Source organism: Blautia sp. 210820-DFI.6.14 (assembly GCF_020558815.1).
Taxonomy (GTDB): domain Bacteria; phylum Bacillota; class Clostridia; order Lachnospirales; family Lachnospiraceae; genus Blautia_A; species Blautia_A obeum.
Map to the genome: position 1 here is coordinate 1 of NZ_JAJCKS010000021.1, position 56,029 is coordinate 56,029.

Sequence of the window (56,029 nt, forward strand, 5' to 3'; positions counted from 1 at the left end):
ACAAAAATGAAGCTGCCGCTTCACGATTTATTAATCGTTAAAGCGACAGCCCCTTGTTCACATATTCTTCTTTTTATAGAAGAATCGTGATCGTCAATCCTTTTCCGTTTTTATTTTCTGCGGTAATTTTACCTTTATGCGCCTGTACGATTGCTTTTGCAACTGACAGGCCAATACCAGATCCACCTGTACCTGAATTTCTTTTTTATCTGTAATATTGTCTACCGTCCAGTCCAACAAGAATGAGCTCCACTCCCTCAATGATCATAAAGCCTCCTACAAGCACACCCATGGAAAGGATCGTGATCATCGGCCGAAAGATCAGAAGGATTCCAACGAACAGACCAAGGATATTCAGAATCAGTGAAATCGTATAATAAGTCATTCCATAATGCATCTTCATATACTGCAGATGAGAAAGTCTGGAAATACAATGCGCAATAATCCAGATTGGAAGAATCATTGCAAGCGCCCAGTTTCCTGCTTCCGGATGTGCCGTGAGCATAAATCCGGCCATCACACTCAGGATTCCTGTGACAAGTGAAACGATCGGTCCAAACCCGGTAAAGTGTTCCATTTTGACATACAGAACAATATCCCCAATTCCGCTTAAGATTGCAAGCACACCACACAGAATCACGATCCAGGTAAGTACCCCTACCGGCTGACGCATGATCACAACACCAAATATGATCAGAATGATACCCACGATTAATTCAAACCATCCAATATCAGATCGTCTGTTCATCTGCATCCGCCTCCTTCTTCTCAGCTCCTGATTCTATTTTCGTTTCTGTATTTGTCTCATTTTTTGCCTCACCATTCAGGATTGCCATAAATTCATCTCCTGTGATCGTCTCTTTTTCATAGAGATAATTGGATAACTCATCCAGTTTCTGACGGTTATCAAGAAGAATTTTTTTCGCTTTCTCATGCTCTCTCTTAACCAGTTCCACAACCTTACGGTCAATCTCATTCTGCGTATCCGCAGAGCATGCCAGGGATGCGTCACCGCCAAGATACTGATTTGTCACGGTTTCCATAGCCACCATATCAAAGTCATCACTCATACCATAGCGGGTGATCATGGCTCGGGCAATCTTGGTTGCCTGTTCAATATCATTGGATGCGCCGGTTGTTATCTCACCAAATACCACTTCCTCTGCAGCACGGCCACCGGTAAATGTTGCAATCTTATTTTCCAGTTCCTGCTTTGTCAGAAGATATTTGTCTCCCTGCTCTACCTGCATGGTATAACCAAGCGCACCAGAAGTTCTTGGAATGATCGTAATCTTCTGAACCGGTGCAGAATGTGTCTGCATTGCTGCTACAAGAGCGTGTCCAATCTCATGATATGCGACTACCTTTTTCTCCTGATCTGAAAGTACCGCATTTTTCTTCTGATATCCTGCAATAACAACTTCAATACTTTCTTCCAGATCTGCTTCTGTGACTACTTCACGATTATCACGAACAGCACGAAGAGCTGCCTCATTTACAATATTGGCAAGCTCTGCACCGGAAGCTCCTGAGGCCATTCTTGCGATCGTATGGAAATCCACATCGTCAGAAAGCTGAACTTTTTTTGCATGTACTTTAAGGATTGCTTCACGACCTTCAAGATCCGGAAGTTCTACAGGTACACGGCGGTCAAAACGGCCCGGACGGGTCAGTGCCGGGTCAAGAGATTCCGGACGGTTGGTTGCTGCCAGAATAATAACACCGTTATTTCCCTCAAAACCATCCATCTCAGTAAGCAGCTGGTTCAGAGTCTGCTCACGTTCATCGTTTCCACCTGCCATCTGTCCGTCTCGTTTCTTACCGATAGCATCGATCTCATCAATGAATACGATACAAGGTGCTTTTTCCTTTGCCTGTTTAAAGAGATCACGAACCTTGGAAGCACCCATACCAACAAACATTTCCACAAATTCAGAACCGGACATCGAGAAGAACGGTACATTGGATTCTCCGGCTACTGCTTTTGCCAGCATGGTTTTACCGGTACCTGGAGGGCCGACAAGCAGAACACCTTTCGGCATGGAAGCTCCCACCTTGGTGTATTTCTCCGGATTATGCAGATAATCAACGATTTCCTGCAGATTTTCTTTTGCTTCTTCTTCACCGGCTACATCACTGAAGCGGATACCTTCGGTTGACGGTACATAAACTTTGGCATTGCTTTTTCCCATTCCAAATGCCATGGAATTCTTACCGCCCATCTGATTCATCATTTTGCGGCTCAGGTACTGTCCCAGGGCGATAAAGATGATCAGAGGAAGTACTCCTGTCAGCAGAAAGCTTGCCACCGGTGACAGTTGCTGATCGATCTCTTTTGAGAATTTTGCACCAGCCTTGTAAAGACGTTCTGTCAAAGTCGGGTCTTCCATCACGCCTGTTTTATAGATGGTATTTTTATCATCTTTATCTGTAAAAAGGATCTGATTATCCTCAATCTGGACATCATCAATCTTTTTATCTTCGATCTTCGACATAAAAGTTCCATAATCGACTTCTTTGACCATTGTTTTTGTGAGCATCGGGGTTACAAGCACATTAAAAACAATTATGATCAGAAGCACGATTCCATAATAATAAAGTAACGGCTTCTTTGGCGATTTTACTTCTTTCATTCGTGTCTCCTCCGATTTTTCTTCTTTTTATATATTATAATTCCAGTTTCTGTCCTTTTGTATAGACAAAAAAAGAAAAGTGTTCGGTTTTTCCACACTTTTCCTTTTCTGTCCCAGATATTTTTCTTTTCCTGCGCGCCTTTTTCTATATAATGTAGGAAAAGTGAAAGAAGTGAGTCGCGTGATATTTCAATTCAGAACTTACGAAAACGGGCGTATCTTGTTTCGAGAAGCTCTTCCTCGGAAAGAGATGTATATTTTTGAAGGAAAGTACAGATTTTATCATTCAGGCGTTCAGCCACCTGCCACATACTTTCCGGTGTCAGATTCTCCGGTTCAGGAATCACCTGCTCAATGATTCCTTTCTCATACAGATCACCGGCGGTTAGCTTCATAACCCCAGCCGCCTCTTTCGCTTTAGTACTGTCCTTCCAGAGAATACTTGCAAATCCTTCCGGCGAAAGAATAGAATATATGGAATTCTCCAACATCCATACCTGATCACCTGCTGCCAGGACAAGTGCCCCACCGCTTCCACCTTCTCCTGTCACAATAGACAGAACCGGTGTTTTCAGTCCGGCAAGCTCCCAGAGATTACGGGCAATAGCCTCGCCCTGTCCTCGTTCCTCTGCCTCGATACCACAGAAAGCTCCCGGCGTATCCACAAAACAGATTACCGGACGATGAAACTTTTCTGCCTGCTTCATCAGGCGCAGCGCCTTGCGATATCCTTCCGGCATCGGCATGCCGAAATTGTGTGCAATGTTTTCTTTGGTGTTGGTTCCTTTTTCCTGCACGATAACAGTGACTGGTTTTCCATGAAATTTTGCGATTCCACCGATGATTGCCTTATCATCTCCGTAATTTCGGTCTCCATGAAATTCCATAAAATCCGTAAAAAGTGCTTCTATATAATCACTGCCGGATGGACGATCAATCTTGCGTGAGATCTGTACACGATCCCAGGCTGTGAGGTAAGGGTTGATGCCAGCTGGATTAGAATCTCCTCTATCCGAATCACACTTGTCATTTGTCAGATTTTCAGAATCTGATCCCGGATAATCCGCGTGATGTAATTCAGCTGCATCCGTTCTGATCCTGTTTTCTGTTTTCCAGGATACCGCATGTATCTCCAGGATCTTACCAAGTGTTTCCTTCAGATTCTCACGCCTTACAATATCATCTACAAAACCATGCTCAACCAGAAATTCTGCTCTCTGAAATCCTTTCGGCAGTTTCTGACGAAGAGTCTGCTCAATGACACGCGGACCTGCGAAACCGATCAGTGCACCTGGTTCCGCCAGAATGATATCCCCCAGCATCGCAAAACTTGCCGTCACGCCACCTGTCGTAGGTTCCGTCAAAACACTTACATAAAGCAGTCCGGCCTTGCTGTGACGTTCCAGCGCCGCGGAAGTTTTTGCCATCTGCATCAGAGATGTGATTCCTTCCTGCATTCTGGCACCACCAGAACAGGCAAAAATGATAATGGGAAGTTTTTCCTCCGTTGCACGTTCTACTGCTCTGGTGATTTTTTCGCCAACTGCCCAGCCCATGCTTGCCATCAGGAATCTTCCATCGCAGACTGCGATCACAGTATCTCTGCCATTTATTTTGCCTTTGCCTGTGACAACAGCCTCTTTGAGCCCGGTCTTCTCCTGAAGTGCCTGTACTTTTTCCGGATACCCTTTGTAATTTACAGGATTTCCACCGATCAGATCCTGATTCCATTCCTCAAAAGTTCCCTCATCGATCACCATCTGGATTCTGCGATATGCATGTACACGGAAATATCCTCCGCATTTCGGACAGATATAATATCCCTGTTTTACATCCTCTGCGATGATGGCAGCTCCGCACTTGTTACATTTACGAAGAAGTCCTTCCGGTACCTCCGGCCTGGAAGCACGGACCGCACTATGGCTCTGTATTCTGGAAACAATTCTTGTCTTTTTGAACATGTTATCCAACTTCATGATCGTTCACTCCTGTTAATACCAAAACTATACGTTACTGTTCACTCCGTTTACAGTAACACTTTATTTATCTGCTTCCATTCTTTCGATGAATTCTACATCTGTATTTCCTGACTGAAAATCCGGATGATCCAGGATTTCATACTGATAGTCTACATTGGTATCGATTCCCTCTATGATCACTTCACCAAGCGCACTCTGCATCTTACGGATTGCTTCGGTACGGTTCTTCGCCCACACGATCACCTTCGCGATCATGGAATCATAATACGGTGGGATCGTATATCCACTGTACACAGCGGAATCAATACGGATTCCTTTTCCTCCTGGAAAATACATGTCCGTGATCGTTCCTGGTGACGGACGAAAACCTTTGGATGGATTTTCTGCGTTGATCCGGCATTCAATCGCATGCCCTGTCAGCTGAATATCTTCCTGCTTACAGGATAGTGGAAGCCCGGATGCAATGCGGATCTGCTCTTTGACAAGATCCACACCTGTCACCCACTCCGTAACCGGATGCTCCACCTGAATTCGGGTATTCATTTCCATAAAATAAAATCTGCCTTCTTTATCAAGAAGGAATTCAATCGTTCCGGCATTTTCATACCCGGCTGCTTTTGCCGCTTTCACCGCTGCCTCTCCCATTCTGGCACGAAGTTCATCGGAGATCACCTCACATGGGGATTCCTCGATCATCTTCTGATGATTTCTCTGAATGGAACAATCACGTTCCCCCAGGTGAATTACATTACCGAATTTATCTGCCATGATCTGAAATTCAATATGTCTTGGATGACGTACAAAATGCTCCACGTACATCGTAGAATCGCCAAAAGCCATCTGCGTTTCTTTCTGTGCGGTACGGAAACTTTCTTCAAAATCTGCCGGTGTATCAGCAACTCGCATTCCCTTGCCGCCTCCACCAAGAGCAGCTTTGATGATGACCGGATAACCGATCGTTTCGGCTTCCTTCATTCCCTCTTCTACTGTATAGATTGGATTTTTGCCACCAGGAATGATCGGAACCCCTGCATTTGCCATTGTATTTTTTGCCGCCTGCTTGTTTCCAAGACTTGCGATCACAGTTGACGGCGGCCCGATAAATGTAATATTGCACTGTTCACAGAGTTCCGCAAAACGACTGTTTTCGGAAAGGAAACCAAATCCCGGATGAATTGCATCCGCACCTGTAACGATCGTTGCACTGATGATATTTTCCATGCTGAGATAGCTCTCGGATGACGGTGCCGGTCCGATGCAGACTGCCTCATCCGCAAGCTGAGTATGAAGTGCATCTCTGTCTGCCTCTGAATAAACAGCAACCGTCTCTATTCCCATTTCTCTGCATGCGCGGATGATCCGTACTGCAATCTCCCCTCGATTCGCAATCAGCACTTTTTTAATCATAGTGTGTCACCTATCCAATCATAAAAGTCAGTTCTGCATCAACTACCACTTTGCCGTCAACACTTGCAACTGCATGACCGACACCAACCGGTCCTTTGCATTTGATGATCGTTGTTTCCAGACGAAGTTTATCCCCCGGAACAACTTTTCCACGGAATCTGCAGTTCTTGATCCCGCCAAAGTATGCAATCTTGCCTTTGTTTTCTTCCAGGCTTAAGATTGCCACAGCGCCTGTCTGCGCAAGAGCTTCCACCATCAGGACACCCGGCATTACCGGTTCCTGTGGGAAATGTCCTTTAAAAAAGTCCTCACGGAAAGTCACGCATTTATAACCGACGGCAAATTTGCCCGGCTCATAATCCTCGATATAATCCACAAGAAGAAATGGATGTCTGTGAGGAAGAATCTGTTCAATTTCTTTTACCCCTAATTTATTCATAATCTATACTCCTACAATGGAAACTTCGTTTATCCACATTAATTTCTCTGTACATTCGAATGATCCACATTTTTTCAGGTTTATACCCTGAATTTATGCAATCCGGAACAACGGCTGTCCATACTCTACTGCCTGTCCGTTTTCCACATAAATTTCCGCAACTTTACCGTCAAAATCACTTTCAATCTCGTTCATCAGTTTCATTGCTTCCACGATGGCAAGCGTCTGACCTTTTTTGACCTGATCTCCAACAGAAACAAACGGATCTGCGTCCTCGGCAGGTGCTGCATAAAAAGTTCCCACAAGAGGAGATTTTATAAGCATACCCTCTGGTTCACCATCTGCAATATCTTTCTCCATCTTTGCTTCTGATTCCGTGATCTGTCCCAACGGCTGCACTGTTTGGAGTCCCATAACCGGTACATTTGAAGAAGTGCCAGAAACCACAACGGTTTCTTTTTTCTTCTTCAGTCGGATGCGGGTACCATTTTCTTCGTAATCAAAATCTGTCAGTTCAGAATCTGATACTGTTTTTATTAATGTAAGAAGATTTTCAAATTCCATAATTATCAACCCTCATATTTCTTTACAAGAAGTGTCGCATTGTGTCCGCCAAAGCCAAGAGAATTGCTCATTGCATAATGGATCTCTTTTTCTACCGGAGCACCGATCGCATAGTTCAGATCACACTCTTCGTCCGGATCTGTGGTTCCAACTGTCTGGTGGATAAATCCCTCTTCCAGAGATTTAACGCAGGTCACAAATTCCACTCCACCGGCTGCACCAAGAAGATGTCCGATCATGGATTTTGTAGAATTTACAACCAGATTTTTTGCCGCATCTCCAAATGCTTTGTGGATCGCTCTTGTCTCAAACAGGTCATTGTGATGCGTACTCGTTCCATGCGCGTTAATGTATTCTACCTCAGATGGCTGAACACCAGCTTCTTCCATTGCAAGTTCCATTGCTCTGGCTGCGCCTGCTCCGTCCTCAGCCGGAGAAGTGATGTGGAAAGCATCCGCTGTTGCACCGTAGCCAACCAGCTCAGCATAGATTCTTGCGCCTCTCGCCTTTGCATGCTCCAGTTCCTCAAGAACTACGATTCCGGCACCTTCACCGAGAACAAAACCGCTTCTTTCTTTATCAAAAGGAATGGATGCTCTTGCAGCATCTTCGGTCTTGGTCAGTGCAGTAAGTGCGGTAAAGCCAGCCACTCCTGTCGGACAGATGCAACTTTCGGTTCCACCTGCAAGCATAACCTCAGCGTCGCCATACTGGATCGCACGGAACGCATCTCCGATGCTGTGTGTTCCGGATGCACAGGCTGTCACAACATCTGTACATTTGCCGCGGAGTCCCAGCTGAATAGAAATATTTCCTGCAGCCATGTTGGAGATCATCATCGGAACCATCAGTGGATTTACTTTTCCAGGTCCCTTGGTGAGGATCTTTTCATAGTTGTTTTCTACCTGCGGAAGACTTCCGATACCAGAACCAACAATAACACCCACACGGAAAGAATCCTCTTTTTCCATATCAAGGCCAGCATCCTCAAAAGCTTCTTTTGCTGCTGTCACTGCATACTGGCAGAATGGATCCATACGTCTTGCGGCTCTCGGATCCATATGATCTTTTGCATTAAAATCCTTAACTTCTGCTGCGATCTTTACCTTGTAATCTGTTGTATCAAATTTTGTGATCGGTCCGATGCCGACTTTTCCTTCACGGATTCCTGCCCAGAAATCCTCAACATTATTTCCAATAGGAGTAACGGCGCCAAGTCCGGTTACAACTACTCTTCTCTTACTCATATGACCATTCCTCCATCAACCTGAATTACCTGTCCGGTAATGTATGCTGCATCGTCAGATGCCAGAAAAGCTACTGCTTTTGCAATGTCTTCCGGTCTGCCGAAATGTCCCAGCGGAATCTGCGCAGCAGATGCTTTTTTTACTTCTTCAGATAATACTGCTGTCATCTCTGTCTCAATAAATCCCGGTGCAACTGCATTGACCGTAACACCGCGGGATGCAAGTTCCCTTGCTGCACTTTTGGTCATACCAATGATTCCTGCTTTGGACGCTGCATAGTTTGCCTGTCCTGCATTTCCTGCAATTCCAACTACAGATGCCATGCTGATGATGCGTCCACTGCGCTGACGGAGCATCTGTCTGGAAACAAAGCGCATCATATTGAAAGTTCCTTTGAGGTTGACATCGATCACCTGATCAAAGTCTTCTTCTGACATTCCCATCAGAAGTCCGTCTTTTGTGATTCCGGCATTGTTTACCAGAATATCAATGCTTCCATGAGTTTTTACAATGTCCTTTACGGCACTTTCACAGGCTTTATAATCCGCAACATTCCACTGTCTGATCTCAGCCTCGCCGCCTTTTTCCTCAATCTCTTTCTGCACTTCTCGTGCCCGTTCCTCAGAACCGTTATAATTGATTACAACTGCTGCACCTCTGGAAGCAAGCTCCAGGGCAATGGCTCTTCCGATTCCTCTGGAAGCACCTGTTACAACAGCAACTTTCTTTTTATTCTGCTCTGCCACTTATTTCTCTCCTCTCGGCATCTGCTGTGACCAGATGTACCTTCATCCGGTCTTATCAAATTTTATTTCAATTCCTCACACACCTGAACTGCTTCTTCCCAGCTGCCAATGTGATAAGCTTTTACATTTTTATCAATCTTACGAAGGAAACCTGTCAGGGTTTTGCCCGGTCCGATCTCAACGAAGGTGTCCACACTTTCACGAAGCATGGTTTCCACACTCTGCTGCCAGTGGACAGATCCACTGACCTGATCCACCAGAAGTCCTTCGATTCTTCCACAATCTGTGATTACTTCTGCGTTAATGTTTGCCACATACGGAACCTTTAATGGATTCATACTGACTCCTGCAAAAACCTTCGCCAGTTCTTCTCCTGCAGGTCTCATCATCGGTGAATGGAATGGTCCGCTCACCTTAAGTGGAAGTACTCTTCTTGCTCCTGCTTCTTTTAAAGCAGTTCCTGCCTCAGCAACCGCAGCTGCCTCACCGGTGATAACGATCTGTCCCGGACAGTTGTAGTTTGCAATAGAAACGCCCTCTCGGCCATTTAAGACATTTTCGATCACTGACGCATCCATTCCAAGTACTGCAGACATTGCACCGCTTCCTTCCGGTGCTGCATGCTCCATAAAGATTCCTCTGGAACGCACTGTGCGGATTGCATCCAGATCACACATACCGCCTGCAACAGCAATCGCACAGTATTCACCAAGACTCAAACCTGCTGTCATATCCGCATGAAGTCCCATGGATTCAACAGCTCTTGTCATTGCCAGACAGGCAGTCACCATTGCAACCTGTGTATATTCTGTTTTATCCAGAAGATCATTTTCTTCAAAGCAAAGCTTCTTAAGGTCGAGATTCACTGCCTCAGATGCCTGGTCAAATATTGTCCTGGATAAAGGACTTTTCTCATAAAAGTCTTTTCCCATTCCAACTGCCTGCGCGCCCTGTCCCGGATAAATAAAAGCAATCTTACTCATTTACACTTACTCCATTCATCAGTCTGCATGCATCGAATACAGTAGATTTAATAATATCCTCACAGGAACGTTCTTCTTTGATCATGCCTGCGATCTGTCCTGCCATCAGACTGCCATTCTTAGCGTCACCATCCTGAACTGCTCTTCTGAGACTGCCAAGAGTCATCTTTTCCAGTTCCTCAAATGGTGCGCCCTCTTTTTCCATTTCCAGATATTTGCGCGCCATATCATTGCGAAGAACACGGATCGGATGTCCCGTACTTCTGCCTGTTACACGGCTGTCGATGTCTTTTGCTTTAAGAATACTGTTCTTATAATTTTCATGGATCACAGATTCCTTAGATGCTGCAAAAATAGTTCCCATCTGGATTCCTCTGGCTCCCAGCATAAATGCTGCTGCCATACCTCTGCCGTCTGCAATACCGCCCGCTGCGATCACCGGGATATTCACTGCATCAACAACCTGCGGGACCAGTACCATTGTGGTAAGCTCTCCAATATGTCCTCCGGCCTCAGTACCCTCGGCAACGACTGCATCTGCGCCGCAGCGCTCCATACGTTTTGCAAGTGCTACAGAAGCAATGACAGGAATGACCTTCACTCCGGCTGCTTTCCAGTCTGCCATGTATTTTTCCGGACTTCCTGCACCTGTTGTCACTACCTTGATGTCCTCTTCCAGGATTACCTTTGCAATCTTGTCTGCTTCCGGATTCATCAGCATGATGTTCACACCAAATGGTTTGTCAGTCAGCTTTTTTGTCTCGCGAATCTGTTCTCTTACCCACTCTGCCGGTGCACCACCTGCGGCAATTAGCCCAAGGCCACCCGCATTGGATACGGCTGCTGCCAGATGATAGTCTGCAACCCAGGCCATACCGCCCTGAATCACCGGATACTCAATTCCTAATAATTCTGTGATCTCTGTCTTCATAAATTTATGTCCTCTCGATCAGCCAGGTTGACGATTACGCCTGATGCTCTGTCAGATAGTTCATTACATCTGCAACTGTTGTGATCTGCTCAAGATCCTCGCTTGGGATTTCTACAGAAAATTCTTCCTCGAATGCCATTGCAAGCTCAAAGAGATCCAGGGAATCTGCATGAAGATCATCTTTAAAAGATGTCTCTGCTGTGATTGTTGCTGCGTCTGCTCCTAAGTTTTCTGCTGTAAGTTCGATAATTCTTTCTAACATTTTTGTTTTCTCCTTTTTCTGTTTTAATTAAATTTATATAATTTGGGTTTCAGATTTCACTTTTATGATGAAATTCTGTTCCCCTTTTTTCCAATGTTATATGGTCTCTATTCTTCTGTATCTATTTAATATTGAGATATCGGATATCTACGAATTGCTTCATCACTCCGTGATGTCCCACTCCAGCACGCTTGCGCCCCAGGACAATCCTGCTCCAAATCCTGCCAGAACCAGTTTCTGTCCTTTTTTCAGGACACCTTTTCGATTCAGTTCATTCAGCAAAATCGGGATACTCGCGGATGACGTATTTCCATAATCCTGAAGATTCATTGGAAATTTTCCAATATCCAGACGAAGTCGCCTTGCAACCGCATCTACGATTCGCGCGTTTGCCTGATGAAGAACAAACCAGTCGATATCCTCAAGGAAAAGCTCGTTTCGCTCAAGGACTTCCTGTATCACCTGCGGAACCTTGCGGACTGCAAACTGGAAAACATCCTTGCCATTCATGGTAATGTATTCTGTTTTTGTTTCTTTTGGATCCTGATCAATACTGCGTGCTCTTCCAAGCACTCCCGGTCCGGTCAGTGCCGGTCCGCCTCGTCCATCGGAATGTGAAACCGGCTGATAGCTTTTTCCTTCCTTCGCCTGAAGAAGAACCGCTCCGGCTCCATCTCCAAACAAGATGCAGGTTCCACGGTCAGTCCAGTCAACAATACGTGAAAGACTCTCGCTTCCAATGATCAGAATCGTACGGTAGATTCCAGATGCTATGTACGCCTGCGCTGTATTGTAAGCGAAAAGAAATCCACTGCATGCAGCATTGAGATCAAATCCAACGGCACCCAAAGCTCCAAGAGCCTCCTGTACCTGGCAGGCTGTACATGGAAAAACCCGGTCAGCTGAGCCGGTAGCCACCAGGATCATATCGATTTCTTCCGGTGAGATTCCGGCCTCTTCGACTGCCTGGCGACCGGCCTCAACAGCCATGGAAACAGTTGTTTCCTCTTCTGCTATATGACGCCGTTCCACACCTGTCCGCTCCCGGATCCACTCATCACTGGTCTCAACAAAACCAGCAATCTCGTCATTATCCATGACTCGCTTTGGAACACAGGCTCCCGTTCCCCGGATGACACCGGTTAAGGTCTGTTCTTTATTCATAATAATTGTTTCCTCATATTCCTGATTTGTTTTGGTTTTAGAATATTTTGATTATCAAAGTATATATCCAAAAAAATTTATTGTCAAGCATAAATTTGAGCTGAAGAGGTCATCTGACCTTTTCAGCTTTTGCTTTTTCTATCTTATCTTTCTCATTTGTACAAATCAGTCCAAACTCCAGAAACATGCTGAAGATATATGAGATTCCAAAAATCTGCCCGATTGATTTTGGTCCACGATATTCCGGAGGAAGAAGATATGCTGCTCCATTGATTTCTTTGAATTTCATCTCGGCGAGGACTTTGTGGAATGCCAGCATCACGGAGCTTCTGGTCAGGGTCTTGCTTGTCTCCTTACGTGAGATCAACAGTTCTCCACTGTAGTCTCCGTTTTTCTTATGCTTTACCGTGTAGGAGAATTCCAGACCGGAAAGCGTATAGAAAGCTTTTCCCTGGTATGCAAGCACCCCTGCCCAGAGAAGCCCCTCTAGCTCCTCCATATTCCTTTGCTCCACGATTGCCTGATGGAGTTCCTCAATGACTGCTGTATTTGCTGACATAACGCTCCGCCTCTTCCTTCTGAACTTTTTCTGCTTTTCTTCTGCTCTTTCTTTTAAACATACCCATACCAGCCATGATTGTCAACAGATGTCTTTTATATGTTTTTGTCAGAGTCGAATTACGCTTCCCTCTGTACCTTCCTCCTACAGCTGTCCTGGGGACTGCATTTGCAATTTTTCCCATTTGCAGATTATCCCTGCGCTATACTTGTGACCGCATTTCCTTTTTTTCGCATTTGTAGATTATCTCCTGCTCTATACTTGTGACCGCATTCGCAATTTTTCCCATTTGTAGATTATCTCTGCTCTATACTTGTGACTGCATTCGCAATTTTTTTCATTTGTAGATTATCTCCGCGCTATACTTGTGACCGCATTCACAATTTTTCCCATTTGTAGATTATCTTCTGCGCCACACCTCCCCTACGACTATGTATGGGGATGCTTACAGGCAGGATTAACCCATGTATGGACAATGAATACTCGCGAGGCTTGCGTCGCGAGATGCAGGCTAGTTTCCGCCACCAAGCCCACTGTCTGAGCGACAGCGAGTTTGGGCGACTGGCAGATAACAGACGCATGCAGCGAGTAGCAAACGCAGCGGTATTACAAGTCCATATACGGGATAAGCCTACCGTAACTCCCCACCACATCCATTCATATAATGCATATCTCCGCCCCTTTTTTTCATGCTTCCGCATCCCCCCAGGAGGCTTGTTTTCCCCCTCCATTTTGTTAAAATAAAGAGAACACAAAGAACTGTGTTATCTCCCAAATAAAGTGTATGACCTCCACATATTGATGCACATTCAATTCAACCCATAAAAAAAGTACTTCCAAATCCGCGGGAAGTACTTTTTTTATAATATTTTCAATTCATGTTCCTCATTCATAACCGCAAACTTAGTTCCAAGTGTTTCCGCCAGCTGCCTGTTATGCGTGATCGTAATCAGTGTTTTCCCTGCCTTATGAAAATCCTGCAAAAACTCTGTCAGCATATCCTGTGTTTTTTCATCCAAGCCGGCAAGCGGCTCATCAAGAATCAGCACCTCCGGATTCAGTGAAAGAATACAGGCAAGAGATACCTTTCGCTTCTCGCCGCCACTCAAATGATATGGCGGTCTTTCCCGAAGCTTCTCTATTCCAAACAATCTCAGACAATCTTCCGTCCGCTCATGGACTTCCAATTCTGACAGTCCCATCTGAACCGGTCCAAATGCAATTTCTTCCTCTACACTTCCACAAAACAACTGCGTATCCGCATTCTGAAACACATATCCCATCTGCTGATGGAACCATTTTGCAAGTTGTCTGTTCTTCAAAGTTTTTTCCGAAATCTCATGGTCCTTGTAAAAATAACTTCCTTCGGATGGAAATATAATTCCATTCAGCAATTTGATAAGTGTTGATTTTCCACATCCATTCGGTCCCTGAATGACCAAAGAATCACCCTTTTCAATATGAAGATCAATATATCTGAGCGCCACCTCATGCTCATAAGCGTAGCACACTTTTTGCAGATCGATCATATTTATCTCCTCTCAATCACATCTATCACGCAGCTATTTTATTCAGATAAATAAACAACGCTGCACAGCCAGCCATTATCAAAATATAAAAAATATCACTCACGCACGGCTCATATTTTTGTTTTTTTTCATACTCTCCTGTAAATCCCCTGCAGCACATAGCCGCATACATTTCCTCAGCCATCTCACTGGATTTAAGAAATGTGATGCCAAGAACACCTGAAAAAGATCTCGCCTTGTCCGGATTTTTCCCGACTGATCTCAAGCTGATCGACCGCAGAATATCCACACAAATCTCACCCAGGACTGAGATATATTTTAACGTAATATCCAATGTAAAAATAAACAGTGCCGGAACATGGAAAGTCCTCATGCTGGCGGTAAGTTTATTCCACGATGTCCCTGCTGAAAGGATGCCGACAAGAGTCACCGAAACATACACCCGCGCGGTAATATTAGCCATAGTCTGTGGATTTCCCATAAACACTGCCGGCAAAAGAAGAAAAATTGAGATCAGCACCGCCCCGGCTGTTCCGCTTAATATCTGCCGGATCGCTGCTGCCGAAAAGAAAGCCAGACGGACCGTCACTGCTGCACACATGATCAGCACAAATAGATAATTTTTTGAAGAAGCTGTCAGAATTATAAATAATATCGTATAAAACAATTTAAGAGAAGGAGCAGCAGAAAATCTGCCATCCTTCCCTTCGTTAAATCTTAATTTAGAAAGCACAGACAAAACAGATTTTGTACTTTTAGTCAGAAAAGCCTCTTTGTCTCCAGAAGGCGTGTAGTCCTCTTCCTGACACATCCATGATGGAATCCCTGTTTTTTCTGTTCTATGATCATTCATCTTTATGCCGCTTTCTTTTTAAAGTCAACCTTGTCCTTCATAAGTGAAGAAACGATTTTAAAGAAAATTACCAGAAGTGCCACACCAACGACAGCTGAAAGAATATATCCGGTCCATTCCGGCATGCCTGCCATTGAATAATCCGGAAACAGTGTAGAGAGTTCAAATCCACCTTTCATTCCTGCCGGAGTGTACCCTAGCTGCGTACCACCGCTGACAAGCGTTGCCATCTCATCTACGCCCCATTCACCCCAGGCTGTTCCTGTAGCCAGAAGGCCGATCGGTGTTAAAACAATGAGCACTGCTGCCAGTATATATAATGGTTTAAATGCAGTCTTATCCGGAACCGCATCCAACGCTGCCGGAGCTGCTTTTTCTACGAATGCCAGCACTACTACCGTAAGCACGATCTCTGCCAGACCAAATAAAGTAATGTGTCCAATCATCATTGCCGGTATCGATACACTCAAAGGATATGGGCAATAAAGAGCCTGTCCTGCCGCATCCTTAAACAATAATGGCTGTATTCCAAATTCAACTGCCGCACAAAAAGCTGCTGCATTGATTCCCACATAGGATCCAATCGCTGCACTGAGCTTGCGTTTTCCGGTCTTTTTGAAAAGCAGTTTATACAGGAAAAATCCCAGATACGGCAATACAAACGCCATGTTAAAGCAGTTTGCACCAAATGCAAGAATTCCGCCATCTCCAAAGAGCAACGCCTGTATCAGCAACGCAATGGATACCGATATGCACCCAGCCGCCGGACTTTCGGTAAGGATCGCAATAAGAGTTCCTCCTACAGCATGTCCTGTTGTTCCTCCCGGGAGCGGTACGTTAAACATCATTCCAAGAAATGAAAAAGCAGCACCAATACCAAGAAGAGGCATCTTAGCCTTAGGTATTTCTGTTCTTACTTTGTTGATTGAATATCCCCATACCGGAAGCATGGCCGCTGTCATTACAGCACATGTTGACGGGCTTAAATAGTTCTCAGGTATATGCATAAATATACTTCCTTTCCCTTTGAAAACTTTATTTCATTTGGTGCGCGCCTCTTATATAAGCTGTATTGTAGCACCACATTAAAGCGTCAACAACCCACCCTGGGGGATGCATAAATATTCCATTTTGATATACGTAGCTATCTTTTTGTTATAGGTCGAGACTACTGTAAACATCCGCTTCCAGTTATCATCATACGCATAATCTGCCACCTGCCGGCGGAACAAAAGCCCCCGACTATAAAACTGACTCGACCAGTTTCTTTGTATAATCCATCTTCGGATGATTGATGATCTCATCCGGAGTCCCGCATTCCACAACCTTTCCCTGATAGAGTACCAGTACTCTGTCACAGAATTCCTGCACCAGTGCAAGGTCATGGCAGATAAAAAGAAACGACAGCTCTTCCTTCTCCTTTAATTCTTTCAAGAGCTCCAATATCTGCTTCTGCACCGTCACATCAAGAGCACTCGTGGCTTCATCACAGATCAGTATCTCAGGTCCGACTGCCAGCGCCCTTGCAATTGCAGCTCTCTGGCACTGACCACCGCTGACCTGATGTGGATATCGGTCTGCATATTCCTTATCCATTCCACATTTTTCGAGAAGTTTTTCCACACGTTTGCGTGTTTCATCACGGTTTATCCCCATGTTCCGAAGACTTTCCCCAATTCCGTCTCCCAGCGTACATCGCGGATCAAAAGATTCCATCGGCATCTGAAAAACCATCTGGATATCCTGATAAATATCACGCAGAGCCTTCCCCCTGGCATGCGTAATATCCTGCTCTTTAAGAAAAATCCGTCCCTCTGTGGCAGCTTCCAGATGCGTGATCATCTGTGCGATCGTGCTCTTTCCGGATCCGGATTCACCTACAATCCCGAGGCACTCACCCCGCTTTAGTTCAAAGCTCACATCATCCACTGCTGTAAACTCTTTTTTCCCCGATACAAATACTTTTTTCAGATTCTCTGCCCGCAAAACAATTTCTGACATATCAAACATTCCTCTTCAGAATACAAACTTTATAACAATCCGCCATACTCACATCCCTGATTTTTTCAGTCTCAGTACAGATCCCATCAGCTTCTTTGTATACGGATCCTGCGGATTCTCCAGAACGTTTTTCGTCTCCCCATACTCTCTGACATGCCCATCCTGAAGCACCAGAATCCTGTCTGCCATCATCCTCACCACGCCAATATTGTGGGTTACAAGAATCATCGCTGTGTTGTATTCTTCCCGCATAAACAAAAGCTCTTCCACCACCTGTTTCTGCACCGTTACATCAAGCGCACTCGTCGGTTCATCTGCCAGCAAAAGCTTAGGCCGCATGATCATGGCTGTACAGATTCCCACTCTCTGATTCATTCCCCCTGAGAGCTCAAACGGATAGCTGTCCAGCACCCGATCCGCGTCATTAAGCCCGATCTTTTTCATGATCTCACCGGCACGGTTTCTGACCTCATGTCTGCTTGCTTTTTCATGTTCTGACACTGCCTCATGTATCTGAACACCAATCTTTCGTACCGGACACAGCGCAGATTTGCAGTCCTGAAACACCATTCCGATCTCTTTTCCCAGGTATCTGCGGAGCTCCTTTGCGCTCATATCGGTAAGGTTTTCTCCCTTGTACCAGATATCCCCTCTGGTAACCAGACCTTCCTCTCCCAGGAGCCCCATGACTGCCTTGATGATCGTACTTTTTCCGCTTCCAGACTCACCAACGATCCCCAGAATCTCGCCCTGCTTCAGTTCAAAACTTACGTCCTGGACCACCGGTTTTCCATTATAAGAAATTGTCACATGCTCTACACGAAGCAATGAACTCATAATTAATCATTCTCCTCAGAATTTAGCTGCTGCAAACAACCGTAAAATTTACTCTACATCCAGATCTGCAGTGATCTCATAATAATCACATGGATGTGCTGCCATTCCCTTAACATTTGATTTTGTCACGATTCCCATGTTCAGATGAGATACAAAGAAGAATGCATCATCATCTAAAATATCCTGCTGAAGCTCTACTGCAAGCTTGCCTCTTTCGTCCTTATCAAAGGTCTGGTGAAGCTTCTCTGTCAGCTTGGTAACCTCATCATTCTGGTATTTTCCATAGTTCTTAGAACCGACTACTGTACTGGTAAAGAAGTACTCCGGATCACCGGTCGGTGCAGTTGTTGTAGAGCTTACATACACATCAAAATCTCCATTTTCTGCAAAGGTTCTGTGGTCAGAAGTGTTGTTTACCTGCACGTCAATACCGATATCTTTCAGTGTAGCCTGTGCATATTCTGCAAGCTTTGGCTGCTCCAGACGAGTCGGATAAGTCAGCCAGTTGATGCTTAATTTTTCTCCATCCTTATCCACATATCCGTCACCATCTGTGTCTGTCCAACCAGATTCTTTAAGGAGTTTTTTTGCTCCATCCGGGTCATAAGAAACAGTTTTCACTGCATCATTTCCATAAGAAAAACTGCTCGGGAAAGCTGCCTTGGCCGGCACTCCACGGCCCTGCATGATCACAGAACAGAAGCCTTCTTTATCGATTCCCATCTCAACAGCCTTGCGGATATTCTGGTCTTGCATAAGCTCTGATTCCATATTAAACTGTCCAAAGAAACAGCGGCTGGTCGCACAGGAATTGATGGTATAATCCGGATTATTTTCAAATAACGGGTAGTTGTCATACTGCAGTCCATAAGTACCCTGGATGTCTCCTGTCTGCAGTGCTGCTGTCAGCGCACTTCCGTCTGCAAAGGATTTTACTGTGATATTATCAACCTTGACATCGCCGCCCCAGTAGTCTTTATTTTTGACCAGATCGATCTGAGTAGGAGTCACATTTGTCGCAACATATGGGCCTGTTCCGGCTACATTTGCAGAACCGCCTTCCCCCTGGATTCCATAGTCCATATCAATGATCGCACCATATGGATCACCAAGATAATTGATGATCGCCGGACATGGTTCTGTGGTATAAATGGTAAGTGTCAGTCCGTCTGCATCGATATGATCGATCTTCAGATCATAAGGTGCACGGTCATGAACTGCGATCAGATCTTCCAGACATTCCTTAACAGCCTCTGCATCCATGGTACGTCCACTGGAGAATTTTACCCCGTCACGAAGTGTGATCTTTACAGTTGTATCATCCACAAATTCATAGTCTGTTGCCAGCCATGGTTCTACTTCCATGTTGTCATTATATTTAAAAAGAGTCTCGCCAACACCATAACGAAGAGCACTCCAGCCGGAATAATTGTCATGCGGATTCAGACCAGCATCACCCATTTCTTCGCTGTATCCGGTTGTTCCATAGACAAAAGATTTTCCTCCGTCTGCCCATACACTTGTGGTCATTCCTGCTGCAAGCATAGCTCCTGTAAGAATTGCTGCGATCAGTTTTTTCTTCATGATCTGTTCTTCCTTTCTACTTTTTAGCTCTTTCTTTTGGGTCCATAAAATCCCTGAGCGTATCGCCCAGAAGATTAAATATCATAACTGTAACAAAGATCGCCAAACCAGGCGCAAGTGCCATCCACGACGAAATCTGAAGCATACTTCTTCCATCATTGATCATACTTCCCCACTCTGCCATCGGCGGTTTTACGCCAAGTCCAAGGAAAGAAAGTCCTGCCAGTTCCATCATCATCGTTCCGATATCAAGAACCGCTGTGACCAGGATTGGCCCTGCAATATTTGGCAGAATATGCTTAAACATAATCTTAAATGTACTGCTTCCTGAAAGCCTTACCGCCATCAGATACGGTGCCTCCTTCTGCGAAAGCGTCAGCCCTCTGGCAAGTCTGGCAAACTTTGGCCAGCCGATCACGGCAAGAGCTATAACTGCATTTTGTATACCGCCACCAAGCACGCCAGCCACTGCAAGTGCAAAAACAAGGCTCGGAAATGCCAGAAAAAGATCCGATATACGCATCAGGATTGTGTCTGCAGTTCCACCGCACCAGCCACAGATAATACCGATCACTGTTCCAACTACTGTTACAATTGCTACCAGAAGAAGCGTCGCATAGATACTGATCGTACTTCCCACCAGCACCCTTGAAAACATATCTCTTCCATATCGGTCTGTCCCCAAAATATGCTCTGCACTCGGCGGTTTCTGTGCCTGCAGAAGATCCTGAATGTCCGGATCATATGGGCATAATTTCCGTGCAAAAGCTGCCACAATCAACAGGATCAACGCCAGTATTGCAAAGAAGATCAGCTTCTCTCTGACATGATTTTTGCGCACCTTCTGCCTGCGGACAGAGACTGTTTTTTTCCTGTTTTTCTGCTCTCTCATGCTCTGTCACCTCCCAGTCTTACGCGAGGATCCAGATAATGATAGATAATATCCGTAATCAGATTTACCACCACATAGATGATCGCCATCCACGCCACATACGCCTGAATGATCGGATAATCCCGCATTGTAATGGCATCCACTGCCATCTTTCCAACGCCATCCCACATAAAGATCGTCTCAACGATCGTCGTGCCTCCAAGCAGATTTCCAATCGACAAAGCTAGCAGAGTAATGATCGTAAGCATCGAAGATTTCATAACATTTTTCCAGATGATCACGCTGCCTCGTACCCCTCTTGCACGTGCTCCAATCACATAATCCTTGTTCAGTTCCTCCAGAACGGTTGCTCTCACCTGCCGCGTATACTTGGATGCCATCGATATCGCAAGCGTAAGCGTTGGCAGAACAAGGCTCAATGCCACGTTGTCTGTTGTGATCACCGGAAGCCATCCAAGCTTGATCGAGAAGAAATACATCAGCACCAACGCTGCAAAAAAGTTAGGCATGGAGTTCCCGATAAAACTCAAAAAACGGATCAGATAATCACTCCATTTGTTATGTTTTACCGCTGAAATAATACCCAGCGGGATTGCAATCAGCATCGTTAAAAGCACCGAAGATACCGTAAGAAGGATCGTTGCCGGAAGCTTTTCTGCAAAAGTATCGTAAACATCTCTCTTGGAAACATAGCTCGTTCCCATGTCCCCAGTCACCATTCCTGCAAACCACTTAGCATACTGCACAAGAAACGGCTGATCCAGTCCATACTCCTTTTTCGTCTGGTCAATGACCTCCTGCGAGACAGAAGCACCTGCGTTATCATACATATAAGTAACCGCATCACCACCCGCAAGCCGCATCATCGCAAAAGACAAAAAAGTGATCCCGATTAAGATCGGAATCAACTGAAGAAGCCTTTTAATAATGTATCTAATCATGAGCACTCCTTTATGTCAGTCTAAAACAAATCAAATATCCGCACATTAATTCATTAAATAAAGTCTAACAAATCAAAAAAAAGCACACAACCCCTAGGGAGGGTTATGTGCTATTCCAAAAGGGAATATCACTTGTACATTATGGAATAAGTCTTTTTTAACTTTTATGCAGCCGAGTCATCAGGAAATCAATCAGTTCCTGTACACTTTCATCGATTTTCTCTCCCTTATGGATAATATATCCAAAGAGCACCTTGCTGTCCCCCATATCCAGAGGAATTCCTGGTGTTGTACCTGTTTTATTCTCAGAAAGATAGCTTCCACTCACATTGGAAACCCTGCTGTTTTTCAGCATCTTTTCCATAATGTAGTCACTGTTTGTCAGTACGGAAATGTCAATAGCCTTCCACTGAAAAGAATCCTCATGCACAGAACCAATGTCAAAAAACTCATCCTGATAGTTCTGAATAAACCGGACTCCCTCCAGATCCTGCAGCTCAACTTTGCTCCGTCCAGAATCATAAAGTTCCGTCTTTCGTCCCGGATAAAACACCACATCCGTCTCATACATCGGAACAAACTGCAACTTATTCCGGGATATTTCATGCAGAAAATTCTCCTTCTGCTGACTCAGGATGTACACAAAACCGATGTCGTCCACATAGTCTCTGACACGGTCCATAACGCTCCGAACACCTGCTGTAGTCAGCTGAAAATGATAGTTTTTCTCATAAGTTTCGTTATAAAAATCCACAAACTGATTCGCAAACCAGGAGCTCGGATTCAGCGAAACACGGATCCATTTTGTCATACCATGCGTCGCCATATTTTCCAAAACGCTGATCTCGTTTGTGATTCTGCTTGCATACTGATAAACTTTCTGTCCCTGCACTGTGAGGCGTATTCCTCTCGGAAGCCGCTCAAAAAGCTGCATTCCAAGAGCATCCTCCAACGCCTTGACAACCTTGCTCACACTCGGCTGCGTAGAATAAAGAACCTTCGCTGCATCACTGAAAGAACCCGTCTGTGCACATACTACAAAATACTGTAATTGTTTTAAATCCATATTATTTTACCGTCCTCAGCATAAACAGCGGTGTCGGATTATAGAACTCATCTTTCTCAAGATAGATCCTGCTGCTGATGCCCAGATCCACATGGAACTCCTTCAGACTCATCGCTCCCAGCGTCTCCAGATCCCATGCCGGACGACTGTAAGAACTGATCGGAAGCTGCCGTTTGATCTCCTCACACTCACGCATCATCTCGTTTCCAAGCATATTGTGGGCATGATTTTCCGGCAGATCCTCCACATTTGAAAAGTCTGTAATTCCATAATTCGCATCAAAATTCAGTAGCACGCCGCCCTTTTTCAGCACACGAAGCCACTCTCCATATGCATGCTTTACATGCGGCAGCGTCCAGGTCAGATTCCTGGAAACGATCACATCAAATGTGCCATCCGGGAACCCCGGATTCTCCGCATCCATCACTGCAAACTCACACTCTGCCTGCTCCTCTTCTGCCAGCTGCTTTGCATTCTTGATCATATCCGGCGTCAGATCGATACCCGTCACCTGATGGCCCGCCTTAGCCAGAAGAATCGTAAAAAATCCTGCTCCGCATCCCACATCCAGGATACGAAGCTTTTTATTTTCTTTCGGGAGCTGTGCTTGAATCTCATTCATCCAGCGGTCCGCCATCGCACTGTGAAGCTCCGCACGCCTCTGTTCCAGAAAGCTGTCGCTGCGCTTTTCCCAGTAGTTAACGATACGTTCTTTGCGCTCATCATAGCGGCTTACAATACGTCCATAAGTCACCATCGGACCATTTCCAACCACCTGAAGCGTGCCCGTCTGATACAGGATCACCCCGTCAAACTCCGCCTCACTGACCTCCTTAACCTTGCCTTCATAGTCACGGACTTCACCCAGGATATCGCCCTCCTGGATCATGTCACCAACCTTTTTAAACGGATACCAGAGCCCGTTTTCTTCCGCATCCTGATAGCGCACATCGGCCACCTCCAGCGGATAATACGTACGAAAATCCTTCAGTCCCTGATAGATTCCCATGTGACACAGAATATTCCGGACGTCTCTTCGCGTCGAACGAACCTCCTCATAATTCCAGTCCCCCATGCCGCCACGCTCGATCAGGATACTCGGGATTCCTTGCGAAGCCGCATAATTATACGAACCACCCGAAGCCACGTTGGACTTTACCATATATGGCACATCCACCTGCTCCGCCATCTCACGAGAAACCTTAACCACATCCTCCGGTGCAGCTCCCGCATAATACACATACGGAGTCAGCTTCTCATAATCATCTCCACTGTGCAGATCAATATAAAGATCAGCCACCGGCTGCAGCTCCTGCGAAACCGCCCATGCCAGACGCTCCATCTCCGTACCATCCGGGTTTCCCGGAAATTCACGGTTCAGGTTCTTTGCATCCGCCAGCCCCATACTTCCATTACGCGCCTCAAAAGCCGGACGGTTCAGCACCTTCACGATAATGATCGTACCAGTGACCTTCTCAATCTTAAGCTTTTGTGAAAGCTCGATCGCCGCCTGGATTCCCACATACTCCCCGGCATGCACACCGGCAGTGATCAGCATCGTCTTACCTGTTCCATGTCCATGAAGCACCGTTACCGGAAAACGCAGTTCTCCATTCGCCAGTTCCAGCTCGCCATTCCATTTTTCACCAGGCTCAACCGTAATGTTTTTCAGATGAAAAGCCTCTCTTTTGCGTCCACTTAAAAGGAAGATTGGAGAAGAACTATTGTTAATGATCTCTTCTTCCGTCCAGACCTCTTTCCAGACATTTTCATCACAAAAAACATCCAGAAAACCAGTTTTTTTCATCGTATCCAGATCCCACTTCGGACGTTCCAGACGACTTAACGGAACCTGACGCGCAATCTCTTCCATCTTCTCAATGTCCGTACCACTGTAGTAGTCTTCTACATTCTGCGCTTCTGTCTGCTGACGATCCTTCTCGTATCCGCTGCGTTTCTCTTCATTATATAAATGTCCATACCAGTCTGCATCAAAATTATAGAGAACTCCGCCCGGTTTCAGCACACGAAGCCATTCTTTATATGCCAGATCCGGTCTTGGCAGATTCCAGGTCACGTTTCGTGTCACGATAGCATCAAAGCTGTTACTTTCCACATCAAGAGCCTGCGCATCGCCTGTTTTCCACACTATACACTCCGCTAATCCACCGGCATTCTGCTGTGCTTCCCTCAGCATTTCTTCTGTATAGTCGACCGCCGTCACCTGATAGCCGGCCTCCGCAAGAAGGATCGCAAAAAATCCAGGGCCCGTTCCTACATCAAGGATTTTTATTTCCCCTGGTTCACGTTCCGGGAACGCCTCCCTCAGCAGACTCAGAAGCTTGTCTCTCCACATCGTCCGCCTCGCATCCGCCATCTCCTGCTGATTATATTCCGAATAACCCCTGGCACGATTCGTCCAGTAGTCATGAATTTCATTTTTCAGATCACTCATAATTATTTTCTCCGCCTAAAATAGTATTCTTTTAGTATATAAAAAAAAAGTCCCCGCCACAAGCCTGTGGGGGGGATAGGGAAAAGCTTATCTTTCGTCCTTTTTTCCAAAAAATCCAATCATCCAATTCACAAGAACCGCACCAACCATGCACCCCAATCCATTGTGAATCATGTCATCCCATTCGAACAATCCACGCATTGTGATCAGTTGGCTCGTTTCTATTGTGGCTGATATCAGCACGCCAAATACTAGCGCCTCCTGCCATTTCACCTTCCGGTTCATGATCAGCGGCAGCAACGCTCCCGCCGGTAAAAGCAAAATACAATTCAGCAGATTCTCCTTCAGCAATTCCATATCATGGTACCTGAGTATGGCACTCCATGACCAGAATGGAATCAGTTCATACTGCCGGACCGAACCCGTCCTTGTAAATACTGTAGAACCAAACACAATCCCAAGGAAGACCAGTTCTGCCAAAATCGCAGCTGCCTGGAGCTTATTCATTTTTTCCTTACGTAATAAATAAATCATCATAATAACCGCGATCACCATAATACACGAGAAACAAAAGATTTCCCGGCTTGACCACGGATTATTGTATTCCGTCAAGATCTGATAGATATCCATCTACTGCTCCTTCACATAAAACATTCCAAGTGGTCTTATTATACACTATCTGTCAAATCTTTTGTAAATGTCTCACGTTCTCCTGCATTCTCCCTTCGCCAAATGGATTTTCAATAATAAAACTGCAAAAACCACTTGTAATATATAATAGTATGTGCTATCTTATTTTTATTCAAATCAATTTTAATAAAACAAATTTTAATAAAACTATTTTAAATAAAAGGAGGGCTATTCATATGTTTGTAGGAAGAAAACAAGAGCTGGCATCGTTAGAAGAATTTTATGCCAAAGACGGCATTGGCATGACCGTTATCTATGGGCGAAGACGTATTGGAAAGTCTACTCTTATTACCGAATTTGTCAAAGATAAAAAAACTGTATTTTATACGGCAACAAAAATCGGAAAAACCAGAAATCTGGAGCTATTTTCCAAACAAGTGTTAGATTTATTCATGCCCGGAATTGAAAACATCAGTTTTAACAGTATAGAAGCTGTTTTTGATTTTATTGATAAAAATATAGCTAATGATAAGATAGTACTTGTAATAGATGAATTGCCATACTGGGCTGAAAAAGATGACTCTCTTTTATCTATTCTACAGAAATATATTGACACGATCTGGAATGACAAAAATCTGAAAATAATTTTATGTGGTTCAGCATTAAGCTTTATGGAAAATAAAGTGCTCAGTGAAAAAAGTCCGTTATTTGGAAGACGTGATTCACAGATAAAATTAGAAGCATTTAATTATTTAGATTCAGCCAAATTTGTTCCTGACTATTCAAACGAAGATAAAGCAATCTGCTATGGCATTACTGGCGGTGTTGCAAAATATCTTTCCATGATCGATCCGAAAAAAAACATTGACGAGAACATTATAAGATTATTTTTCAGAACAGATGGTTATTTATATGATGAAACCAGAAACTTACTGACACAGGAATTTTCTGATATATCACTCGTAAATAATATTGTGGAACAGATTGCCTCCGGAGTAAATACACTTAATACCATTTCCGGAAAAATTAACGAGAAAGAGCCAACTGTCTTATACTCATTAGAAAAATTAATCAGTGTTGGGTTAATTGAAAAAAAGAAATGTATCACAGAAGAAAAAAACAAAAAGAAAACACAATATGTTCTAAAAGATTATATGTTCAAATTCTGGTACGAATTTATCCCAAAAGCAACCAGTGTAATTGAAATGGGACAGGGTGCACTTTATTATCAAAAAGCTGTCAAACCGTTCTTACATTCATTTATGGGTTCTGTATTTGAAGAAATGTGCCGATACTATACTCTGAATCAGGGAATAACCGGTGCATATGGTTGTTTCGTTACTTCAATCGGAACCTGGTGGGGTGTAGAAAATATTACAGATAAAAACGGTTCTATACGAGCACAATCTGCCGATATAGATATCGTTGCCTTATCTGATATAGATAAAAAAGCAGTTATTGGCGAATGTAAGTTCAAAAACGAAAAAATTGACAAGGGTATTTATGAAACCTTGGTCAGAAGAGGAACTCTTATATCCAATAAATACAAAATTTCAAAATATATTTTCTTTTCTCTATCAGGATATACAGATTGGTTCAACTCATTATCTGATGAAGATGTTTTGCTGCTTACATTAGATTCACTTTATAGGTGAATAATTGATGCAGGGGGAGTATCGCTGTTTCACTTTTATTAATTTTCTTTTTTCACGTTTTCAATGCTGATTGCAAAATCATACTCCACCATTCGGATCAGCATTTTCGAGTCACCTGTACTCTGGCATTCGAAATGATAACCTTTTTTTCCAATTCTGAAGTATGAATCAGTAATTTTTTCACCATTCAGCGTCTGGTGTTCATTTCGTAGCTGTTCCAACGGAACATCAAGTGGATAATTTGTTCCAAATATCTCATTGAGCACTGGCACAATCAGCTCCGGCATCTTCTGTAAATGAAAGTAACCCTGCAAATATTTCATCCAGCATATTTTTCAGGCTTAAGGTTTCCACCTGCCTCTCCCTTTTGTTCTATTTTAGCATATCCATATATAGAACTCTATGCATTATTACAAATTCTCTTCTACTTCTCCTACTGCAGGAAGATACTCCACAGACAGATCGTCGGCAATGACAGCAGCGTGGAAAAAATAACCATCTTCGTTGCAAACGGAGAATCGACCTGATATTTCTCTGCGAGGATACTGGTTGTCGCACCCGCCGGCATCGCTGCCAGAAGCACGCAAAGACCAAGAACTGTTTTATTCAATGGCAGGAAACTGCATACAATATAAACGACCGCCGGAATAACGACCAGTCTGTGTACGGTATATTTTACAACTGTCCAGTCCCAGAAATCTTTGAGATCAATGTCCGCAAGGATCATACCAATGACCATCATAGACATTGCGGTGTTGCAGTTTCCGACTGCAGTTACTGCGCCGTCAAGTCCAGGAGGCAGTGGAAGTCCTGTAACCATCAGAATAATTCCGAGAACGCATGCCAGAATACACGGATGGGTTACGACTTTTTTCAGTGTTTTCATCTTATCACTGCTTCCGGAAAAAACAGCCAACCCGGAGGACCACATCATGATTCTCTGTGGAATCAGATAAACACTGGCAAGCACCAGACCTTCTGCGCCATAAATTCCCTCTGCGATCGGATTTCCAAGAAATCCCGCATTCGAGCAGATGGTTCCATACTGAAGACATTTATATCGTCCTTCCGGTTCTTTTCGGAACATCACTTTTCCATAAATCACACAGAATACCTGAATACCTATAGATATAAGAAGGATTTCCAGATATTTTATAAAATTTCCATCTGCTGCACTCTGCGTAAACGCATGAAGAATGTTGCACGGCAGGATCAGATAAATAACAAGGTCATTGATGTTTTTTTGCCCCTGTGGTCCGATGATATGTATTTTTTTCATCAAAAATCCTACAGCTACGAGGAGAAAGATCGTGAGCTGTAATGTAAGAAGTGTTTTCATAATATTCTACTTTCCGCGTGTTTCCTTCCTTTGAAACACCTGCTTCCTTTCTTCTTAATTCATTTTCATCCTCATCATTTCAAATCATACTTTAGTGTAGCACATTGTTGAAATCCCCGCAAGAAGGCCAGTTGTACAGAGTTGTATACAATAATCTGCGAACGATTCCGTTTATTACATTACTCCACCCATCCGTTGACGGTTCTCCGCATTTCCTGTAAGATAAAAGTAGTTTTTATTTTACCCTGGAGGCTTTATGCATGAACAATTCTGTATGGAAAAAGCGCCGCAAGCGACTCTTTGAACTCATAGAAATCGGCTCCAACTATGATTGTACCCGGATGTTTCGGAACCGCGCGTGATCTGGATATTTCCCGGAAGGAGATACCTGACCATCCAAATGAGATCGGATATCTCCTTTTTGTACAATCTTCTTATTGACGTTCTTCTTATTTATATGCTACAATCTGTGTCTGTAAACAACGATTCTGTTCTTTCATGTTTACAACAATTTTAATTTCCAAAACATAGTGTGGATTTTTCTGGTCCAACCATTTTTCGCCACACAATTACCCATTGCGGTAGTTGTGCGGCGTTTTTTTATGTCTGCTCCGCCGATACAGATTTTTCAGAATACCGGCACTTACAGATGTTTTTATTTGAAAGGAGTTTCTATGAACGACACATTTATGAAAGAAAAGCCGGTCTTTCCGCTGATCATGTCCATGGCCCTGCCAATGGTCATTTCGATGCTCGTAAATTCTCTGTACAATATCGTGGACAGTTTCTTTGTCGCACAGATCAGTGAAAATGCCATGACCGCGCTGTCGCTTGTTTTTCCTGTCCAAAACTTCGCCAATGCGATTGCGATTGGTTTTGGAATTGGTATCAGTTCACAGATTGCCATCTGTCTTGGTGCCGGAAACAGAGAGACTGCCAGCAAAGCAGCCACACACGGGCTTGCATTGTCCGGTCTGCATGGTGTAATTCTGACAATCGGTTGTATCCTTGTGATGCCTGGATTTCTGGCACTTTTTACTGGTGATGCAGATGTCATTGACCTTGGAATCCGTTATTCTACAATTGTTTTTCTGTTTGCAACGATAAATACGCTTAACCTTGCTTACGAAAAGATCTTCCAGGGCGTTGGCAAAATGAAGATTACGATGATCGGGCTTCTGGTCGGCTGTGTTTCCAATATCATTCTTGATCCGCTGCTGATCTTTGGCCTTGGTCCGTTCCCGGCACTGGGTATTGAAGGCGCTGCACTGGCAACCGGACTTGGTCAGTTATTCAATCTTGTTTTCTATCTGATCATTTACAAAATGCAGCCAATCCAGGTAAAACTCAGCCGCAGACATCTCCATCCGGACATGGCTCTGGCAGCAAGATTATACTCTGTCGGTATCCCGGGAGCACTGAATCTTGCACTTCCTTCTGTCCTGGTTTCTGCACTGAATGGACTTCTGGCAGCCTATTCCCAGAGTTATGTAGTGATTCTGGGAATTTACTACAAACTGCAGACTTTCCTGTATCTTCCGGCAAGCGGGATTGTACAGGGCATGCGCCCGGTCATCGGATACAACTATGGTGCCGGTGAACATAAACGTGTACAAAAAATCTACTTCGTCACACTTGGCATGAGTGGTGTGATCATGTTGATCGGAACAATCATCTGCCTGACAATTCCGGGACAGCTGATCGGCATGTTTACCACAAATCCTCAGACAATTGCCGCAGGCAAAACAGCACTCCGAATCATCTGTGCAGGATTTCTGATCTCTTCTGTATCCGTCACAGCATGCGGTGCACTGGAGGGGCTTGGCAGAGGAACTGCCTCATTGATCGTCTCTCTCTGCAGATACCTGATCATTATCCTTCCGGCAGCATTTATCCTGAGTCATTTCTTCGGGGCCGTTGGTGTATGGAACGCTTTCTGGATTGCGGAAGCGCTGACCGCCGGGGTATCCTTGCTTATCAGCAAGAGGGTTATCGGGGTATAATTCCCTGATATCCCTCTTTTTTTATATTTTCCCTTGACACATACCCTCATGGGGTATATATTACAAGTATAGTGAATATACCCCTGTAGGGTATGCAATTCAGGAATGCCATCGGCATTCTTGCTGCGAGGTGGGAGTCATCTCACATCTGATATAATAAATCTCGAACGAAAGGAAGTTTGCTTATGGATCATAATAACTTTAATGCCAGTTCCTCTACAAAGACAGAAGAAATTATAAAGGAACAAGCAGCTACTCAGGAAAAATCTTGTTGCAGCAATGATAATGCCACCCCAGCCGCTCCTGCCTGCTGCTGTACCAGGCACACCGACCGTTCAGAAGCTGACCGCAAGAAACTCATCAACCGTCTGAAACGTATCGAAGGGCAGATCCGGGGAATCATAGGAATGTTGGAAAACGATGCTTACTGCAACGATATCCTCATTCAGTCAGCCGCCGTTAATGCCGCCGTCAATTCTTTTAACAAAGAACTTCTCGCGAATCATATCCGTACCTGTGTGGCTCGTGATATCCGCGAAGGTAAAGATGAAACCATCGATGAGCTGGTTGCAACTCTGCAGAAGCTAATGAAATAGGAGGTAATACAATGGAACAATACAACGTCACCGGGATGAGCTGCGCTGCCTGCAGTTCCCGTGTGGAGAAGGCCGTATCCAAAGTGCCGGGAGTTACATCCTGCTCGGTCAGCCTTCTGACAAATTCTATGGGAGTTGAAGGAACCGCATCCTCTCATGACATCATCACTGCCGTAGAGCAGGCAGGTTACGGCGCATCACTCAAGGGTGCAAATAAAGAACAGGTTTCCATGTCTGAAGCCGAGAAAGCCCTGGAAGATCACGAGACACCGGTTCTCAAACGCCGCCTGATCGCTTCCATCGGATTTTTACTCGTTCTGATGTACTTCTCCATGGGACACATGATGTGGGGCTGGCCACTCCCGGCATTTTTTAACGATAACCACGTTGCCATGGGACTTGTCCAGCTTCTGCTTGCCGGAATCGTCATGGTCATCAACCAGAAATTCTTCATTAGCGGATTTAAGAGTCTGTGGCACCGTGCCCCCAACATGGACACACTGGTTGCACTCGGCTCCATGGCCTCATTTATATGGAGTGTCTACGCACTTTTTGCCATGACAAGAGCGCAGGTAGACGGTGATTCCACTGCCGTTATGAACTACATGATGGAATTTTATTTCGAGTCTGCCGCAATGATCCTGACGCTGATCACTGTTGGAAAAATGCTCGAAGCACGTTCCAAGGGAAAAACGACCGATGCTCTTAAGAGCCTCATGAAACTTGCCCCGAAAACCGCCATTGTTCTTAGAAGCGATCAGGAAGTAACCGTTCCGATCGAACAGGTTCACAAGGGTGATATCTTTGTCGTACGTCCTGGTGAAAATATCCCGGTCGATGGTGTGATCGTTGAAGGAACCAGCGCCGTCAATGAATCTGCCCTTACCGGCGAAAGCATCCCTGTTGACAAAGCAGCCGGAGATCTTGTTTCCGCCGCAACCGTCAACCAGTCCGGATTTATCAAATGCGAAGCAACCCGTGTCGGCGAAGACACCACTCTCTCCCAGATCATCAAAATGGTAAGTGATGCTGCCGCTACCAAAGCTCCGATCGCCAAGATCGCAGACCGTGTTTCCGGTATTTTTGTTCCGGCAGTTATTACGATTGCAATCGTTACCACGATCATCTGGCTTCTGACCGGACATGAATTTGGCTATGCTCTTGCCCGCGGTATCTCCGTTCTCGTTATCAGTTGTCCATGTGCTCTCGGACTTGCCACTCCGGTAGCGATCATGGTCGGCAACGGAATGGGGGCCAGAAATGGTATCCTGTTCAAAACTGCCGTTTCTCTTGAAGAGGCCGGCAAGGTTCAGATCGTTGCCCTGGACAAGACCGGTACGATCACCAGCGGTCAGCCGGAAGTTACTGATCTGCTCCCTGCAGACGGGATCTCCGAACAGGAACTCCTCACCATGGCATTTGCCCTGGAGAAAAAAAGTGAACATCCGCTCGCGAAAGCGATTCTCAAACATGCTGAAGAACAACATCTTACAGCGCCGGAGGTTACTGATTTCCATGCCCTTCCCGGAAACGGACTCTCTGCAGTGCTCGAACAGGAAACTCTGACCGGTGGAAGCATGAAATTCATCAGCAGCCAGGTAAACGTTCCTGCCACCCTTTCCCAGAAGGCAGAAAAACTTGCAGAAGAAGGAAAAACGCCCCTGCTTTTTGCCCGGAATGGTAAACTGGTCGGCATTATCGCTGTTGCCGATGTTATCAAAGAAGACAGCCCACAGGCGGTCAAAGAACTCCAGAATATGGGAATCCGTGTTGTCATGCTGACCGGTGATAATGAACGCACTGCAAGAGCGATCGGTGCACAGGCCGGTGTTGATGATGTCATCGCAGGTGTTCTCCCGGATGGCAAAGAAAGTGTGATCCGTTCACTTAGGGAACAGGGCAAAGTAGCCATGGTCGGTGACGGAATCAACGATGCCCCTGCACTTACCCGCGCAGATATCGGAATCGCGATCGGTGCCGGAACTGATATCGCGATCGATGCCGCTGATGTCGTTCTGATGAAGAGCCGTTTAAGCGATGTTCCTGCTGCAGTACGTCTCAGCCGTGCAACCCTGAAAAATATCCACGAAAATCTTTTCTGGGCATTTTTCTACAATGTGATCGGCATTCCACTGGCCGCCGGTGTATGGATCCCGATTTTCGGATGGACATTGAATCCGATGTTCGGTGCCGCCGCAATGAGTTTTTCCAGCTTCTGCGTTGTCACCAATGCCCTTCGTCTGAACCTGTTTAAGATCCACGACACAAAAAAGGACAAAAAAATTAAACAAGCTACTTCCATTGAAGTAAAAAATGATTATAATAAAAAAGAAAAGGAGCAAAAAACTATGGTAAAAGTTACAGTTAATGTTGAGGGAATGATGTGCGGACATTGCGAAGCACATGTAAACGAAGCTATTAAGAAAGCATTCGGCGTTGAAGACGTTGTATCTTCTCACGAAAATAACACAACCGTTTTCACAGCACCGGAAAAGGTTGATGAGGACAAGATCCGTCAGACGATCAAAGATGCCGGATACGAAGTAACCGGAATTACACAGGAATAAAAGGAAGCTATGAACAACACACAGGATAAAAAAAAGCCAGAAGAAATCCATAACCTGCACTATTATATCGATCACATTCGATATGATATGACCAGTCTTATCAAATGGCTGGTTCTGGCAGTACTGACCGGACTGAGCGTAGGCTTCATCAGCAGCCTTTTTGCCAGAGTACTGAAATTCGTAACCAACTATCGTACAGAGCATTTCTGGGTATTCTTCTTGCTTCCTGTTTCCGGTCTGATCATTGTTTTTCTGTATCAGAAATTCGGTCAGGAAGATGGCGGAACCAATCAGGTTTTATCAACGATCCGTTCTCAGGATGATGTGCCTTTTCGTTCTGCTCCGCTGATTTTCGTTTCTACGATCCTGACTCACTTTGCCGGTGGATCTGCCGGTCGTGAAGGTGCTGCAATTCAGCTCGGCGGAAGCATCGGCAATCAGCTTGGAAGCTGGTTTCACCTCGATGAAGAAGACCATCATGTCATGGTCATGTGCGGTATGAGTGCTGCTTTCTCCGCAGTTTTCGGAACACCGATGGCAGCGGCAGTCTTTTCTATGGAGGTCGTGAGCGTTGGCATTATGTATTATGCCGCACTGGTTCCATGTGTGATTGCATCCATTATTGCCTCAAAATTTGCCGCCGGCTTTGGCATCAATCCGGAATCTTTTCATGTAGTCAATATCCCGGAACTTACCATCGAAACAGGACTCAAGATGGTTCTTGTTGCCGTTGCCTGTGCTGCCATCAGTATTATTTTCTGTATGGCACTTCAGGGTGTCAGCAAACTTTATGCGAAATTTTTAAAAAATCCATATATCCGTATCGTCGCAGCCAGTGCCATCATTATTGTGATCACACTCTTTTTGCGCACCTCTGATTATATGGGTGCCGGAAATAACCTGATCGAACTTGCTGTCGAGAATGGTCAGGCTCGCCCGCTGGACTTTTTCTGGAAGCTCGTACTCACTGCCCTGACCATGCGCGCCGGTTTCCGTGGCGGTGAGATTGTTCCTTCCTTCTGCATCGGAGCAACATTCGGATGTATCATGGGACACCTGATCGGTCTTTCCCCATCCATCTGTGCAGCCGCCGGAATGGCAGCCCTTTTCTGTGGTGTTACCAACTGCCCGATCACTTCCATCCTGATCGCATTTGAGCTGTTTGGCTTCCGTGGTGCGTCCTATTACCTGATTGCTGTATCTATCAGTTATGCCGTATCCGGTTACTATGGTCTGTACAAGGATCAGACGATCGTATACTCCAAATATAAAGCTAAGTACATCAATCGTCATACTCGTTTCTAAATTTATAAAATTTAATTTTACATATTCCGATGTCTGCTACTCTTTAAATAAATAGTTTCAGGCATCGGAATTCTCCTTTTATTCTTCTTTTATTTTACTTTCGATTCCCATATATTTTTCTCACAATAACGTAAAAAATGTTAGAAATTTAACGTGTATTTTATCAAAAACTTTACTTGTGCATTGAAAATAATGTGTTAGAATAAAGGTGTATTTTTTAGGAAAAGTAGGAGGAATTTGAATGCGCAAAACAAAAATTATCTGTACCCTTGGTCCATCTACTGATAAGGACGGTGTTCTGGAAGAACTCGTTAAAGAGGGAATGAACGTAGCACGTTTTAACTTCTCTCATGGTTTACATGATGAACAAAAAGGCCGTATTGATAAATTAAAAGAAATTCGTACAAGACTCAATAAACCGGTAGCTGCGCTTCTCGACACAAAGGGACCTGAAATTCGTATCCGCGAATTTGAAGATGGAAAGGTCACACTGAAGGAAGGTCAGGAATTTACCTTAACTACAGAAGAAATCGTAGGAAACGAAAAAATCGTTTCTGTTACCTATAAAGATTTATATAAAGATGTCAAACCAGGCAACAGCATTCTGATCGATGATGGTCTGATCGGACTTGAAGTCAAGAAGATCAAAGGTCAGGACATCATCTGTAAAGTCGTAAACGGTGGTGTTCTCGGCAATAAGAAGGGCGTCAACCTCCCTGGTGTAGAAGTAAACATGCCGTTTATCAGCCCGAAGGATCACGATGATATCCTGTTCGGTATCAAAGAAGGCTATGATTTTATCGCAGCTTCCTTTACCAGAACTGCTGCCGATGTCAAAGAAATTCGTGATATCCTTGAGAAAAACGGAGGACATGACATCAAGATCATCGCAAAGATCGAGAACCAGCAGGGTGTTGACAACATCGACAGCATCATCGAAGCTGCAGATGGTATCATGATCGCCCGTGGTGATATGGGTGTTGAGATTCCACTTGAAGATGTACCGGTTATCCAGAAGGATATCATTGCAAAGGTATACAGCGCCGGCAAACAGGTTATCACAGCTACTCAGATGCTGGATTCCATGATCAAGAATCCACGTCCGACCCGTGCAGAGACTACTGACGTTGCCAACGCAATCTATCAGGGTACCAGTGCGATCATGCTGTCTGGTGAAACCGCTGCAGGTAAATACCCTGTAGAAGCGCTCAAAACCATGGTCAAGATTGCCGTACGTACAGAAGCTGACGTCGAATATAACAAACAGTTCAGTATTCGTACAAAAGAGCCTGCAACAAACGTAACTACTGCAATCTCTCATGCCACCTGCATGACTGCAATTGACCTGAACGCAAAAGCGATCATCGCAGTTACCCGTTCCGGAAATACTGCACGCATGGTTTCCAAATATCGTCCGGGATGTCAGATCATTGCATGTACTCCGGATGAGCGTACCTGGCGTCAGATGAACCTGATCTGGGGTGTAACACCACTCCTGACCAAAGAGGAATACAGCATGGAGATTCTTCTTCTTCACGCTACAGAAGCAGCTGAAGAAAAAGGTTATGTCAAAGAAGGAGATATCGTTGTTCTTACAGTTGGTGTTCCTCTTGGACATCCTGGCAACACAAATCTGCTCAAAGCAACCGTTGTTGGTAAGTATTAATCTGCTTATTGCATCAGAATTAACCATTCTGTAAAATCGTATGCAAAAAAACAAGGTCATTATCTCCTGTTTTGGACGATAATGACCTGTTTTTTACTCATTCTGTGATTGAATTAACAATTTATTTTACCAGATAAAAGTGGATTATGCTCTAAGAAAATCAAACATATCTGTTGTAAAAACAGTTCTATTTCTTATAAACTGTGATTACGATCGGTTCCTGGTTTTCCTCCCCATATGGCTGAATCCAGTATAATTCTTCATCCGGATCTTTCTGTTTCTCCGCTTCAGCACCTTTGGATTCAGAATCTCCTGCTTTGGTATTTTTAGTTTCCAAATTTCTTGCAGCATCTTCGTCTTTTTCAGATGCAGATGTCGTTGCAACCTCGTCTTTCACATACTCAAGTTCCAGATATGGAGCACTTCCATTTACATCATTCAGAATGATCTGGTTCTTTCTGCCCAGAGTTTTCTTATCTGAATATTTCCCATCTTTATCCACCGAAATATTCTGAACCGCCTTATTGATCACACAGGTTCCGGCAGTGGAAGTTGTCAGGAGCAGTTCTTTCTCTGTATCAGAGACTTTAATAATGTTCAATGGTTTTTCATTTTCTGTAAGTGTTATGATGATTTTATTATTTTCGTTATGAAGATGAATCCCAAGCTCAGATGCAGTTTCTTTTGCACTCAGTGTGATCCAGTGATTCTTTGGAGCTTCTTTATTAATGATCGCGATTGAATGAAGTTTCTTCTTCTCACTTGTCAGTGAAAATCCATTTTTGATTTCATCGATGGAAGTAGAAATCGCAAGATCTGTAATATTTCCTTCTGAATCTTTCTTGATCTCTGTCGTTTCTGTTGGAACTGTCATACCGGTAACTTCCTCTGTTTCCGTCGGATCATCCGAATCTTTCTTTGCAACACGAATCGTACCAACTGCAGTTTCCGGATCATACTCCGTTACAATGTCTGTAGAAGTTGAAGACGCATAAGAAGCGTATTCTTCATCAATATCTTCCTCTGGCAGGTCTTTCTCTGCACCTTCATTTTTACTATCGGCAGAAGTATCTGAATCAGTGGGTTCTGTTTTTCCGGAAGTACTGTCTTTATCTACGGAAGCATTTTCTGTATTAGAATTCTTATTTTCTTCTGAAGCATCTGTTTTGCCATCTTCTGATTTGCCGTCAGCATCTGTTCCCGGCTTCTCATCCGTCTTTGTATCTGCATCATCTGTTTTACCATCAACAGCATTCGTATTTTTGACCGGAATCTCCGCCAGTTCTGTATAATCGCATCCCTGTCTCTGACATTTATATGTGATCACACCTGGTTTATCTGCTGTCGCCTCCTGAATAGAAACTTCTTTCAGTTCATGACCAAGTGCAGCTGTCTCATCTCTCTTTTCTTCGTAGGTGCAGCCATCCACTTTACATTTGTAGATCGTATAACCTCTTTCTGTGCAGGTTGGCAGAACAACTTTGCTTTCTATAAGCTCATGTTCGCCTTCATTGCATGGAGCAGGTTCATTCTCTGCTGCTCTCGTGTCTTCCTTTTCATTATCATCCGTTTCAGCTGTTTTCGCAGAAGAATTCTCCTCAGCATATACTGCGGAACTTCCTGCCAGTGTCATCGCCATGACCACAGCCAGTATCGCTGCACTTTTACTTTTCTTTCTCATACACATTCTCTCCTTTGTGCAAAATATGGAGTCAATAAAACAGATTTATCTTATCATTGATTCTATGCTTTTTCAATTATGCTCTTGCCAGATCTTTAATTACTTCCCCCGCTATGATCAGCCCTACTACCGATGGAACAAATGCAGTGGATCCCGGTATATCACGACGTTCTGTACATTTGTGTGCTGCACCCGGAGGACAGATACAATGTGAACGACAACTGATCGACATATCTTCAATCGGACGGGTTGGTTTTTCCTGAGAATACACAACCTTTAACTTTTTAATTCCACGCTTCTTAAGTTCACGGCGCATAACCTTCGCAAGTGGACATACAGAAGTTTTATAAATATCAGCCACTTGAAAAGCAGTCGGATCAAATTTATTTCCGGCGCCCATACTGCTGATGATCGGAACGCCAGCTTCCTTTGCCTCCATAACAAGCTGAATCTTCGCTGTTACCGTATCAACCGCATCCACTACATAATCATATTTGGAAAAATCGAACTCATCTTTCGTTTCCGGCAGATAAAAACATTTGTGAACATTAACCTCTGCCTTCGGGTTGATATCAAGGATTCGCTCCTTCATAACATCTACTTTGTATTTACCAATCGTACTTCTTGTCGCAATGATCTGACGGTTCAGATTGGTCAGACATACCTTATCATCATCGATCAGATCGATCGCACCTACTCCACTTCGCACAAGCGCCTCTACTGTATAACCGCCAACTCCACCGATTCCAAAAACGGCAACTCTGGAACCGGCAAGTTTCTCCATTGCTTCTTTACCAAATAGCAGTTCTGTTCTGGAAAACTGATTTAACATTTATTTCTTAATCTCCTTCTCTTCCTTAGTTAATGTTTCATTCATGCTTCCTGTACGATATCCCAGAAGATCCAGAGTCACATAATCAAATCCATATTCCTTAAGCTGCTTCGCAATTCTGGTTCTGTTTTCTTCTTCTACAAGTCTTGCTATTTCCTCAGGCAGAACTTCAATTCTGGCGATATTTCCGTGAATGCGTACACGGATCTGATGGAAGCCCATGTCCAGAAGAAGCTGTTCCGCCTGGTCCACCATTCCAAGTTTTTCCTCACTGATTGTTTCTCCATAAACAAAACGGGAAGAAAGACAGGCAAAAGACTGTTTGTCCCATGTAGGAAGTCCCATCTCTTTGGACAGTTCACGGATTTCTTCTTTATACAGCTCAGCCTGACGAAGCGGACTGCTGACACCAAGCTCTTTAACGGCGATCAGTCCCGGACGGTAGTCACCGTTATCATCCATATTGGAGCCCTCGGCTACTACATTCATGCCGTTTTCTTTTGCAATCTGCCAGATTTTCTCAAACAACTCATGCTTGCACAGATAGCAGCGATTCTTCGGATTCTGTCGAAAGCCATCAATATCCAGCTCCTCTGATTTACAGATAATATGACGAACACCATTTTCTTTGCAGAATTCCGTCGCTTCTTTCAATTCTCTCTCCGGGAATGAACAGGAACTGGCTGTCACTGCGATTACTTTATCCTTTCCAAGTGCTTCCAGCGCCGCTTTCAAAAGAAAGGTAGAATCCACGCCACTTGAAAATGCAACTGCAACACTTCCCATATCTTTCAGGTTCTTCTGCAATACTTTATACTTATCATGAATACTCACTATAAAATCTCCTTTTTAACCTAGTAACCTAGTGTGTATTATAGCATAACGCCCCAGAGCGTACAATATAGAATTATCCTACAAACAAAAGCTGAGCTCAGCCTACTATATCAGTTTTAATTGATTGATATTCCAAGTCTCTCTTTAAATTGTTTTATATTTCTTGTCTCACATAAAAGGCCATGTCTCTTCACAGAAACATGACCTCTTATTATTAAATGATGGCATTTTGACTTACAAGTATATCTCTGGAGTTACGAATCAAAACTTCTTCGTTTATTCCTTCCTGATATTCAGAGGCCATAACTCCTGCTGCCTGCCCCGTTGCCATACACGTAATTGAAATTCTGCAAGATGCATTAGCTTCAAATGTAGAGCTTATGCATCTACCACCCATAAACAAATTTTTTATATGTTCTGACCACAAAGCACATGCTGGAATTCCATATCCCCTTAAAACTCTTTCATATTTCATTCCACTTCCCTGTTGATGTATATCCATAGGAAAAGCTCCTATTGCAACACTATCTTTGCATTTTTCTTCTGAAATAATATCTTGTCTGGTCAATACATATTTTCCCTTGACACGTCCGCTTTCTCGAACTCCCACATACCCATTTTGAACTATTTTGGCATTTTTAAATGCTGGAATTTTCTCTCGAAAATATTGAAACAACTCATATACTTGCCTGGAACCATCAAGCTGTGCCTTGCTCATTTCAAAAGCATCATATGGATTCGCACCCATTCTGGAAAAATTGAGTATAACCTCTCCAGGTACTGTTGATTCCATTAGATGCATTTCTTCTCTTTTTAAACTTAATTTTCCAGTTTCGTATCCTTCAGTCAAAGTTTTGCCAAATCCCCATAGATGTAAAAACTCTGCTTCCACATCCAGTTCATTATTAAAAGAAGTAAATTCATCCATATGAGTGCGAACATATTCTCTCAACTGTTCTTTATTTATATTTCCCCATTTTGTTAATACCGTAACTGGCTGACTGACTCCATTCTCATCTCCAAATAAAATGTCACAGCCAGAATAATAACCCAATATTCCGCTCCCTGAGCAATCTACAAAAGACTTTGCATATACTGTAAGCCGTTCTCTTTTCGTTTGTATTTCTATACTGACAAGAACCTGATTTTTAACATTTGCCTCTACAAGCATTGTCTCCATCATAAGATCAACTTGATACTTATCCAGTAGACATAACATTGCATATTTCATACATTCCGACTGGTACGGAATAATTTTATTACAATATCCTGTTGTATCATCTACATTTTCAGCCTGCCTATCCTGCGCTTTTATTAATTCAAGTAATTCATCAGCAATTCCGCCAATAACTTTCCGATCAGCATCATACTGCGTCATTAATGCCTCCAGCGGTCCCATTGTTACAACGCCACCCAGAAAAGTAGCACTTTCAATTAATAATGTCTTACTTCCATTTTTAGCAGCTGATGCTGCAGCTGATACACCAGCAATACCTCCACCAACTACTACCGTATCATATGTAATCTCTTTATTTTTCTGACAATTTGTACGTCTTATAATCATGTGCATTCCCTCCTGTCAGCCAAATAGTATTCCAGGAAGAAAAGTTGTAAGCTGTGGAATAAAAGTAATCGCTAACAGGGCACCAAACATTACAATATAAAATGGTACACTTGCTTTTACCAATTGCTCAATATTTCTTCCACTTATCGCACTGCACACATAGAGTAATACACCAAACGGCGGTGTCATAAGACCAATTCCAAGGTTAAAAATCATGATTACTCCAAGCTGAAGAGGTGTAACACCAACGGCTGCTACAATTGGAAGAATAATCGGTGTAATAATCAGAATGCTACAGATCATATCCATCAACGCACCCATAACCAGCAGCAGTAAATTAATTAATAACAACAAAACTATTTTATTCGAAGATATACTCATCATAAAATTAGTAAGTTTCATCGGTATACGTAAATAAGAAACTACCCATCCAAAAGCTGATGATACCCCGATTAAAGCCATTACCATTGCCAGCGTTTTAAGACTCTTCTTAAACACCCCAAACAGCTCTCTTATAGAAACAGATTTGTAAATAAACAATACGACAATAATAGAATAGACACATGCAATTGCTGCAGACTCTGTCGCTGTAAAAACCCCCGCAACTACACCTACTACTACAATAAGAATTGTGAGGATTCCCCAAATTCCATCAACAAATGCTTTTACTGCAATTTTAAGTGAAAACTTTTCACCTTTAGGATAATTTTTTTTCAATGCCACAAAATAGGAAAATACCATAAGCACGATTCCAAGAAATACACCTGGAATAATGCCTCCCATGAACATCTGTCCAACAGAAACGCCTCCCGCTGCCATACAGTAAATAACCATATTATGACTTGGTGGTATTAGTAATCCCTGAATAGCACTGCTCATTGTAAGTCCTGTAGAAAAATCTTTATCATATCCAGACTTATCCATCATTTCTATCTCAATCGGTCCTAATGACGCTACATCAGCAGTAGGTGATCCTGAAATTCCTCCAAAGAACATAGATGCCAGGACATTCACCATTGCCATACCGCCCCGCATCCACCCGACTAGTGCATTTGCCAGGTTAACCAGTCGATCCGTTATGCCGCCTGCCGACATAATGTCACCCATCAGAATAAAAAATGGGACAGCCATCAGAGAAAAAGAGTTTAAACCTTTAACTGACTGCTGGGCAACTGTCATAAGTGGAACTTTTAAGTATAACAAAGTTAATAATGTAGAAATACCTATTGAAAAAATGATATGATTTCCTGCAAAGATCATAATAAAAAAACTTGCAAGAAGAATAATCGTTCCTACTGTTTCCGTTGACATACTTTCGCCCCCATTCTATAAACTAGCATAATTGCCATAAGTAATCCGCCCACACAAATTGATGCATATAGTATACCTGATGAAATTCCACTGCCTGGAAGTTTTGTTCTGGAAGTCTGTATGACTAATTTAGATCCTTCCCAAAAAAGTATTAAACTAAAAGCAATATTACAAATTGAAAATATGATATCTCGAATTTTAAGTGCTTTTTCTCCAAAAAATTTATCAAATACGGAAATTCTTACATGTGAGTTGTCTTTAATTGCCATGCTGGCTGTGAGAAAAGACATCCACACCATTAAAACTCTGGCAATTTCTTCAGACCACGTGGGAGTGTAACTGAATATGTATCTTCCAATAACGGCAATTGAAATAATAATTACCTGTCCACATAAACAAAGCGCACTGACAAATTCAATCAACTTATAAATTATTTCGAAAAATTTAATTTCATGTTTTTCATCTACCTGTTCTTTCCCCATATGAATACCTCCATTGCCTTAAGCTGCCTATCTGAAACAGCCCGGATGACTCAGTTCACATTCTGATTCACCCGGGCTGCACTTTCACAGATTATTTCTGACAATCTATAATTTCCTGAAGAAGATCTTCATTTCCCTCTGTAAATTCCGAATAGATAGTCTGCGCCGCATCTTTCCACTCCTGCGGATCATCAGGTGTAACAAATTCCATTCCTTTTTCTTCCAGCTGCGAACGATATCCTTCCAAAGCCTCGTCGGAAATCTGTTTAAAGTATTCAGCGCCTTCCTCCATAGCCTCATTGATCACTGCCTGATCTTCCTCGCTTAAACTGTTGAAGAAATCAGAATTAATAATGATGATACTTGCTTCATACTGATGAGGCATATCCAACACATATGAACCAACCTCATAAAAGCTCATATTTAAGATTCCCTTCAGCGGATTATCTGCTCCGTCAACAATGCCAGTCTGCAGCGAACTATATAATTCATTGTAAGAAATAGGAGTTGCAGATGCTCCAAGACTACTTACCATTTTAGTCGCAAGATCATTCGTCTGTACACGAATTTTTAATCCTGCAATATCCTTCAAATTCGCAACTCTTTTATTTTTAAAGAAAAAATAACGTCCTGATGGTTCAAGATAACCAAGTGCTTTTACCATTGTGTCACTTTCTTCTACCTGATTAAGGATTTTCTGTCCAACATCGCTGTCCAGAACCTTGTTAGCACTGTCCAGATCATCAAACACGAAAGGAAGCGCAAGAAGATTCATTGAAGAAACACCTGCATCTGCAAGCCATGATGGATTTGTTCTGGTCATCTGCATAGATCCAGACTGTACTGCCGTCAAAATATCTGTCATTTCTCCCATCTGTCCAGCCGGATATACCTGGACTTCAATTCGACCATCACTTTTTTCATTAACTAATTCTGCAAATTTATATTCAAATTGTGTTTCAACATCATTTTCGGCCTGCACATCTGCAAGTTTAATCACAACATCTGCTGCAAAAACATTTGTCGTACATCCTGTTATTGCTAATCCTAATGTAGTAAGTAATGCTAATCCTTTCTTCATTTGCCTACTCCTTTCATGTATTTACAGAATACATTCAATATTATAAACTATTTTTCAAATTTTTCCAATATCTTTCAGAATACCAAGAGTTACTTTCATTTCTTCATCCGTCGGCGGTGCCAATGGCAGTCTTGCATTTCCAAGTTTGATTCCAGATACTGCTTCTATTGCCGGACGCATAATCGAGTTCGGAAGAATACGGCCATTCTGACCTGTACTCTTGCAGAAACGGTAAAGCGGTTCAAAAGTTTCTTTTGCTTTCTCATTCTCACCAGCCTCAAACGCATCAAAAATTACACGAATTTCATGTCCAAAAATCTGTGCTCCACCAGACACAAGTCCCATAGCTCCCTGCACAATCGTTGGAAGAAGCATTACATCGTCTCCATTATAAATTGCAAAATCTGGATCAACATCTTTTGTTGCAAGGAAGAAGTCTGTAACCTGTGTTGGATTGATTCCAGCTTCATCTTTGATTCCAATAATATTAGGAATTTCTGCAAGTCTTCTGACTGTTTCCGGTTCCATATTCACACCTACAAAAATAGGTATATTATAAAGCATAATATTTACCTTTGTATTCTCAGCCAATTTCTTATAGTGCAGATAAATACCTTCCTGTGTGGGTTTATTATAAAATGGAACTACTACAAGACAGGTTTCTATTCCAAGTTCCTCTGCTTTCTGTGTCAGCGCAATAGTTTCTTTAGTACTTGCACAGCCAGTTCCTGCAATTACTGGCATTCGTCCTGCTGCAGCCTTTATAGCTGTTTCCATCAACTTGACTCTTTCATCAAATGTTAAAAGACTTGCTTCTCCTGTTGTTCCTGTAACGATCAAAGAATCTCCTAATTTATTAGTAATGATATAATCAATCAATTTTTCGTACTGAACATAATCAACTTCTTCATTTTCTCCATAAGGTGTAATAAGCGGTACCAGAATCCTTCCATATTTAGCAACAAATTTGTTCATAACTCATTTCCTCCTTTAATCTTTACATTTTATTTTTACTTTGTGAATGCTTCACGAATTGCTTTCTTTTCTTCTTCTGGTAAATACGTAATTGGACTTCTACAATATCCACAATCACGTCCCAGACACTTCAATGCATATTTCATTTTAATTGGGAACTGGTTGCCTCCAAGAACCTGCCATTTTTTATATAAAGACTGTTGAATTTCCAGTCCACGTAAATGCTCTCCTGTCTGCGCGCATTTCCACATTTCTACTGATTCTTTAGGGAATACTGACAAAATCGCCGAAATTGCACCTTTGGCCCCCAGATCAAAGCAAGAATAAATCATATCATCTGTAGCCGCATATACACGACCTTTCCCTTCAATTTCCATAAGGTCTGCGTACAGAGCCTGTATTCCTCCAACACTCTGCTTTATTCCCATAATATATTCCGTTTCGTTTAACAACCGATGGAACAAATCAGGATATATCGTATTTTGTGGAATCACATTATAAATAATTGTTGGAAGTTGAACTTCTTCAGAAATTGTATTATAAAAATCAAACATACCTTCTGCATTTGGTACCAGGACATTATAAGCAGTAGGTGTAACCATAATTGCATCTGCCCCTGCTTCCTTTGCAGTTTTTCCAGCTCTGACAGCATCTCTTGTACAAGTTCTCATTATTCCGCAGACAACCGTTTTATCTGATCCTTCTTTTACGTATTCTCTGGCTATTTTAATCAGTTGAGTCAGCTCTTCATCACGTAATGTCGGTCCTTCTCCGGTACTTCCGCCAACACTGATTCCATCAGCGCCTGCATCCAGACAGATTTCCATTTCACGCCTGATTTTTTCTTCATCAATTTCTCCACTTGCCGTGAATGGAGTAACAATCGGGGGAATTATCCCTTCATACTTTACACTCATATGTTTTCTCCTCTCTTTGTTATATTGTCTTATGTTTGATTGTTTGTTTGTAGGATTGTCTTACAATTTGTATATTAGTCTTTTTCTTTCATTTTGTCAACATGAAATATCATTTCTGTCATAATGTCTCTTTTTTTGTCACATTTTTTATGCATTTTGCATAATTCTACAATCATTTTATCAGCATCCAAAAATATTGTATAATGTCCTACAATGTACTTGACATATTTTTTTTTATCCTCTATGATAATTAAAACTGTATCTCGTCATAGTTTTAATAAAAAATGCAACAGGGAAGGGGGCCATATGTATGGAACCAATTAAACGTGTGCCACTCGTTCACCAAGTAGAAGAACGAATTAAAGATTTGATTAAAGAGGAAAAATTACAGCCTGGTACAAAATTACCTACAGAAAAGGAGCTCTGTACGAACTTAAATGTCAGTCGTGGAACTGTACGAGAAGCATTCCGTTTTCTTCAAGCTAAGGGAATTGTTGAATTAAAGACAGGAAAGGGCGCTTTTGTTGCAGAAAAAAAGGCAGAAAAACCATCTCCTGCCATCAACTGGCTTGTAGCTAACGAAACTGATCTTAGAAATGTTTTCGAATTAAGATATGCAATTGAACCCATTGCTGCAAAAATGACTGCTGAAAAAATTGATGAAGAAGGCATCATATGTTTAAAAAATATTCATAAAGAATTTTGCGATGCTGCTGCAAAAAATGATGCTAATAATCTTGCCCTCATGGACGAAAAATTTCACTCTGAAATTATAAAAAGATGTGGAAATAACTTAATGATTGATGTTATGGAACGATTAAATATGGGATTAAAGGATTTTAGAAATAATACTTTTTCAATTAAACAAAATGTCAAAGATACTATTGGACCTCACGAAAAAATTTTAAAAGCAATTATAACAAAGGATTCTGCAAAAGCAGAACGTGAAATGAAAAAACATATTGTGTTAATGGAAACCAATCTCACATTAAACATTGTAACATTAGAAGATGAATAGGCAAAACCTGCATATGCGTTGAAGTTTACAACACATATGCAGGTTTTACAATATTCAAAAATCAAATTTTGCCTTATATGTCTCGGGATTTTGGCAAAAAACATGCCAAAACACCTCGCGGGATAGTGCCGTGTGAACGGTTACCGATCATATCATTGTCATCAGTACAGTTCCTGCCGTGATCAGGACAACCCCTGTTGCAGATTTCCGTGTCAGTTTTTCGTGGAATACGATCCACGAGAAAGCAATCGTCACGAGGATACTCAGCTTATCGATCGGTACAACAACGCTCGCCGGACCTTCTTGCAATGCTCTGTAATAAAAAAGCCATGATGCTCCTGTTGCAATTCCGGAAAGTCCGATAAAAAGAAGTTCTTTTTTCTCAATTTCCCGAACCTCATGCTGTTTTCCTTTCATAAATACCATCAGCCATGCCATAACCAATACAACTGTGGTACGGATCGCAGTACCCAGGTTTGAATCAATTCCGGAAATACCAATCTTTCCAAGGATGGCCGTCAGGCTGGCAAAGACTGCTGATAGTACCGCATAAATCAGCCAGCTTCCGTCTCTCGATTCGTTGTTTTCGGTTTCTTCTTTTCTGGTTATCATCATCATCGTTCCGATTCCGATCAGACAAACACAGCCCGCTTTTGCCCAGGACAGGCCTTCATGAAGAAAAATCAGAGCCAGAAGAATCGTCAGGATCGTGCTTGATTTGTCAATCGGTACAACTTTATTGATGTCTCCTTTTTGCAATGCGTGGAAATAACAAAGCCAGGATGCTCCCGTTGCCAGACCGGAAAGCACAAGAAACAGCAAAGTCATTCCGCTTATGTCCTTTATTCCGGACATTGTTCCTGTTACAAATACCATCAGCCAGGAAAACAAAAGCACCACGATCGTCCTCACAGCTGTTGCCACATCAGAATCCGTTTTCTGAATTCCACACTTTGCAAGAATTGATGTGATTCCTGCAAAAAACGAAGATCCCACCGCATACAGAATCCACATATAAATCCCCCTGGTAATTTTTCCTATTACATAAAAAGAGCAGGTTTACACCCGCTCCATTTATTTCTCAGTCTTCGTCAAAATTTGCTGCATAAACTCCTTCCGGAAGTCTCATGGTAAGGATTCCAAGATTAAATTCATGATCCATAATAGTAATGTGATATTCAAAGATCACATCGTCCTCAAATTTGGACAGTAATACATAACTGCCATTTTCTTTTCCTTCAATCTGGTCACAGATATCTTCGTAAACAGCCTGTCCGGATATCTCTCTAGGATATCCTGCTGCCTTGATCTTCTCTTCAATTGCCTGGTATAATTCGTCCACGTGTGCGTCCTCCTTAATATCTTACCCCGAAACCTCGCTCTTCCTCATCAACCGGAAGACTGCGTTTTCGGATGTCATCAATCTCTATATAACGGTCATTGTAAAGTGCCTGAAGAATCTTGTCAATATCTTCTTCCAGTCCCTGCAATTCTGTTGAGACTGATCCGTCATATTCATTTCTCGCCCAACCGGTCACGCTGTATTTCTCAGCCAGATATCTCAGCTTGTAGCGAAATCCGACTCCCTGGACTCTTCCATAGAAACATATGGATACTCTGATCTTGTGCATGATTATCTTACTGTCTTTTTCCCTTCTGCAAATTTCACAATGTGATATCCAAGCCATCCGGAAAGACATCCAAAAATGATTCCACCTAGAACATCTGTTGGATAATGCACATACAAATATAATCTGGATACAGCTATCAGGCATGAAATCACAAGAGCTATAAGCCCAATCCTTCTTTCTCCTGACAGGTACAGTGCTGTCACTGATGCAAACGATGCCGCTGTATGTCCAGACGGAAATGAATAATCGCGAAGTTTTGCAACCAGTAATTCTACTGTCGTATTCACATCATAAGGTCTGGTTCGTGCTACAAGATTCTTTAACAATACATTACATAATAATAAATCTACGATAAGCGCAGCTGCCATGGTCACACCTGTCTTTCTCATTTTCGGTATGATAAGAAAGATCAGAGTCAGTATAATCCAGAATATCCCGGCATCCCCAAGCTTTGTGACTGAAGTCATTAATTTATCCATCACCGGCGTATGCAATGTCTGGAACCAGTCAAGTATATTTAATTCAAATCCCATCTTTTAGTGTCCTTTGCATATATTTGTCTGCACCCTTTTTAAAAGCTGCATCAGCTAATCCTCTGCTCTCAGCGGAGCTTTCGCATTTCCCCTTCAATCAGAAATACTTTGTCTCCCTCATTGATGTCCAGCTCATATAACCGGGCATCTTTTTCCTGAACGGTCATCTCCTGACCTGTATAATTGCTTTTCAGAAGGACATTATCCTTCACTTCCATCCCGTCCGGACGCCCCTCACATCCGAAATCAGGCTCATCGATACGTAAAACATTGAATGTTTCAAGCATATATATCTCCCCTTTTATTACCAGATATCAGACTTTCGTGTATACGTTACTCTTTTTCCCCTCCATTCGCATCCTCCATCGTGATGCATTCCTGCATCTGTGCCTCTGTATAATACAGGCGCAATACAGCCTGCGGCCAGTTGATATTGACAACCGCCGTCTTATTTTTCTCTTCACCGGCTTTGCGGATCAGTCCAAGAAGTTCATTCAGAACCTCTCTGGTCAGATAACCGCCTCTCCAGTGAAAGGTCAGTGTTTTTCCTTTTTTGGCTGCCTGAAGTGAACGTTTATACACATCTTCTGTCTTTGTGAATGACAGTTTCTTTTCTTTGTAATAAAAGTGATCGTGGTCTGTACAGTGCGGTGCCGCCGCGATCAGTGGTTCGTGATCTTTAAAAATATGTCCATCATCCAGATTAAAGTAATCATAACGGATATCTTCGACTTTATCACTCTTTCCAAGTGTATTATCAAATGTTGTATCCAGATGATAATATGCACCGCCGATCCGGACAATGTTCCAGGTATGACGGTATTTAATTCCTTTTTCCGGATTATTCCCGCATATTGCGATCACACACCAGACTCCCAGCGCATCGAGAAGAACTTTCACTGCTTTTGCAATGCCTTCACAGACGCCCACGCCCTGTCCCAGAGGACCAATGATCTCATGGGAATACGCCTTTTTAAGCTTATCGTAATGTACATTCTGACAGATAAAGTCATGTACATATTTTTCTTTTTCCCACTCGGAAAGGCTTTGTGCCGGACGAACCAGCTTCTCGACTCTGGATTTCATTGCTTTCTGATGTTCTTTTATTTTTCCTTTATCAAACAGATATTCCGGGATAAAAATAATGTTCGGTGAATCTTTATAATAACGATATTTATATCCTGTCGCCCAGAAAATCTCCGGATGATCCAGCCGGAGCTGAAAGAAAACATTGTATAAATCTTCTCCGTCCAGTGCCGGAATCTGGAATTCATCTGCCAGGCTGGTAATTCCCTGGAGGATGCCATGATAAGCAGCCTGTTTCTGTTTATCCATGTGGTTGTAGTAATACTGCTCCATTGTACTTCTCCTGGGGTTATTTCATACTATACTGCATCATTTCATAATGTAAGATACAGCCCTCGTAGATTTCTATCGGAAGAAGTGCCCTCGCAACCAGCTTCAGTTCCTCCTCTGGGCGGTCGATTCTCTGCAGATGTGCATAATCTCCATCAATCTGTTTCACTTCATAATCACATTTTAACATCGGTATTTTCCTTTCTCGTAATCTTGATTTTGTTACATTCTTAATTTCTTCCTGAATTCTCTCAAGGTATCCTTTTTCTGAAAGATAAACATCCCTGCTAAAGTCAGAAAACTGATACCTGTGCACAGTACAGACGGCAGCGTATAATGCACGATTCCTGTCCAGATAAGGATTGCCGGTATGCATCCGATCATCGCTGCCTGCAACAGATAATACAGGTATTCTTCTGTTTCCAGGTGGCTGACTCCGGCAATTACAGGGATCGAACCCAGAACTGTCAGCGTCCCAAACGGAAAGACAAAGTCAATCGACCAGCCCTTCCATCCGGTAAAATGATCCCACAAAACACATAAAATAGTTATGATCAGAAGCTGCCAGGTCAGATTTTTCAGTATATTTCTCCGCTTGAAATATGCCACATTTACAACCAGCCATGCACAGGCACATCCTGCTGCCGCGAACCAGAACCAGTTCAGCGTTTCCAGCATAAGATAATTGATCATGCCACAGATCACTGCCACCGCAAGGCACAGAAACGTAAAAGTCTGCAAAATTTTTATTTCTTCTTTTTTATTCTGTTCACCGCATCCGGGGAAATCATTTTTCTCTTCTTTATATGGAATCTCCTCTTCACGAAGCATACGCATAAAGTTTTTCTGGATACTGTCATCCGGTATCTTGGACGTAAATCCAAGCACCATCTGGTCTCCATAAGAACAGGAACAAAGCTGCAGAGAATTCGTACTTGCAAAGATTCCAAACCGATCGATATATGCTTTGTACTCCTCCGGAAATTTCAGAATTCCTATATTTGAATAAACCGCTGTTACACTTCTGCTGCCAAGATTTGCACCTGCCATCATGAAATATTTCTTAATTTCCAGAGGAACCGCACGCACCAGAGGATTCTTCTCCAAACGTACATAACCATTCATATCCATGGCAACTTTTTCTTTGTCCAGCTTATCTTTAAACTGATTTTTTACAGATTCCAGCACATCCTGAAATACCGTTTCATCCGCAAAGGTATACCCAACTTCAATCCATCCAAAGAAATTTCCCATGGACTGTGATGGAAAATAATTTCTCAGATTTACTGGAATCATCAGAGCAATCGGCCTCTTCTGACGGTTCTTCGGTATCTCCTCATGTATTGAACAGAGCAGCATCGCCGTGAGAAATACAGTAATCGACACACCATAAGAACGTGCCTTCGTCAGTGTTTCTTTTACCGGTATAATGACCTCTGTGATCTGCATATCTGCATGCAGCAATTTCTCACCTTTCAGCTTCACTGCTGCCGGTTTTTTCTCTTTATTTTTTGGAATATCCGAGGAATAATACTGTGAAAAGCTGTCCTCTTCCTGTGCACCCGGAGTCGTTTCTTCTATCTGTTCAACCCACGGAAGATCTGCAGATGGGTGCGCCAGGATCAGATAATTCTGCACCAGTTCACTTAAGAAATTCATTGCTCCTGTGCCATCTGTCAGGGCATGATATACCTCAAAATTAATTCGATTTTTATAGTAGCTCACCTGAAAAAGCAACGTCTTTTGATCTGGTATATAAAGACTGCTGCAAGGCGGTCTTTTTTCTTTTTTTACGATAGCATGTATATCCCTTCTCTCCAGATAAAACCAGAACAGTCCCTTACGCAGAACCGCCTGGAACAATGGATATTTCTCCATCGTCTGATCCAGAGACTGCTGCAGGATCTCACTGTTTACTTCTTCTTTCAGCTGACAATAAAATCGAAATACCCTGGTGTCATTTTTGTCTGTGACAAGAGGAAATGCCAGTGCCGCGTTATCTAGTTTTCGCCATTTTGAATATCCTGTTTCCACGTTTTATTCGCTTCCTTTATTCAACTTTTGTTCAAAAAACGATTCATGATCTCAAAACTTTCCTGTACATGCAGAAACCGGATCCCAAGTGCAAAATATCCATGAAGCGCATCCGGAATCCTATGTATTTCCACATAATTATTTGCTTCTTTCAGACGTTTCCCATACTCTTCGCCTTCATCCCGAAGTGGGTCAAATTCCGCTGTAAGAATCAGTGTTTCCGGCATATGTGAAAGGTCTTTTTCAAGGATCGGTGCGAAGTAAGGATTCTGTCTGTCCTCAGGACTGCTCTCATATAATTTAAGATAGTCCTCCATTTTTACTGCTGTGAGAAGGTATCCTTCGCCGTTTTCCTGTACGGATTTATAAGGAGATCCTTCTGTATAGCAGTTGTTCAGTGCCGGATAGATCAGTATCTGCTTCTTCGGTATAAACTCTCCGGTATCCCGTGCTTTGAGACATACAGCCGCTGCCAGATTACCCCCGGCACTGTCGCCAATGATCGTGATCCTGTCCGGATCAGCGGGAAGGACCAGATGTCCCGTATAAAGTGCTTTTGCCGCTGCATAACAGTCTTCCAGCGGAACCGGGAAACGATATTCCGGTGCAAGGCGATACTCCACAGACATCACGATATGACCTGTAGACTGCGCCATTCTGCTGCACACGCGATCATAATTCTCCACACTTTCCGTCACCCAGCCACCACCATGAAAAAAGAGCAGCACAGGATATTTTTCTCCCTCTACAGGCTCGCCGCTCATGGCTTCCTCGCTCGGGAAATACAGCCGCACAGGCACTTCATAAGTTCCATTATATACTTTCGTATCCAGCTTTTTCACAAATATCCTCATCGCATCCAGCCTCTTAATATCTGCCAGCCGTCGCGATGCCTCCACCTCTATATTTCCATAGGATAATGCGTGCAGAATTGTCTGCATTGTCTTTGAAATCAAATGTTTACTCCTTGTCTGTATAGATTAATTCCGTCCTTTGAGTTTCTTTTTATTCAACACACTGTTATTATAGCAGAAATATCTATAGTACGAAATTGCAAAATAATTTTCTCTGATTTTTCATAAAAAAAACCAACGGCAAACCGCTGGTTTTTTTATGAAAAATTAAAGAAAATTATTTATTTCTTCCGCAGCATTTTTTATATTTTTTACCACTTCCACACGGACATGGATCATTCGGGTAAATTTTCTTTTTCGGCTGCATATTTACTATATTGTTTGTCGGAAGATTTCCCATCGGAACAAAAGACTGCATTGCCGGTGCTACCGGTGTTGTCTTCTGCTCAGATACACGGTTGATCTCATTTGGCGTATATCCACGGAAATCAAGCATTCTTGTGTTATTGTTTACTTCCATCATAATTGGAGCAAAACGTTCCATCTGGCGATCAGAGTCAAAAACAATATCACGTTTATTGAATTCTTCCATGATATCAGAAAGCATCCCGTCCATAGAAAACTCTTTGTATACAATGTAAAGAAGTTCTTCTGTCTTTTCTTCCTCAAGATGGAGTTCATCTCTCAGGAAGGACGATAATTTGCGATAAGAAACATCCTGAGAAGGATATCCATGTTTTGCATAATCCAGAATTTCATCTACCGTCGGAATATAGAAATCTCTTTCTCCCTGAAATTCTTCAATTCTCTCATAAAGATTATCCTGTAACACAGCTTTCCAGATCAGTTTATCTCCTTTTACGATACACATACCATCTTTTTCAGCAAGTTCGTTCAGAATATCCATAAATTCTTCATAGCTCACTCTGAAGCCATCACGTTTACGGTACATGCGATACACGATCTTAAGCGGCGCGATTGCATAAATCAGTCCCATCATACTTTCACAGGAACGCATCCAGCTGAGTTTGCGGCATTTTTCCTGTAATTCAGGGGTATTCACCTGTTTATAAACAGAAATTACCTCCTGCGGCACTTCTGCATAATTATCACTATAAGCTACGATATATCCTTTATTACTGAACCATTCCAGTTCTTTCCAGTCTTTATGAGTAGCCGGAAAACATTTTCTCTCAGTTGCACGATCAAATGCTTCAATTTCCCATTCATCTGCCTGAAGAAAAATCTCCTTCATGATTTCCGGATTCAAAACTTTTTCTGTAATGTTTTCTGCAAGTTCTTCTTTACTTAAACCATCAATTTCAATATCCAGCTCAATTGCACTGGCAATAAGATCTTCCTTATTATAAGAATTCAGGTAATCTCTGACTTTTGGATTTCTACTGAACGAATTTTCCTGCTGTTCAGGTTCCATCTTCTTTTCCATTTCGGCAACCTTTTTGGCAACTATATCAGCAATTCCAAGAGCACCATATTTCTTTTCCAGCTCTGTATTCTTCGTCTGCATATCTGCTGTCCAGAAATCATCTTCTGCACTTCTGGTTTCTTTAAGAATCTCAGGAGTTCCTGCTTTTTCTTCATCTGTTATTTTCTTTTCAATATCAGTACGATATTCCGGAAGCTCCATTCCTTTTACTCTGAAAGTAAACCATGCCTCTGTATCCAGAAGTTCTGCTATCTGTCTGCCTTTTGCTTCTGCATATTCATAGCTGCCTTTTGTAGCCTCTGCAGTCTGTGCCTCCAGGTTCTGCAGTCTGAGTTTTTTCTGGAAAAATTCAAATTCATAGTTCTCAGTGTCTGCATATTCCAGAATGTCTTCCAACATTGCAGCAAGTTTCGCAAAGTCTGTGTCTGCCGGTACCAGACAGCGTCTCCATACCGGAGGTTTTGTTCCTTTTCTTGTAATTTTTAACTGATAGAATTCCATATGTTCACCCTTTATATGCTTGTTTTTAGAAAACATAAAAGCCGGAACAGATTTTGTCCGCTCCGGCTTCATTATCGTATCTTCAAAACCACATACATGTTGACTAAGCAATTGAATCTTAACCACGCTTTCTTGGTCAAGCCCT

General features: G+C 43.0%; 53 protein-coding genes and 1 pseudogene. 7 read left to right on the forward strand and 47 right to left on the reverse strand.

Going from position 1 to position 56,029, the window contains the following annotated elements:
* Positions 1-73: 73 nt before the first annotated feature.
* From LI112_RS18550 to LI112_RS13455, 26 genes and pseudogenes are all read right to left on the reverse strand, one after another.
* Positions 74-190: pseudogene (locus LI112_RS18550) on the reverse strand (ATP-binding protein); the annotation flags it as partial.
* 15 nt (positions 191-205) lie between these two features.
* Positions 206-748 (reverse strand): HdeD family acid-resistance protein, encoded by a 543-nt coding sequence (locus tag LI112_RS13335; protein WP_227190869.1) that lies wholly within the window; start codon positions 746-748, stop codon positions 206-208.
* Positions 732-2,633 carry an ATP-dependent zinc metalloprotease FtsH gene (gene ftsH / locus LI112_RS13340; RefSeq protein WP_119200976.1) on the reverse strand — a complete coding sequence of 634 codons (1,902 nt, stop codon included), beginning with the start codon at positions 2,631-2,633 and terminating at the stop codon, positions 732-734. The genes LI112_RS13335 and ftsH overlap by 17 nt, the downstream gene beginning before the upstream one ends.
* A gap of 194 nt (positions 2,634-2,827) precedes the next feature.
* On the reverse strand, positions 2,828-4,609 hold the full coding sequence (locus LI112_RS13345) for an acetyl-CoA carboxylase carboxyltransferase subunit alpha (protein WP_227190870.1): 1,782 nt from the start codon (positions 4,607-4,609) through the stop codon (positions 2,828-2,830).
* A 63-nt stretch (positions 4,610-4,672) separates the two neighbouring features.
* The gene (locus LI112_RS13350; protein ID WP_005425236.1) at positions 4,673-6,019 is read right to left on the reverse strand and encodes an acetyl-CoA carboxylase biotin carboxylase subunit; all 1,347 of its coding nucleotides are present in this window, start codon (positions 6,017-6,019) and stop codon (positions 4,673-4,675) included.
* A 10-nt stretch (positions 6,020-6,029) separates the two neighbouring features.
* Positions 6,030-6,458, reverse strand: a complete 429-nt coding sequence (fabZ, locus tag LI112_RS13355) for a 3-hydroxyacyl-ACP dehydratase FabZ (RefSeq protein WP_005425235.1) — start codon at positions 6,456-6,458, stop codon at positions 6,030-6,032.
* A gap of 93 nt (positions 6,459-6,551) precedes the next feature.
* Positions 6,552-7,022, reverse strand: coding sequence for an acetyl-CoA carboxylase biotin carboxyl carrier protein (accB, locus tag LI112_RS13360; RefSeq protein WP_022387843.1), 471 nt, complete (start codon positions 7,020-7,022; stop codon positions 6,552-6,554).
* A gap of 5 nt (positions 7,023-7,027) precedes the next feature.
* Positions 7,028-8,269 (reverse strand): beta-ketoacyl-ACP synthase II, encoded by a 1,242-nt coding sequence (gene fabF / locus LI112_RS13365; RefSeq protein ID WP_117628845.1) that lies wholly within the window; start codon positions 8,267-8,269, stop codon positions 7,028-7,030.
* Positions 8,266-9,015, reverse strand: coding sequence for a 3-oxoacyl-[acyl-carrier-protein] reductase (gene fabG, locus LI112_RS13370; RefSeq protein WP_227190871.1), 750 nt, complete (start codon positions 9,013-9,015; stop codon positions 8,266-8,268). Before fabG ends, fabF begins: the two co-directional genes overlap by 4 nt.
* Positions 9,016-9,077: 62 nt before the next feature.
* Entirely contained in the window at positions 9,078-9,998 is a 921-nt protein-coding gene (gene fabD, locus LI112_RS13375) for an ACP S-malonyltransferase (protein ID WP_227190872.1), read from the reverse strand.
* On the reverse strand, positions 9,991-10,929 hold the full coding sequence (fabK, locus tag LI112_RS13380; RefSeq protein WP_117639275.1) for an enoyl-[acyl-carrier-protein] reductase FabK: 939 nt from the start codon (positions 10,927-10,929) through the stop codon (positions 9,991-9,993). Before fabK ends, fabD begins: the two co-directional genes overlap by 8 nt.
* Positions 10,930-10,963: 34 nt before the next feature.
* On the reverse strand, positions 10,964-11,191 hold the full coding sequence (gene acpP, locus LI112_RS13385) for an acyl carrier protein (RefSeq protein WP_005425229.1): 228 nt from the start codon (positions 11,189-11,191) through the stop codon (positions 10,964-10,966).
* 162 nt (positions 11,192-11,353) lie between these two features.
* Complete coding sequence (locus LI112_RS13390; protein ID WP_117639277.1) at positions 11,354-12,355, reverse strand: beta-ketoacyl-ACP synthase III; 1,002 nt, start codon at positions 12,353-12,355, stop codon at positions 11,354-11,356.
* Between the two features lie 109 nt (positions 12,356-12,464).
* Positions 12,465-12,914: a hypothetical protein gene (locus LI112_RS13395; RefSeq protein WP_227190873.1), complete on the reverse strand. Its 450-nt coding sequence runs from the start codon at positions 12,912-12,914 to the stop codon at positions 12,465-12,467.
* The gene (locus LI112_RS13400; protein WP_227190874.1) at positions 12,889-13,098 is read right to left on the reverse strand and encodes a hypothetical protein; all 210 of its coding nucleotides are present in this window, start codon (positions 13,096-13,098) and stop codon (positions 12,889-12,891) included. The genes LI112_RS13395 and LI112_RS13400 overlap by 26 nt, the downstream gene beginning before the upstream one ends.
* Positions 13,099-13,774: 676 nt before the next feature.
* Positions 13,775-14,443, reverse strand: coding sequence for an energy-coupling factor ABC transporter ATP-binding protein (locus LI112_RS13405; protein WP_227190875.1), 669 nt, complete (start codon positions 14,441-14,443; stop codon positions 13,775-13,777).
* Between the two features lie 25 nt (positions 14,444-14,468).
* A complete protein-coding gene (locus tag LI112_RS13410) occupies positions 14,469-15,296 on the reverse strand; it encodes an energy-coupling factor transporter transmembrane protein EcfT (protein ID WP_227190876.1) in 828 nt (275 codons plus the stop codon).
* Between the two features lie 2 nt (positions 15,297-15,298).
* Positions 15,299-16,303, reverse strand: coding sequence for a cobalt transporter CbiM (gene cbiM / locus LI112_RS13415; RefSeq protein ID WP_227190877.1), 1,005 nt, complete (start codon positions 16,301-16,303; stop codon positions 15,299-15,301).
* A gap of 235 nt (positions 16,304-16,538) precedes the next feature.
* The gene (locus LI112_RS13420) at positions 16,539-17,297 is read right to left on the reverse strand and encodes an ABC transporter ATP-binding protein (protein WP_227190878.1); all 759 of its coding nucleotides are present in this window, start codon (positions 17,295-17,297) and stop codon (positions 16,539-16,541) included.
* Positions 17,298-17,345: 48 nt separating this feature from the next.
* Positions 17,346-18,134 (reverse strand): ABC transporter ATP-binding protein, encoded by a 789-nt coding sequence (locus tag LI112_RS13425; protein WP_227190879.1) that lies wholly within the window; start codon positions 18,132-18,134, stop codon positions 17,346-17,348.
* 48 nt (positions 18,135-18,182) lie between these two features.
* The gene (locus LI112_RS13430; RefSeq protein ID WP_227190880.1) at positions 18,183-19,718 is read right to left on the reverse strand and encodes an ABC transporter substrate-binding protein; all 1,536 of its coding nucleotides are present in this window, start codon (positions 19,716-19,718) and stop codon (positions 18,183-18,185) included.
* Positions 19,719-19,734: 16 nt separating this feature from the next.
* A complete protein-coding gene (gene nikC, locus LI112_RS13435) occupies positions 19,735-20,610 on the reverse strand; it encodes a nickel transporter permease (RefSeq protein ID WP_227190881.1) in 876 nt (291 codons plus the stop codon).
* A complete protein-coding gene (gene nikB / locus LI112_RS13440) occupies positions 20,607-21,551 on the reverse strand; it encodes a nickel ABC transporter permease (protein ID WP_227190882.1) in 945 nt (314 codons plus the stop codon). The genes nikC and nikB overlap by 4 nt, the downstream gene beginning before the upstream one ends.
* Before the next feature lie 157 nt (positions 21,552-21,708).
* Positions 21,709-22,617: a LysR family transcriptional regulator gene (locus LI112_RS13445; RefSeq protein WP_227190883.1), complete on the reverse strand. Its 909-nt coding sequence runs from the start codon at positions 22,615-22,617 to the stop codon at positions 21,709-21,711.
* Between the two features lies 1 nt (position 22,618).
* Entirely contained in the window at positions 22,619-25,072 is a 2,454-nt protein-coding gene (locus tag LI112_RS13450) for a methyltransferase domain-containing protein (protein WP_227190884.1), read from the reverse strand.
* A gap of 87 nt (positions 25,073-25,159) precedes the next feature.
* The gene (locus LI112_RS13455; protein ID WP_227190885.1) at positions 25,160-25,702 is read right to left on the reverse strand and encodes a VanZ family protein; all 543 of its coding nucleotides are present in this window, start codon (positions 25,700-25,702) and stop codon (positions 25,160-25,162) included.
* Positions 25,703-25,938: 236 nt separating this feature from the next.
* On the opposite strand from LI112_RS13455, the gene LI112_RS13460 reads away from it, so the two are divergent.
* Positions 25,939-27,357 (forward strand): ATP-binding protein, encoded by a 1,419-nt coding sequence (locus tag LI112_RS13460; protein WP_227190886.1) that lies wholly within the window; start codon positions 25,939-25,941, stop codon positions 27,355-27,357.
* Between the two features lie 38 nt (positions 27,358-27,395).
* Here the strand turns inward: LI112_RS13460 and LI112_RS13465 are convergent, their stop codons facing one another.
* Positions 27,396-27,680 (reverse strand): hypothetical protein, encoded by a 285-nt coding sequence (locus LI112_RS13465; RefSeq protein ID WP_227190887.1) that lies wholly within the window; start codon positions 27,678-27,680, stop codon positions 27,396-27,398.
* Between the two features lie 110 nt (positions 27,681-27,790).
* Positions 27,791-28,696, reverse strand: coding sequence for an AEC family transporter (locus LI112_RS13470; protein WP_118013095.1), 906 nt, complete (start codon positions 28,694-28,696; stop codon positions 27,791-27,793).
* A gap of 674 nt (positions 28,697-29,370) precedes the next feature.
* Here LI112_RS13470 and LI112_RS13475 point away from each other — a divergent pair.
* The 5 genes from LI112_RS13475 to pyk all read left to right on the forward strand — a co-directional run bounded on the left by LI112_RS13475 (position 29,371) and on the right by pyk (position 36,833).
* A complete protein-coding gene (locus LI112_RS13475) occupies positions 29,371-30,699 on the forward strand; it encodes an MATE family efflux transporter (protein WP_227190888.1) in 1,329 nt (442 codons plus the stop codon).
* Between the two features lie 185 nt (positions 30,700-30,884).
* Entirely contained in the window at positions 30,885-31,295 is a 411-nt protein-coding gene (locus LI112_RS13480; RefSeq protein ID WP_227190889.1) for a metal-sensing transcriptional repressor, read from the forward strand.
* 11 nt (positions 31,296-31,306) lie between these two features.
* Positions 31,307-33,862 carry a heavy metal translocating P-type ATPase gene (locus LI112_RS13485; protein WP_227190890.1) on the forward strand — a complete coding sequence of 852 codons (2,556 nt, stop codon included), beginning with the start codon at positions 31,307-31,309 and terminating at the stop codon, positions 33,860-33,862.
* Positions 33,863-33,871: 9 nt separating this feature from the next.
* Complete coding sequence (locus LI112_RS13490) at positions 33,872-35,167, forward strand: chloride channel protein (RefSeq protein ID WP_227190891.1); 1,296 nt, start codon at positions 33,872-33,874, stop codon at positions 35,165-35,167.
* A gap of 241 nt (positions 35,168-35,408) precedes the next feature.
* Positions 35,409-36,833 carry a pyruvate kinase gene (gene pyk, locus LI112_RS13495; protein ID WP_227190892.1) on the forward strand — a complete coding sequence of 475 codons (1,425 nt, stop codon included), beginning with the start codon at positions 35,409-35,411 and terminating at the stop codon, positions 36,831-36,833.
* A 187-nt stretch (positions 36,834-37,020) separates the two neighbouring features.
* Here the strand turns inward: pyk and LI112_RS13500 are convergent, their stop codons facing one another.
* From LI112_RS13500 to LI112_RS13540, 9 genes are all read right to left on the reverse strand, one after another.
* Positions 37,021-38,514, reverse strand: coding sequence for a hypothetical protein (locus tag LI112_RS13500; protein WP_195967387.1), 1,494 nt, complete (start codon positions 38,512-38,514; stop codon positions 37,021-37,023).
* A 76-nt stretch (positions 38,515-38,590) separates the two neighbouring features.
* Positions 38,591-39,346 (reverse strand): ThiF family adenylyltransferase, encoded by a 756-nt coding sequence (locus LI112_RS13505; protein ID WP_195967389.1) that lies wholly within the window; start codon positions 39,344-39,346, stop codon positions 38,591-38,593.
* Positions 39,347-40,183: an ATP-dependent sacrificial sulfur transferase LarE gene (larE, locus tag LI112_RS13510; protein WP_227190896.1), complete on the reverse strand. Its 837-nt coding sequence runs from the start codon at positions 40,181-40,183 to the stop codon at positions 39,347-39,349.
* Positions 40,184-40,394: 211 nt separating this feature from the next.
* Complete coding sequence (locus LI112_RS13515; protein ID WP_055055769.1) at positions 40,395-41,744, reverse strand: FAD-dependent oxidoreductase; 1,350 nt, start codon at positions 41,742-41,744, stop codon at positions 40,395-40,397.
* Between the two features lie 15 nt (positions 41,745-41,759).
* Entirely contained in the window at positions 41,760-43,055 is a 1,296-nt protein-coding gene (locus LI112_RS13520; protein WP_055066666.1) for a TRAP transporter large permease, read from the reverse strand.
* Positions 43,037-43,537, reverse strand: a complete 501-nt coding sequence (locus LI112_RS13525) for a TRAP transporter small permease (RefSeq protein ID WP_005424008.1) — start codon at positions 43,535-43,537, stop codon at positions 43,037-43,039. The genes LI112_RS13520 and LI112_RS13525 overlap by 19 nt, the downstream gene beginning before the upstream one ends.
* Before the next feature lie 91 nt (positions 43,538-43,628).
* Entirely contained in the window at positions 43,629-44,618 is a 990-nt protein-coding gene (locus LI112_RS13530; protein ID WP_055055760.1) for a TRAP transporter substrate-binding protein, read from the reverse strand.
* 54 nt (positions 44,619-44,672) lie between these two features.
* Entirely contained in the window at positions 44,673-45,593 is a 921-nt protein-coding gene (dapA, locus tag LI112_RS13535) for a 4-hydroxy-tetrahydrodipicolinate synthase (RefSeq protein WP_055055759.1), read from the reverse strand.
* A 35-nt stretch (positions 45,594-45,628) separates the two neighbouring features.
* On the reverse strand, positions 45,629-46,510 hold the full coding sequence (locus tag LI112_RS13540) for a dihydrodipicolinate synthase family protein (protein ID WP_055055758.1): 882 nt from the start codon (positions 46,508-46,510) through the stop codon (positions 45,629-45,631).
* Positions 46,511-46,820: 310 nt separating this feature from the next.
* Here LI112_RS13540 and LI112_RS13545 point away from each other — a divergent pair, with 310 nt between their 5' ends.
* Positions 46,821-47,528: a FadR/GntR family transcriptional regulator gene (locus LI112_RS13545; protein WP_005423997.1), complete on the forward strand. Its 708-nt coding sequence runs from the start codon at positions 46,821-46,823 to the stop codon at positions 47,526-47,528.
* 147 nt (positions 47,529-47,675) lie between these two features.
* Here the strand turns inward: LI112_RS13545 and LI112_RS13550 are convergent, their stop codons facing one another.
* The 10 genes from LI112_RS13550 to LI112_RS13595 all read right to left on the reverse strand — a co-directional run.
* Complete coding sequence (locus LI112_RS13550; protein ID WP_005423996.1) at positions 47,676-48,542, reverse strand: EamA family transporter; 867 nt, start codon at positions 48,540-48,542, stop codon at positions 47,676-47,678.
* A 67-nt stretch (positions 48,543-48,609) separates the two neighbouring features.
* Entirely contained in the window at positions 48,610-48,870 is a 261-nt protein-coding gene (locus LI112_RS13555) for a hypothetical protein (protein WP_005423994.1), read from the reverse strand.
* Positions 48,871-48,883: 13 nt separating this feature from the next.
* On the reverse strand, positions 48,884-49,159 hold the full coding sequence (locus LI112_RS13560) for an acylphosphatase (protein ID WP_005423991.1): 276 nt from the start codon (positions 49,157-49,159) through the stop codon (positions 48,884-48,886).
* 2 nt (positions 49,160-49,161) lie between these two features.
* Positions 49,162-49,692 carry a phosphatase PAP2 family protein gene (locus LI112_RS13565; protein ID WP_005423990.1) on the reverse strand — a complete coding sequence of 177 codons (531 nt, stop codon included), beginning with the start codon at positions 49,690-49,692 and terminating at the stop codon, positions 49,162-49,164.
* Positions 49,693-49,760: 68 nt separating this feature from the next.
* Positions 49,761-49,979, reverse strand: a complete 219-nt coding sequence (locus LI112_RS13570) for a hypothetical protein (protein WP_005423984.1) — start codon at positions 49,977-49,979, stop codon at positions 49,761-49,763.
* 46 nt (positions 49,980-50,025) lie between these two features.
* Positions 50,026-51,051, reverse strand: a complete 1,026-nt coding sequence (locus LI112_RS13575; RefSeq protein WP_227190893.1) for a transglutaminase domain-containing protein — start codon at positions 51,049-51,051, stop codon at positions 50,026-50,028.
* Positions 51,052-51,067: 16 nt separating this feature from the next.
* Positions 51,068-51,238 carry a hypothetical protein gene (locus LI112_RS13580; protein WP_005423981.1) on the reverse strand — a complete coding sequence of 57 codons (171 nt, stop codon included), beginning with the start codon at positions 51,236-51,238 and terminating at the stop codon, positions 51,068-51,070.
* A gap of 32 nt (positions 51,239-51,270) precedes the next feature.
* A complete protein-coding gene (locus LI112_RS13585) occupies positions 51,271-53,082 on the reverse strand; it encodes a DUF6320 domain-containing protein (RefSeq protein WP_227190894.1) in 1,812 nt (603 codons plus the stop codon).
* A gap of 20 nt (positions 53,083-53,102) precedes the next feature.
* Complete coding sequence (locus LI112_RS13590; RefSeq protein ID WP_005423977.1) at positions 53,103-54,023, reverse strand: alpha/beta hydrolase; 921 nt, start codon at positions 54,021-54,023, stop codon at positions 53,103-53,105.
* 190 nt (positions 54,024-54,213) lie between these two features.
* On the reverse strand, positions 54,214-56,029 hold a 1,816-nt coding region (locus tag LI112_RS13595), incomplete at its 5' end, for an SEC-C metal-binding domain-containing protein (RefSeq protein ID WP_227190895.1).

Coding starts and splice junctions, on each gene's coding strand:
- LI112_RS13335 (WP_227190869.1), bottom strand. CDS start 748: ATGAACAGACGATCTGATATTGGATGGTTTGAATTAATCGTGGGTATC.
- ftsH (WP_119200976.1), bottom strand. CDS start 2,633: ATGAAAGAAGTAAAATCGCCAAAGAAGCCGTTACTTTATTATTATGGA.
- LI112_RS13345 (WP_227190870.1), bottom strand. CDS start 4,609: ATGAAGTTGGATAACATGTTCAAAAAGACAAGAATTGTTTCCAGAATA.
- LI112_RS13350 (WP_005425236.1), bottom strand. CDS start 6,019: ATGATTAAAAAAGTGCTGATTGCGAATCGAGGGGAGATTGCAGTACGG.
- fabZ (WP_005425235.1), bottom strand. CDS start 6,458: ATGAATAAATTAGGGGTAAAAGAAATTGAACAGATTCTTCCTCACAGA.
- accB (WP_022387843.1), bottom strand. CDS start 7,022: ATGGAATTTGAAAATCTTCTTACATTAATAAAAACAGTATCAGATTCT.
- fabF (WP_117628845.1), bottom strand. CDS start 8,269: ATGAGTAAGAGAAGAGTAGTTGTAACCGGACTTGGCGCCGTTACTCCT.
- fabD (WP_227190872.1), bottom strand. CDS start 9,998: ATGAGTAAGATTGCTTTTATTTATCCGGGACAGGGCGCGCAGGCAGTT.
- fabK (WP_117639275.1), bottom strand. CDS start 10,929: ATGAAGACAGAGATCACAGAATTATTAGGAATTGAGTATCCGGTGATT.
- acpP (WP_005425229.1), bottom strand. CDS start 11,191: ATGTTAGAAAGAATTATCGAACTTACAGCAGAAAACTTAGGAGCAGAC.
- LI112_RS13390 (WP_117639277.1), bottom strand. CDS start 12,355: ATGAATAAAGAACAGACCTTAACCGGTGTCATCCGGGGAACGGGAGCC.
- LI112_RS13395 (WP_227190873.1), bottom strand. CDS start 12,914: ATGTCAGCAAATACAGCAGTCATTGAGGAACTCCATCAGGCAATCGTG.
- LI112_RS13400 (WP_227190874.1), bottom strand. CDS start 13,098: ATGGGAAAAATTGCAAATGCAGTCCCCAGGACAGCTGTAGGAGGAAGG.
- LI112_RS13405 (WP_227190875.1), bottom strand. CDS start 14,443: ATGATCGATCTGCAAAAAGTGTGCTACGCTTATGAGCATGAGGTGGCG.
- LI112_RS13410 (WP_227190876.1), bottom strand. CDS start 15,296: ATGAATGATCATAGAACAGAAAAAACAGGGATTCCATCATGGATGTGT.
- cbiM (WP_227190877.1), bottom strand. CDS start 16,303: ATGCATATACCTGAGAACTATTTAAGCCCGTCAACATGTGCTGTAATG.
- LI112_RS13420 (WP_227190878.1), bottom strand. CDS start 17,297: ATGTCAGAAATTGTTTTGCGGGCAGAGAATCTGAAAAAAGTATTTGTA.
- LI112_RS13425 (WP_227190879.1), bottom strand. CDS start 18,134: ATGAGTTCATTGCTTCGTGTAGAGCATGTGACAATTTCTTATAATGGA.
- LI112_RS13430 (WP_227190880.1), bottom strand. CDS start 19,718: ATGAAGAAAAAACTGATCGCAGCAATTCTTACAGGAGCTATGCTTGCA.
- nikC (WP_227190881.1), bottom strand. CDS start 20,610: ATGAGAGAGCAGAAAAACAGGAAAAAAACAGTCTCTGTCCGCAGGCAG.
- nikB (WP_227190882.1), bottom strand. CDS start 21,551: ATGATTAGATACATTATTAAAAGGCTTCTTCAGTTGATTCCGATCTTA.
- LI112_RS13445 (WP_227190883.1), bottom strand. CDS start 22,617: ATGGATTTAAAACAATTACAGTATTTTGTAGTATGTGCACAGACGGGT.
- LI112_RS13450 (WP_227190884.1), bottom strand. CDS start 25,072: ATGAGTGATCTGAAAAATGAAATTCATGACTACTGGACGAATCGTGCC.
- LI112_RS13455 (WP_227190885.1), bottom strand. CDS start 25,702: ATGGATATCTATCAGATCTTGACGGAATACAATAATCCGTGGTCAAGC.
- LI112_RS13460 (WP_227190886.1), top strand. CDS start 25,939: ATGTTTGTAGGAAGAAAACAAGAGCTGGCATCGTTAGAAGAATTTTAT.
- LI112_RS13465 (WP_227190887.1), bottom strand. CDS start 27,680: ATGAAATATTTGCAGGGTTACTTTCATTTACAGAAGATGCCGGAGCTG.
- LI112_RS13470 (WP_118013095.1), bottom strand. CDS start 28,696: ATGAAAACACTTCTTACATTACAGCTCACGATCTTTCTCCTCGTAGCT.
- LI112_RS13475 (WP_227190888.1), top strand. CDS start 29,371: ATGAACGACACATTTATGAAAGAAAAGCCGGTCTTTCCGCTGATCATG.
- LI112_RS13480 (WP_227190889.1), top strand. CDS start 30,885: ATGGATCATAATAACTTTAATGCCAGTTCCTCTACAAAGACAGAAGAA.
- LI112_RS13485 (WP_227190890.1), top strand. CDS start 31,307: ATGGAACAATACAACGTCACCGGGATGAGCTGCGCTGCCTGCAGTTCC.
- LI112_RS13490 (WP_227190891.1), top strand. CDS start 33,872: ATGAACAACACACAGGATAAAAAAAAGCCAGAAGAAATCCATAACCTG.
- pyk (WP_227190892.1), top strand. CDS start 35,409: ATGCGCAAAACAAAAATTATCTGTACCCTTGGTCCATCTACTGATAAG.
- LI112_RS13500 (WP_195967387.1), bottom strand. CDS start 38,514: ATGAGAAAGAAAAGTAAAAGTGCAGCGATACTGGCTGTGGTCATGGCG.
- LI112_RS13505 (WP_195967389.1), bottom strand. CDS start 39,346: ATGTTAAATCAGTTTTCCAGAACAGAACTGCTATTTGGTAAAGAAGCA.
- LI112_RS13515 (WP_055055769.1), bottom strand. CDS start 41,744: ATGATTATAAGACGTACAAATTGTCAGAAAAATAAAGAGATTACATAT.
- LI112_RS13520 (WP_055066666.1), bottom strand. CDS start 43,055: ATGTCAACGGAAACAGTAGGAACGATTATTCTTCTTGCAAGTTTTTTT.
- LI112_RS13525 (WP_005424008.1), bottom strand. CDS start 43,537: ATGGGGAAAGAACAGGTAGATGAAAAACATGAAATTAAATTTTTCGAA.
- LI112_RS13530 (WP_055055760.1), bottom strand. CDS start 44,618: ATGAAGAAAGGATTAGCATTACTTACTACATTAGGATTAGCAATAACA.
- dapA (WP_055055759.1), bottom strand. CDS start 45,593: ATGAACAAATTTGTTGCTAAATATGGAAGGATTCTGGTACCGCTTATT.
- LI112_RS13540 (WP_055055758.1), bottom strand. CDS start 46,510: ATGAGTGTAAAGTATGAAGGGATAATTCCCCCGATTGTTACTCCATTC.
- LI112_RS13545 (WP_005423997.1), top strand. CDS start 46,821: ATGGAACCAATTAAACGTGTGCCACTCGTTCACCAAGTAGAAGAACGA.
- LI112_RS13550 (WP_005423996.1), bottom strand. CDS start 48,542: ATGTGGATTCTGTATGCGGTGGGATCTTCGTTTTTTGCAGGAATCACA.
- LI112_RS13560 (WP_005423991.1), bottom strand. CDS start 49,159: ATGCACAAGATCAGAGTATCCATATGTTTCTATGGAAGAGTCCAGGGA.
- LI112_RS13565 (WP_005423990.1), bottom strand. CDS start 49,692: ATGGGATTTGAATTAAATATACTTGACTGGTTCCAGACATTGCATACG.
- LI112_RS13570 (WP_005423984.1), bottom strand. CDS start 49,979: ATGCTTGAAACATTCAATGTTTTACGTATCGATGAGCCTGATTTCGGA.
- LI112_RS13575 (WP_227190893.1), bottom strand. CDS start 51,051: ATGGAGCAGTATTACTACAACCACATGGATAAACAGAAACAGGCTGCT.
- LI112_RS13580 (WP_005423981.1), bottom strand. CDS start 51,238: ATGTTAAAATGTGATTATGAAGTGAAACAGATTGATGGAGATTATGCA.
- LI112_RS13590 (WP_005423977.1), bottom strand. CDS start 54,023: ATGCAGACAATTCTGCACGCATTATCCTATGGAAATATAGAGGTGGAG.